We start from the raw sequence: 56,660 nt of genomic DNA, 5'->3' as shown, positions 1-56,660 counted from the left end.
TCTCCGCGTGGGGCTCTATTTCCAGCGCGCTGAGCACCCTGAAGGATAATCTTGGCAAGCTGGAAGATGAGGGCTTTAACGGCGTCAGCGTCAGCGATAACAAAACCTTTAAGGCCACGGCGGGTAAAGGGGCAATCCCCAACAGCTACTCCATGGCCGTGGAGCAGCTGGCGAAAGCGCATCAGCTTGGGGTGACGCGAGATTCACGAGATAAGGATATTGGTAAGAGCGCCGCGACGGTCACCATCGAGATGAAAGGCAGTGACAAACCGCTGGTGGTGGAACTCAAGCCAGACGAAACGTCCCTCGATGATATTGCTAAAAAAATCAATGCGCAGAAGGGCGACGTTGCGGCTGAAGTGGTCACCGTTAAAGAGGGGGAGCACAAACTCGTCCTGACCTCAAAAAAAACCGGTACAGACGGTGAGATGACGATAAAGGTCACGGGGGATACCGAAGTCGAAAAGGCGCTTGAGGGGGCTAATGACGTCACTAAACCTCAAAATGCCATTGTCTGGCTCAACGGCGATATGGTTGAGCGCAGCTCGAATACCATAAAAGATTTGATTACCGGCGTAACCCTTGAACTGCGCGAAGTGTCGGAGAAAGACCCTGATGCCGAACCATTAGATCCACACCCCTTCAAAACCGAATCCCTCACCATCACCGAAGACACCTCGAAGGTGAAATCACTGATTGAGGAGTTCGTGAAGAACTACAACAGTTACCTCAGCACCGTCGCCAGTGCCACCAAATACACGGCGCCCGATCGCGACAAGCTCGCGGAGGGCGAAATCCCGCTGCCTGACACCGACAACGGCGCGCTGTTCAGCGACGGCTCCCTGCGTCGTCTCACCAGCCAGCTGAAGGCCACCGTAGGCGGTGAGTACCGTGATGCCGGGGATGTGATCACCTCCCTTGGCCGTCTCGGGATCACCGTCACCTTCGACGGCAAAACCGGTGAGGATCGTAGCGGGATGCTTGGCACCCTGACCATCGACAGCAAAAAGCTCGATGCCGCCCTGAAGGACAATCCGAAAGAGGTCGAGGCGCTGTTCCTCGGCAAAGGGGGAAAGGAGGGGATTAAAGACCGGATGGAAGGCATCTTTAATACCTATCTTGGCGATAAAGACTCCATTGATAAGAAAGAGGGCGCGATCGAAACCACGCTGCAGTCCCTTCGCGATCAGGAAAAGCGCGTTGGTAAACAGATCACGGCGGTGCAGAGACGTATCGATGAAGCCATGCTGCGCAGCGAAAAAGAGTATCAACGCCTCGATAAAGCAATGAGTGATATGAACAGCATGAGCACCCGGCTGCAGCAGTCGCTGGCAGGGTTAATTTAACTATTAACAATCCGGGCAGGCCGCTGCCCGGCAGGATTTGATGATGTACACCAAAACGGGCAACAGTGCCTACACCGCTGTCTCACTCGACAGCCAGATCACCGGCGCCACGCCGCACCAGCTGATCGTTCTGCTCTACGACGGGGCGATCAACGCCATGAAGCGCGCGGAAATCTACTTCCAGTCGGGCAATATCGCCCGTCGCGGTGAGATGATTTCCCGCGCCATCAATATTATCGATAACGGCCTGCGCGCCGGCCTGGATCACGAGAAGGGCGGGAAAATCGCCGAAGAGCTGGAGAGTTTGTACGAGTATATTTCGCGCACGCTGCTGGAGGCGAATCTCAATAAATCCGGCGAAAAACTGCCGCACCTCATCGCCCTGATGACAGGGATGCTGGAAACCTGGAAGGCCATTGCGCCACAGCAAAAGCAGGTGAAACATGGATAAGGATGTTATTGCGCTGATTGAAGAACTGCTTATCAGCAACACGAAGCTGCGCCAGCAGGCTGAGGCTGGCGAATGGGATCTGTTTCTTGACGAGTCTGTGGCGTACACCATGGGAATGAGAACGCTGTGTGATATCGATTTAACCCAGCTGGCACAGCACAACAAAGCGCCCGTCAGTGCTCAACTGGCGACGCTTCTGGAGCACGACGCCCTGTTAACGCAGGCTATTCAGGGGCGTCTGACCACCATCAGCACCGAACTCTCCGCCATGCGTAAATCCCGCACGATGAATAAAGCCTACACGGCTGTTTAGTTCCCTCCCTGATTGCCGGGTGGCGCTGCGCTTACCCGGCCTACTCAACGATGAAACCCGCAGGCCCGTGCAAAAAAAAGCCCACCAGAGGCGGGCAAAAGAGGACAACGCAGACAGGAACGATCAGATACTGATGTTGTACTTGCGGCCAGAAGGCAGCTGGCTGGATTCTCCCGCCGGGCCATAGAGCGCGTTTGCATGACCCACATGGTCGATAGCCTTGCGGATATGCTGATTTTTCTTCATATGACTTTGCAGCAGTGATTCCACTTTTTGATTCAGCGCCTTGGTGCTGCGCACCTTCTCATGCACCTGCTGCCAGCTGGCAAAGAGCTTACCGAGCCCCGGGTAGGGGGCTTCTGTGCCACAGCTCTGCTCCTGCTGGCGGCGCATATCGTCGTAATACTGGAGCGTGGTCAGCAGCTGGTTTTTGTTATCCGCCAGCACCTGCAGCGACACCGGGTTGATCTGCGTGCGGTTGAGCTGATTCACCTCTTCAATCATGATCGCCTCCAGTTCATCCAGAGACGTTTTCATCTGCGCGAGTATCGGGTAAAGCTTGTCCATAAGGGGCCTGTAAACGGTTAAAACTGAAACATGTCTTGCACCATGGCCTGAGCAATTTTCTCAGGCTCAATGCGCAGGGTACCTGCTGCCAGCGCGTCGCGCAGTTCGGCGACACGCGCGTAATCCACGTCGCGGCTGTCGTCGGTCTGGATTTTTTTGGTCAATTCGCTCAGGGTGACGTTCGTATTGTCGCGCTTGTCTGAACGTGTTGCGGCAGCGTCACGTTCCTGAGGCTGCGTACGGGCGCGCAGTTCCTGCGTTGGGGCGATTTTCGCAATCGGCGTGGTGGTCTGGCTGCTGTTGATGCTCATGGTTGTCCTCGCAAATCAATTTATCTACTCAATACTGCTTTCATCGGTGATTCACAGAAAACCTAAAATTTATTGTTGGGAAATAATCATCACCTGACCGTCAGCCCCCACTTTGCCGCTTACGGTGCGCCCGCCCACGGTTTTCACCTTCAGCACGTCATCCACCGCCGCGTTATTCAGCGCCTTGCCCTGGCTGCGAATGCGAAAACCGGAGCCGGTGGTGACCAGGTCCACCGTCTGCCCGGCCCGCAGTCGCCATTGCTGACGCAGCTGGTTTTCTAACAGCGGTTTACCGGCATCGACGGCGCGGGTCAGGCGCTGGCCAATAATCTCGTCGGCATTAAAGATTAAACCGCCAGGCTGGTGGTCGAGACTGCCGGTGACCGGTTCGATATCGCTGCGCTGCACAATCGCCCCGCCGGGCAGGCTTTGGCTGGCCACCCACCAGGTACCCTGCGCGCTGATGCGTACCGGCAGGAAATGGCGGCGCGCGCCACACTGCGCGAGCACGGTGCGTTTGCCGGTAAGACGGCTGTCGCGTCCCACCAGGCTCAGCGTTGGGTTTTCGCACACGGCGGCCAGCTGTGCCGGGCTGGCGAGCAGGGTCGCGGTGCGCACGATCTCGCTGCCGTGCTCGGGCTGTTTGATCAGGGCATCCAGTTTGAGCATCAGACGTTGCTTCGCCATCTGGTCAGACGGTACGCTGGCTGCAGCTGAGGCAGAACAGAGCAAGACGGCCACCGCCGTGCTGAATAATCGGAGCTTCATCTTATTGCCTTAATATATAAAACGTGGCGAAATTATATACGCAGAAACACGGGTTTTATTGCCTAAAATAATGACACTTTTGTTGCCATTTAATTTCTTCAGTTTTTTAACGCTCTGTGCATTATTTCTATTTCTCTAAATAGGCTTATTTCTGTCGGGTCTTCGCGGTGTGATATTTCACCCATGCTGACTACACTATCGCAGTTTAAATAACGCGAGACAGGAGTCCTGTTGTCATGAATAAACTTGATGACGCCTTTCGCTTTCAGCAGCAGGCGTTAGGTTTGCTGTCGCGCCGTCAGGATATATTGGCTTCAAATATTGCGAATGCTGATACGCCGGGCTACAAGGCGCGAGATATTGATTTTACTCAGCAGCTAAAAGCCGCCATGGAAAATAACGCCATGGCGAAATCACCCGTATCACTGTCATTAACGTCAAATAAGCATATTGAAGGTAAAGCGAGGCCGTTTGACGACAGTCAGTTGCTCTATCGCGTACCGGATCAACCGAGTGCCGACGGCAATACCGTGGATATGGATCGTGAGCGCGTCAATTTTGCGGATAACGCCGTGAAATATCAGTCGGGACTGACGTTCCTTGGCGCGGATATTAAAAAAATGATGACTGTGCTCAGTCAGGGGTAATCAACGATGTCGCTCTTTAGCGTATTTGATATTTCGGGCTCGGCGATGGCCGCCCAGTCCCGCCGCCTTAACGTCAGCGCCAGCAATATGGCCAACGCCGACAGCGTGGCGGGCCCGGACGGGCAGCCGTACCGCGCGCGTCAGGTGGTGTTTTCCGTTGACGCGTCTGCCGGTCAGGAGATCGGTGGCGTGCAGGTTAGCGACGTGGTGGAGAGCAGCGCGCCGGACCGCCTGGTCTATGAGCCGGGCAATCTGCTGGCGGATGAACAGGGCTACGTGCGCATGCCCAACGTCAACGTCATGAACGAGATGGTGAACACCATTTCGGCCTCCCGCAGCTACCAGGCCAACGTGGAAGTGATGAACTCCGCCAAAAGCCTGATGCTGAAAACATTAACGCTTGGTCAGTAAGGACGCATATGGCGGTCTCTTCGATTAACAACAACAGCGGCGCAGGTGGCACTGGTACCGGCAACAGCGCGGCGGATCTGTCGAACCAGTTTATGACCCTGCTGGTGGCGCAGATGAAAAACCAGGATCCCACCAACCCGATGGATAACAACCAGCTCACCTCACAGCTGGCGCAGTTCAACATGGCGGCGGGCGTGGAGAAGCTCAATACCTCTGTCGCGAATGTACAGGCATGGATGGTCCAGCTCGGCAGCATGAGCGCCTCCTCCTGGGTGGGTCGCAGCGTGCTGATAGAAGGGGAGGCAAAGGTTTCCTTTGGCGAACCGGGTATCGGCATCATGCAGGAAGGCGTGGAGATCCCGGGCAATTCGGACGACTTCCACTTCGCGCTGACGGCCGATGCCGAAACGGTCACCGTCACGCTGCACGACGGAGATAAGGCCTATACCGCAGAGCTGAAGAACGTGAAGCAGGGGATGAATACCTTCAACCTCGACGACCTGGAAAACTTCAAGCCGGAGCCGGGACCGCCGCGCGACAGGGAATACACCCTCTCCTTTGAGGCCAGCAATCCAGAGGGTGAAAACCCGGAAGTGATTGGGCTGGTTCAGGATCAGGTTCAGGGCGTCACGATGGATCCGAGCGGGCCGATTCTGCATCTGCTGAATAACGATCCGATTGGCATGAACAAAGTCTTTGTCATTCAAAAATAATCTGGAAATAAATTATGGGTTTTTCACAAGGTCTTAGCGGCCTGAGTGCCGCAGCAAAAGCGCTGGATGTGGTGGGTAACAATATCGCCAACTCCCAGACCGTGGGGTTTAAAGCAGGCTCCGTCTCTTTCGCCGATATCTTTGCCGGTTCAACTGGGATGGGGGTGCAGGTTGCGGGTGTAAGTCAGAACTTTGGTGACGGTGCACTGATGAACGGTGCCTCCGCGCTGGATATGGGGATTTCCGGTCGCGGCTTTTTCCGCATGGTTGACGAAGCGGGCAGCGTTTTCTACGGCCGCAACGGTCAGTTTCAACAGGATGAAAACGGCTATATCGTCAACAAAACCAACGGACTATTTTTAACCGGTTACCAGGCGACGGACGGGGTGATTAACCCTGGTGCTCAAGTGGGACCGATTCGTATCCCAACGGACGATATGCCACCGGCGGCGTCCACCAAAGGCTCGGTAGCTGGCAACCTGAAGTCCGATGATAAGATTATCCCGGCGACGCCAGCCTTTGATCCTGACAACGCTGATACCTACAACTATGTCAGTGAAGTGACCGCCACCGACAGTCTGGGGAATAAGCACGCCATTAAAGTGTATTACGTGCATACCGCAGAAGGTGAGTGGAAAGCGCACGCTCAGGACTCCACTGCGCCTGGTGCTGCTGGCGGATGGAGCGAGCAGACGCTTAAGTTTGGCACCGACGGCAAGCTTACCGCGCCGGTGACATTGAATATCAAGGGTGCGGCTTACAACGGCTCAGCTGCGCTGGATTTGAATCTCGATCTGAATATCACCCAAAACGCCAGCGATACTCAGGTCAAGCTCGACGAGATTGACGGCCAGGCGCCGGGTAAATTTAACAGCTATCAGGTCAGTGACACTGGCGAAGTGATCGCCATCTACAGCAACGGCAAACGTCAAACCGTGGCGCAGGTGGTGCTGGCCGATTTCGCCAACGCGGGCGGTCTTGAGCAGCAGGGCAACAACCTGTGGGCGGAGACTTCACAGTCTGGCCAGCCGTTCCTCGGCACCTCTGGTTCGGGTAGCTTCGGTGATATTAGCGGCAATATGCTTGAATCCTCCAACGTCAACCTGGGCGATGAGATGGTCAACATGATCGTCTATCAGCGCAACTATCAGTCCAACTCACAAACCATCAAAACCCAGTCTGAAGTACTGCAGACGCTGGTTAACCTGCGTTAAGGCTGAGTAATGGATCGCGCTATTTATACCGCCATGAGTGCCGCTAACGCGGCGCTCAACCGCCAGGCGGTCACCTCAAACAATCTGGCGAACAGCTCCACCGCAGGCTTTCGCGCCCAGCTGGCGGCCTTTCGCTCGGTGCCCATTGAAGGGGAAACCCTGCGCACCCGCGCGCTGGTGGCGGAGTCCACCCCGTTTCACGACACCACCATGGGACCAATCACCCACACCGGGCGCAGCCTGGACGTGGCATTGCCGCAGGACGGCTGGCTGGCAGTGGCGCTGGACGACGGCAGTGAAGGCTATACCCGCAACGGCGCTATTGACGTGGATCAGGACGGGGCGCTCAGCGTCAACGGCCGTCCGCTGATGGGCGACGGCGGACCGCTGGAAGTGCCGCCGCAGTCCCACGTCACCATCGGTAGCGATGGCACCATCTCGGCACTCGGCATGGGCGATGACCCGACGGCGCTAGTGCCGGTTGGCCGTCTGAAGCTGGTCAACGCCGACATGAACAGCCTGGTTCACGGCGACGACGGCCTGTTCCGCACCGCAGGCGGCGAGATGCTGGCCCAGGATGAAACCCTGCGTCTGACGCCAGAGGCCATCGAGGGCAGCAACGTCAGCCCGGTACAGGCCATGACGCAGATGATCGCCAACTCCCGCGGGTTCGACATGAACATGAAGGTAATCCGTACCGCCGACGAGAACGCCCAGAAAGCCAATCAGCTATTAAGCGTGAGCTAAGCCCGCGCAAGGAGTCACAATGATTCGTTCTTTATGGATCGCAAAAACCGGGCTGGAAGCACAGCAGCTCAATATGGACGTTATCTCCAACAACCTGGCGAACGTCAACACTAACGGCTTTAAGCGTCAGCGTGCTGTGTTTCAGGATCTGCTCTATCAGAACATGCGCCAGCCTGGCGCCCAGTCGACCGAGCAGAATACGCTGCCAAGCGGCCTGCAACTGGGTACCGGCGTGCGTCCGGTGGCAACGCAGCGCGTTCACACCCAGGGTGGAATGAACCCGACCGGTGATGAGTACGACGTGGCCATTGAAGGGGAAGGGTTCTTCCAGGTGCAGATGCCGGACGGCAGCACCGCCTACACCCGCGACGGCCACTTCTCAAAAAGCCCGGACGGGCAATTGGTGAATGCCGAAGGCTATCCGATCCAGCCAGGGATTGTTATCCCGCAGGATGCCACCAAGCTGAACATCGGCAGCGACGGCATTGTCAGCGTGAAGGTGCCTGGCCAGGCGGAAGAGCAGCAGATCGGCCAGCTGACGCTGACCACCTTCGTCAACAACGCAGGGCTCGAAAGCATCGGCGGCAATCTCTACAAAGAGACGCAGTCGTCCGGTGCGCCGAACGAGCTGAACCCCGGCATGGAGAGCGCGGGCACGCTGAAGCAGAGTTATGTGGAAATCTCCAACGTCAACGTGGCGGAAGAGCTGGTAACCATGATTCAGGTGCAGCGCGCCTACGAAATCAACAGTAAGGCGGTGTCGGCATCGGACCAGATGCTGCAGCGTCTTTCCCAGCTTTAATCCTCTCTGGCCGCGCGTGCGGCCAGACATTTTATCGACACTGAAATGAAAATACTGTCTATGCACATTCCGGCGGCTGCGCTGCTGGCAAGCACGCTGCTGCTCAGCGGCTGCGCGCACATCATGCAAAAGCCCCTCGTTGAGGGTCCTACCACGGCAACACCATTACCGATGGCACCGGCGGCCACCGGCGGCTCACTGTTTCAGGCCGGGCAGGCCATGAACTACGGCTATCAGCCCATGTTCGAAGACCGCCGCCCGCGTAACGTGGGCGATACGCTGACCATCCTGCTGCAGGAGAACGTCAGCGCCAGCAAAAGTTCTTCCGCCAGTGCCAACCGTAATGGATCGGCCGGGATGGGGCTGATTGCGGTACCGACCAAACTCAACGGCTGGCTGGGCGACGGCAAAGCGGATTTCGAAGCCGAAGGTAAAAACGATTTCGCGGGGAAGGGCGGCGCGGCGGCGCGCAACACCTTTACCGGGACCATTACCGTCACCGTAAAAGAGCTGCTGCCCAACGGCAACCTCGGCGTGGTGGGCGAGAAGCAGATCGCCATCAACCAGGGCACCGAATTTATCCGCTTCTCCGGCGTGGTGAACCCGCGCACCATTAGCGGCAGCAACACCGTGCCGTCCACCCAGGTGGCGGACGCCCGCATCGAGTACGTCGGCAACGGCTACATCAACGAAGCGCAGAACATGGGCTGGCTGCAACGCCTGTTCCTGAACCTCTCTCCTTTCTGATATGACCATGAAAAAAGAATCTGTCCTGTTTTTTCTCAGCATCCTGCTCTATGGCATGACGCTGGCGGTACCCAAAGTAGTCCATGCGGAACGTATCCGCGATCTGGCGACGGTACAGGGTGTGCGTTCCAACTCCCTGATGGGCTACGGCCTGATTGTCGGCCTTGACGGTACCGGCGACCAGACCATGCAGGCCCCGTTCACCAGCCAGAGCCTGAACAACATGCTCTCGCAACTGGGGATCACCGTCCCGCCGGGCACCAATATGCAGCTGAAAAACATCGCGGCGGTGATGGTCACCGCCGAGCTGCCGCCGTTTGCCCGCCCCGGCGACAAGCTGGACATCGTGGTCTCTTCTGTGGGGAACGCCAAAAGCCTGCGCGGTGGCACGTTGCTGATGACCCCGCTGAAAGGGGCTGATAACCAGATCTACGCCATCGCCCAGGGCAATATTTTGATCTCCGGCGCAGGGGCGCAGGCGGGCGGCAGCCGCGTGCAGGTGAACCAGCTGAACGGCGGGCGTATCAGCGGCGGGGCGACCGTAGAGCGGGAAGTGCCGAACGATTTTGCCACCCAGAGCATTGTGCGCCTGCAACTGAACGAGACCGATTTCTCGCTCGCGCAGCAGATCAGCGACGCCATTAACCAGCGCTACAGCGGCGGGGCGGCGTTGCCGGAAGATGCCCGTACCGTGCGCCTGTTCGCGCCGCCGGACGGCCCGTCCCGCGTGCGTTTCCTGGCCGATATTCAGGACATTCCGCTACGGGTAAACGTGCAGGACGCGAAGGTGATTGTGAACTCGCGTACCGGCTCGGTGGTGATGAACCGCCATGTCTCGCTCGACGCCTGCGCAGTGGCGCACGGCTCGCTGACGGTGGAGGTGATGCAGAATAACATTATCAGCCAGCCGGATACGCCGTTTGGCGGCGGCGAAACGGTGGTGGTGCCGCAGACCGATATCTCGGTGCGTGACAGCGGCGGCTCGCTGCAGAACGTGCGTAGCAGCACCGATCTGAACGCGGTGATCCGCGCCCTCAACAGCCTGGGCGCCACGCCAAACGAGCTTATGTCGGTCCTGCAGGCGATGAAAAACGCCGGCTGTCTGCGAGCGAAGCTGGAGGTGAACTGATGAACGCCTTCGATAAATTCGACCAGCCAGCGTTTGACGTTCGTTCGCTGGATACGCTGAAACGGGAGGCCGGGCGGCAAACGCCCGGCGCACTGAAAGCGGCGGCAAAGCAGATGGAGGGCATTTTCGTGCAGATGATGATGAAGAGCATGCGCGATGCCACCTTTAAGGACGATCTGCTGAGCAGCCAGTCTTCCGAGATGTACACCGCGATGCACGATCAGCAGGTTGCACAGAATATTGCCGGGAGTGGTCAGCTCGGCTTTGCCGATCTTATCGTCCGCCAGCTGGGTGGGGAGAGTGATGAACCCGTGGTGAGCGCGCCAGGACGTGATTTCCTGCGCCCGGATCTGTCTTCGGCTCCCGCCACCGGCCCACTGCGCCTGCCTGCGCCCGTATCGTTCGCCAAACCGGCGGAAGGGGCGCATCCGTTTATTGCCCGTCTGTTGCGCCCGGCCCAGGCGGCCGCGCAGCAGAGCGGGCTGCATCCGCATCTGATCCTCGCCCAGGCGGCGCTGGAGTCCGGCTGGGGGAAACGCGAAATCCCGGCGGCGGACGGCCGCCCGAGCCACAACCTGTTCGGCATTAAAGCGACGGGAGACTGGCGCGGTAAAACCACTGAAATCACCACCACCGAATACATCAACGGCGTGAAGCAGAAGGTGAAAGCGGCGTTCCGCGTCTACGACTCGTATGAACATGCGCTCGCAGATTACGCAAAGCTGCTGACCAAAAACCCGCGCTATCGCGGCGTGGTGCAGTCCGGTTCGCCGGAGCAGGGGGCGAGGGCGCTGCAGGCGGGCGGCTATGCGACCGACCCGGCCTACGCCAAAAAGCTCATCACCATTATTCAGAAAGTGAAAGGCGATATTCAGCAGGGTATGAACGCCTATAAACACGATCTAGATAAAATTTTTTAGAGAATTTTTGATTCACCGATGAAATAGACAGAGCCATGAACTTTCTGGCCCGGTTGCGAACGCCGGGCCTGCAAACAGGGAATATCCGGATCTTATGAATAACTTATTTAACCTGGCGAGAGGCGGCCTGAGCGTTGCGCAGGCGGCACTGCGCGTGACGGGCGATAACCTGACCAACGGCATGTCCGGCACCTACAGCCGCCGCAGCCTGATCATTGGCGAACTGGGCGGTATGACTACCGGGCAGGGCTTTTTCGGCTACGGCGCGCGCGCCGGTGGCGTAGAGCGCGCCTATGACGCCTTTGCCAACAATGAGCTGCGCGGCTCGCTGTCGCATTACGCCTCTCTCAATGGGCGGATGGAACAGCTGAGCGATATCGACAACATGCTGGCCGACGAATCCGATAACGTCTCGGTCTCGCTGAACGATATGTTCAAGGCCATGGCGACGCTGAGCGGCGATGCGGCGGACGGCCCGGCGCGCGCGGCGGTATTTAACGCCCTCGGTACGCTGGCGAACCGTTTCAACGCCAGCGCCAAACGCCTGACCGCGCTTGAGAAGAGCACCAATACGCAGATTGAGCAGAGCGCCAAAGACATCAACAGCTATACCCAGCAGCTGGCAGAGGTCAATAAACAGCTGGAGCGCGCCCAGGCGAATGGCGCCCCGCCGGCGGATCTGCTCGACCAGCGCGATGCGCTGCTGGAAAAGATGAGCGAGCATATTGGCATCACCGTTACGGAAGACAAAACCACGGGCCGGGTTGACGTGCTTCTGTCCGACGGACGTCCGCTGGTCTCCGGGGATCGCGCGTATAAACTGCAAACCTCGCCGTCGGATGCCGATCCGAACAAAACCATCGTCTCCTACGTGGATGCGAACGAGAACGCCTCGCCGCTGGATGAAAGCAGTATCACCAAAGGCCGCCTGGGCGGGCTGTTCAAGTTCCGTAATGAAGACCTGACCATTGCCCGTCAGGAGCTGGATCAGATCGCCTTTACGATGGCGAACCGTATGAACGAGCAGCATGCGGAAGGTTATACGCCTGATGGCGATAAAGGCGGTGACCTGTTCTCCCTGGCGGATATTAAAGCTTACGCCAATGCGAAGAACACCGGGACCGGCAAGCTGGGGGCGATTAACGTTACCAACTATACAGATGTGAAATCGGAAAACTACACCGTCACCAGTGATGGCGCAGGGGGATGGACGGTCACGGGTGAAGATGGACGCACCGTACCGGCCACCCTCGTTGGCGATAACCTGACCTTTGACGGGATTGAGATCGATGTTTCGGGGGGCGGCTTTGACGATGGCGACAGCTTTACCCTTAACCCCATAGCGGGTGCCGCTGAAGGGATGGCCCGCAGCTTAGGCAGCGCGCAGGAGTTTGCAGCAGCGGGGGATAAAGACGGCGGCCCTGGCGACAACACTAACCTGGAAGAGATGCTGAAAATCCAGGATCAGAAGCTCATCGGTGACAACACGCTGACCGAAGCCTACGCCAGCCTGGTGGGCACCATCGGTGACCGCGCGCGCGGCGTGAAATCCGCGCTGGTCAGCGCCGAAACCGACCTCAGGACCAAGTACGACACCAAACAGGCCCTCTCCGGCGTCAATATGGACGAAGAGTACATCAACCTGGATATGTTTAAGCAGTATTACAACGCCAACGCGCAGCTGCTGAAAACCGCGACCGATATGTTCGACGCCCTGCTGTCAATCCGATAAGGAACCGATGATGCGATTAAGTACGCTGTATATGTATAAAAATAGCGCGGAGACCATGACGAAGCGCATGAGCCAGAGCAACGACGTCTATCTGCGGATGTCGGCGGGCAAGACGCTGCTGAAAGCGTCGGATGACCCGGCGGCGGCAACCGATGCGGTGAAGCACCAGGACGCGCTGGCGAAGCTGGAGATGTATAGCAACGTGCGTTCCCGCGCCCGCGGCGCGCTGGAGTACCAGGACAATATTCTCAACGGCGTGGGGAATTTATTAACCACCACCCTGAAGGAAAAAATTGTTGCGGCGAAAACGGGTTCTTACTCGCCGGAGGATCGTCGGGCGCTGGGGGAGGAGATCAAAGGCATCCGCGCCAATCTGATGGATTTGGCCAATAACCGCGACGCCAGCGGGAACTATATTTTTTCGGGTTTTAAAACCGATACGCCTGCGTTTGATGAAGATGGCGTTTATCAGGGCAGTACGAATGCTGACCATGTTCGCAGGCTAACGGTGGCAGACGGTACCGGGATGCAGGTCAGCCATCTGGGTAGGGACATTTTTGGTGATATTTTCACGGTGCTGGAAGACGCCGTGGCGGCATTAACCGCGGATCCTGGCGACGCTGATTATGACGCTAACCTGGAAGCCGCGCTCAGCGCAGCCATGGTTGAGGTTGATGAAGGCATCAACCGTCTGGGTAAAGCCCAGGCCGAGCTGGGCACCAACCTGCAGCAGCTTGATGCGTTGGATCTCTCCGGAGACGTGCTGATCAACGACACCATTGTAAAAGTGCAAAACGCTATCGGCTCCGATACCAGCAAGCTGGTGACATTGGTCTCTGAATCTCAGATGTCGGAGCTGGCTTTTAATGCGTCGATGTTCGTCTACAAAAAAATGCAGTCGATGAACCTCTTCAATATGTCCGCTGGCTAATCTTTTAATTGACTCCCACAGGCACCGGCCTCGCGCGGCCGGTGAAAATCTATGTTAACGAAACTCAAAATTTTTAGCGCAATCAGCCTTATTATTGGCCTGTTTGCGGTGATGCTGTTCGGCGTAACCGCCTATTCTGTCTATGACACAGTCTCAAATAATACAAATTTCAAACGTATTGTCGTGGCCTCTGAAAATAACGATCAGATGCGCGATGCCGCCTATAACATCAGCGCGGTAATGGCCAATACCAACGGCCTGATGCTGCAGGCAGCGCTGGGTAACCCGGTTTCTGAGAATGTTGCCAAACATACGGTGAATGTGGTGAAACTTGCGCGTCGTAATATGGATGCGTTTATGGCCTCGCCGTTTAACACCCCGGAGGAGAGTCGTCTGGCGGCTGAGGTCAATGCGGCTTTCAACGAAGTGTACAAGGTTGCCGAAATTAAGCTGGGCTACCTGCATAACCCGGCAGGGTATTCCGGGTCGCTGGAACACGATATGGAGCTGCGCACCGCGCTGCGTAATAAGGTCGATCAGTATACCGATGCCAGCGCCCGCATGAGCGAAAGCTATATTCATGCTTCCGAGCGCGGCTACCAGATTATGCTGGGCGTGGGGATTGTCGTACTCATTCTGGCCGTCGGGTTGCTGCTTGCCGTGCGTTACTGGCTGCGTCATACCCTGGTGCGTCGTATGGAGACCACGGTTGAAATGCTGCGTCGCGTGGCGGCGGGCGATCTGAGTCAGCCCATTGACACTGGCAGCCAGAATGAAATTGGCCACATGTTGACCGAGCTGGAGACCATGCGTACTTCCCTGACCAGTACGATCCTCGGCATCCGTGACAGCGTGCAGCGTATTCACGCCAACGCCCAGGAGATTGCCCACGGCAATAACGATCTCTCTTCCCGCACCGAAGAGCAGGCGGCAGCGCTGCAGGAGACGGCAGCCAGCATGGAAGAGATCAAAACTACCGTGCGCCAGAATGCCGACAACGCCCACGCGGCGCGCCAACTGGCGGAAAGCGCAAGCCACAATGCCCATAACGGCGGAGAGGTAATGCAGAGCCTGGAGCAGATTATGGCGGAAATTACCACCAGCTCGCGCCAGATCGCCGACATCAACGGCGTGATCGACAGTATTGCCAACCAGACCAACATCCTCGCCCTGAACGCAGCGGTGGAAGCGGCGCGTGCCGGGGAGCAGGGGCGCGGTTTCGCGGTGGTGGCAGAAGAAGTGCGTAACCTGGCAAAACGCAGCGCCGATGCGGCCAAAGAGATTAGCCAGCTTATCAACACCAGCGTGAACAATATTGATATTGGCTCGCGCCAGGTCGGGCAGGCCAGTACGGTGATGCAGGAGATCGTGACCTCCGTCGCGCAGGTAACGCAGATTATGGGCGAAATCACCTCGGCGTCGGACGAGCAGAGCGCGGGTATCAACCAGATTTCACAGGCGGTGAACGAAATGGATCTGGTAACCCAGCAGAACGCGGCGATGGTGGAAGAAGCGGCAATGGCGGCGGGCGAACTTGAAGCGCAGTCCGATGCGCTGGAGAAACTGGTAGCGCAATTCAGGTTGAACCATGAGAGCGCGATGGCGAAGGTGCCTGTGGAAGTGAATAAACCGCAGCGTCAAAAAGAGCCTGACCTGGCCCAGTGGGAAACCTTTTAATCTTATTAAATACCGCCATTAATAATGCTATTTTATAAAATAGCCTGTTAATACAAACGAAGTATCAGAATGCGCATTTTTATAAAGGCTTATCGCACTATTTGAATGCGCCATTTCACCGGATAATTCTTAAAGAGAATAGCAGGTGGAATGCAATCGTGAACGGTATTTATACGGCTGAAGGGCTGGAAGATAAATCGGTAGTGTGGTCAAAATATCACTATCTGGTGCGACAGGAAGCATTACGTTTACATAAACGGCTTCCTGCCAGCGTCGAACTGGATGATTTAATTCAGGCGGGTTCGATAGGTTTTTTAAACGCGATAGAGAGCTTCGATCCGAAAAAAGGCGTAACGCTCACGGCGTGGATCGCCCAGCGGGTAAAATGGGCTTTATTAGATGAGCTGAGAGAAAGTGATTGGGTTCCACGTCGGGTACGTACCCATACCCGGGAAATTGTCGCTATTATTCAGCAAATAGAACAGGAAAAAGGGGGCGAAGCCAGCGAAGCTGAAATTGCAGAGCGCATGGGCGTGACGCTGCAGGAGTTTCACCAGATGCTGGCAGATAATAACTCCAGCCAGATGTATTCAGTTGATGAATTACAGGAAAATTATGCCGACAGCTGGGAAACGAGCGATGAGGAGAATGAACAGCTTAATCCGCTGAACGATACCATCAGGCAGAATTTGCTGGAACAGATAGCTGAACATATTCAGTTCATACCTGAAAGAGAACAGGTGCTGTTGCAGCTTTATTACCTGCAGGATTTGAATATGAAAGAAATTGGGTTGGTGCTGGGGATCACCGAAACGCGCGTGAGTCAATTACACAGCCTGGCGGTGAAAAGGTTAAGAAGTCGTATGGAGTCAGCGTGCAGATAATTACAGAGTATTAACATTTATAATGTTAATACAGTGGGTAAGGCAAGGTTAATAGTTAAAATCAAGGTTTAATAACGTTTAACAATGATTGTTAAAGTTTTTAAATCAATAGTTTAACGTCAATTTGAAAATTTAGAGAAATTTCTGTCGCTTGTTCGGAAAATGCTTAGTGTTTATGATTTTGCCAGTTTTGTGATGCAGCCTCCTTTGGCATTGATATGACAGTATTGCATTTACTGAGGAAGATTGGCTTACCTTAGTGAATATCAATACCAAAAGACTCTCTGCATCGGTTCGGAAACGTTATCTATCTAAACTGACACGCCAGCTATTGGCTGAATAACATTGGGAGTTTTCGCCTGTGTCCAATTTCGATGAGTACCTGCAAAATATTCATGACATTAACCTGTCTTATCTTCTGCTCGCCCAGCAGCTTATTCGCCAGGATAAATTTGCGGCCGGTTTTCGCCTTGGATTGTCTGAAGGGACAATCAATAATTTGAAAGAATTATCGTTGCCGCAGTTAATGAAACTGGCAACAACCAACCAGCTTATCTGTCGTTTGCGCGTTGACGATGAGGTGGTTATTGAGAATTTAACGAAAGATTCTCGTATTGAGGCACTACAGCAGATCCATACTGGCATTATATTGTCGACCAATCTTCTTAACGCCTTAAGCGAAGAAGAAACCGTCGCGGCAGAGGAGGCATAATCATGTGTGGTGAAAAAAGTCTGCTGCAGGAAATTGAAGAGGTGAATATTGCCATGGGATTAATTTCCCTGGGCGCGAGAATGCAGGTGCTGGAATCAGAAACCTCCCTGAGCCGCCGCCGTCTGCTTCGTTTATATAAGGAATTACGCGGTTGCCCACCGCCGAAAGGCATGTTGCCTTTTTCAGAAGACTGGTTTATGTCGTGGGAACAGAATATTCATTCTTCGATGTTCTATAACATTTACCTGTATTTGAAAAAGACCGAGCAGGGGCGCGCTATTGAAATGCTGATGAAGACCTATCGTCTTTATCTGGAACAGTGCAGTTCCTGTGCTGATGATAAGCCGGTTCTGGGGCTGACCCGAGCCTGGACATTATTACGCTTTATCGACTGCGGCATTATTTCGCGTAAAGCCTGCAGCGTGTGTGGCGGTGGTTTTATCGTCACCACCGAATTTATTAAAAACCCATTTACCTGCAGCTTGTGCAGTCCGCCGTCGCGCGCGCTTAAAAAATCCCAGGTGAGTAATACCGGGCTTCTGGGCTCGTTTGCCGCGCCGGAAATCATGACGGCGTAACCCCGGACGGCTGTGCGCAAGATGGCGCTTACCTGATGCCGGGACACCGGCATCGGTCAATGAAAGTTAAGGAGAAGGTGTGTTAGTTATTGTTGGCTATCTTGTTGTCATTCTGACCGTTTTTGGTGGTTTTATTCTGTCCGGCGGAAACCTGACGGCGCTGTTTCAGCCGCTGGAACTACTGATTATCGGCGGCGCCGGGGTCGGGGCCTTTATCGTTGGTAACAACATCAAATCCCTGAAGGCTACGGGAAAGGCGATGGTTAAGGTTTTTGCTGGCAAGCGTTACAACAAAGCAGTGTATATGGATCTGATGGCCCTGATGTTCCTGCTGCTCTCTAAGAGCCGCGTTCACGGGCTGATGTCGCTGGAAAAGGATATCGAAGACCCGCAGAACAGCGATATTTTCAGCGCCTATCCCCGCCTGATGAGCGACCCGATGCTCGCCAACTTTATCCTCGACTACTTCCGTCTGATGATTGGCGGCAGCATGAACTCCCATGAAATCGAAGCCCTGATGGACGAGGAGATCGAAACCTGCGAAGAGGAGCTGGAAGTGCCCGCCCACAGCCTGAACACGGTAGGCGATGCGTTTCCGGCGTTCGGTATTGTGGCGGCGGTGATGGGGGTGGTTAACGCGCTGGGGTCGGCGGATCGCCCGGCGGCGGAGCTGGGTATGCTGATTGGTCACGCGCTGGTGGGCACCTTCCTCGGGATCCTTATCGCTTATGGTTTTGTCTTGCCGCTGGCGACTTTGCTGCGCCAGAAGAGTTCTGACCAGGTCAAAATTTTGCAGTGCATTAAGGTAACGCTGCTTTCCAGCCTGAATGGTTATGCCCCGCAGATTGCGGTTGAGTTTGGTCGTAAAACCATCTTTACCAGCGAACGTCCATCGTTTGAAGAGCTGGAAGAGCACGTGCGTGAAGTCAAATCTAACGCCACGCTGAAAACCAAAACCTCGGACGACGCCGCATGAAGAACGTCACGCCTGTCATCATTTCACGTAAGCGTAAGAAGAAGAAACATGCCCACCACGGTGGGACATGGAAGATTGCCTATGCCGATTTTATGACCGCAATGATGGCGTTCTTTCTGGTGATGTGGCTGCTGGCGCAGTCCACGGACATGGAAAGGGAGCTCATTGCGGATTACTTCCGTATGCCGCTGAAGCCCTCGATGGCCAACGGCGATAAAACCAGCCTGAGCGACAGCGTCATTCCCGGCGGAGGGGATGACATTCTCAAGCGGCAGGGTGAGGTGTTTAAAGGACAAATTGCCAGTATCGATAAGCACAAGCGCTTCGAAAGCCTGAAGCAGGCGAAAGAGAAGCTGCAGAAGATGATCGAAACCGATCCGCGGCTGAATAACTTTAAATCCAACATTCTGCTCAACCTTACCAACGACGGTCTGTTGATCCAGATCACCGACTCGCAGGACCGCCCGATGTTCCGCGTCGGCAGTGAACTGCCGGAATCCTACATGAACGGCATTCTGCAGGCGCTGGTGCCGCTGCTGCAGGAGTTGCCAAACGCGTTGAGCCTGACGGGGCACACCGATTCGCTGCCGTATGCCGGTGGCGACGGCGGATACAGCAACTGGGAGCTATCCGCCGGGCGCGCAAATGCCGCCCGCCGGGTGTTGGTCCGGGGCGGCCTTAACGATGAACGCTTCTTACGCGTGATCGGCACTGCCAGCCGGATGCCGCTGGAGAACACGCCGCCGGACAGTGCGGTAAACCGCCGCATCAGCATCCTGGTGCTCAGCCGCTCGAAAGAGCAGGAGATCCGTCTGGAAGATACGCAGGCCCAGCGTGCAGATAGCGTGCTGAGCGATATCAATCTGCAAAATGTGCAGGGCTATACCGATGGACATGAATGATTTTTCGCAGATCTTCTTTACCGAGGCGGAAGAACTGCTGACTGAGATGGAGCAGCTTTTGCTGCAGCTTGACATAGAAGCACCGGACCAGGAGCAACTGAACGCCATCTTTCGTGCGGCACACTCGCTGAAAGGGGGCGCGGCCACCTTTGGCTTTACCGCATTACAGGAGACGACCCACCTGCTGGAGAACCTCCTTGACCAGGCGCGGGCAGGGGAGAGAACGCTCAGTCGCTCAATCATCAACCTTTTTCTGGAATGTAAGGACATTATGCAAGCGCAGCTGGAAGCCTATCAGTCTTCGCAGGAGCCTGATGAAGCCCGTTATCGCTATATCTGTGAAGCCTTGAGGGAGATTGCCCTTGAAGGCCAGCAGCCTGTGACGCCAGCCGAACCCGCGCCAGCGTCTGCCAGCACGACGCAGGAAACGGAAACCACACTGGTGGTGACCCTGCGTAACGTCGGGGCGCGCGAACAGACGACGCTGCGCGACGAGCTGACCAACATGGGCGAGGTGACAGACGTTGAGGCGACGTCAGACAGCATAACGGTCACGCTACAGACCACTGCCTCGGCGGAGGATATCACCGCCGTGCTCTGCTTTGTGCTCGACAGCAAGCAGATTGAGATACGTTCTGCAGAAGCCACTCCGCCGGTACCAACGCCTGCTGCGCTACCTGAAACCGTTATTAAAAAAGCGCCACCCGCACCACGCGCAGCCAGTCAGGAGTCGGGCAGCATTCGCGTGGCGGTGAGTAAAGTCGACCAGATCATCAACCAGGTCGGTGAGCTGATTATCACCCAGGCAATGCTCTCCCAGCTATCGAAAACCCTCGATCCGGCCAGCTACGATCTGCTTTCCGGCTGCGTGGCGCAGATGGAGCGCAACACCCGCGAGCTGCAGGAGTCGGTGATGTCTATCCGTATGATGCCGATGGACTACGTCTTTAGCCGCTTCCCGCGGCTGGTGCACGACCTGGGCGCTCGCCTGAATAAAGAGGTCGAACTGACCCTGAAAGGCGGTTCCGCCGAGCTGGATAAGAGCCTGATTGAGCGCATTATCGACCCGCTTACCCACCTGGTGCGTAACAGCCTCGACCATGGCATTGAAGAGAAAGAGGTGCGCGCCGCAAAAGGTAAACCGGTGACCGGGAACCTGACGCTTTCAGCCGAACACCACGGCGGCAATATTGTGATTGAGGTCAGCGACGACGGTGCGGGGCTGAACCGGGAGAAAATTCTCGCCAAAGCCCGCTCGCAGGGGATGACCATCAGCGACACCATGAGTGATGACGACGTGTGGATGCTGATCTTCGCCGCCGGTTTCTCTACCGCCGAGAGCGTGACGGATGTCTCCGGGCGTGGCGTCGGCATGGACGTGGTGCGACGCAACATTCTGGCGATGGGCGGCCACGTGGACGTACTCTCGACGACGGGGGCCGGGACCACCATTCGCATTATTCTGCCGCTGACGCTGGCGATCCTCGACGGCATGCTGGTGAAGGTGAGGGACGAGATTTACGTCCTGCCGCTGGGCGCGGTGATGGAGTCGCTGCGGCCGACCGACGACATGCTGTGCCGCTTTGTGGGCGAAGAGCGTCTGCTGCAGGTGCGCGGTGAATATCTGCCGCTGGTGCTGCTGCGCCAGCGCCTCTCGGTGGCGGGCGAAGCGCCTGCCGATGACGGCATTGTGGTTATTGTGCAAAGCGCGGGCTGCCGCTATGCGCTGTGGGTCGATCAGCTTATCGGCCAGCAGCAGGTGGTGGTTAAGAACCTTGAACATAACTATCGCAAAGTGCCTGGCGTCTCTGCAGCGACCATCCTCGGTGATGGCAGCGTGGCGCTGATCCTTGATGTGGTTGAGCTTTCAACGCTCAACGCTCCACAACCCCAGAGGGAGGGGGTAAATGCATGACTGTAGCAACCGCCAGTAAACCCGCCGCAACCGACGCCATCGCCCAGGAGTACCTCGTATTCCGCCTGGGCGATGAAGAGTACGGCATTGATATTCTTAAAGTGCAGGAGATCCGTGGCTGCGATCGCCTCACGCGCATTCCGAACGCGCCGAACTTTATTACCGGCGTAACCAACCTGCGCGGCGTGATTGTGCCGATTGTCGATCTGCGCGTACGCTTTGATCTGCCCGATCCGTCACAGGACGACAAAACGGTGGTCATCGTGCTCAATCTGAACGATCGCGTGGTGGGTATCGTGGTTGACGGCGTGGCGGACGTGCTGTCGATAGATGTGGATAACATCAAGCCGACCCCGGACGTGGCCTCGGTGCTCTCTGGCCGCTACCTGCTTGGGCTGGGCGTGCTCGACAGTCGAATGATTATTCTGGTGAATATTGAGATGCTGCTGAGCCGTGAAGAGATGGCGCTGGTGGATTCGGTGACCGAGTCATATATCGACTCCCACTAAGGCGCATCGCGCTTTCTGGATACGCATCAGCGGTGGAGGTTGCCGCTGATTCATAAGTCGCTATTATGAATATTCGAGTTTCCAGAAAGCGCTAAGGATTGCCAGAATCTATGCCCGTCAATTTCGACCTCAACGATCTTTATGCCTTCAGAGCGCTGGTGGAGTACGGTAACTTCCGTATTGCCGCAGAATCTATCTGCCTCTCCCAGTCCGCCTTAAGCCGCCGCATTGAAAAGCTGGAGACCGCCGTCGGCGCGAAACTGTTCGACAGAACCACCCGGCGCGTGACGCTGACGCTCTTCGGGCAGACCTTTGCCGACCGCTGCGGGCAGCTTCTGGAAAACGTGGAGTCGATGCTGGCGGATATCGACAAGGTGAGCGAGGAGCGTACCGGGCTAATTACCGTCGCCACCGTGCCTTCGGCGGCCTGCCATTTTATGCCGGAGGTGATCCGCCAGTTTCATCGCCGCTATCCGCGCGTGCGCATCAAGCTTATCGACAGCAGCGCGGGCAACGTCATTGACGCGGTGGCCAGCGGGCAGGCGGATTTTGGCATCTGTTTTGCGAGGAGCCTGCAGCCAGATCTCACCTTTATTCCGCTGGTGGAGGATGTGTATGTCGCCGCGTGTCGTCGCGATCATCCGCTGGCGGGACGCAAGAGTCTGACCTGGCAGGCGTTTTATCAGCAGGATTACATCAGCCTGGACATTACATCGGGGAACCGGAATCTGCTCGATCAGATGCTCGGCCATATTAAGCCGGAGCGCCCGGGGATCTGCGAGACGCGGCACGTCACCACGATGCTGGGAATGGTAGAGGCGGGGATTGGCATTGCTGCCGTCCCCGCCATGTCAATGCCACACTCTGAGCACTCCTTCCTGACGCATATTCCGCTGACCGAGCCCGAGGTCAAACGCACTGTCGGGCTGATCCGGCGCAGCGGGCGTATTCAGTCGTGGATTGCCGCTGAGCTGGAAACGCTCATTACTGCACGTTATCGCGCGGCGGAGTGATGGGGATCATCCCGGTGGCGGTGATGGTCTCCTGCGCGTTTGCTGAACCGAGGTAATCCAGCAGCGCTTTACCCTCAGAAGGATGCTCCGCGTGAGCGGTGACCGCGCCGGCAAAACGGGTGATGTATTGCAGGTTATCCGGCAGTTTGCCGACAAAAGTTACGCCGGGCACGGGTAACAACTCGCTGACCTGCTGGAAACCCACGGCGTATTTCCCTTTTGCCACCTCAGAGGCGACCGGGATGCGCTCCACCTTATGCGCTTTGCCCTCTACCTGTGCTTCAATCCCCAGCTTTTTGAAGAGCTCTGTTTGCACATACCGGCCGCTGGCGCTGTCGGAATAGGCGATGGCGCTGGCCTTAAGCAGGGTCTGTTTTAGCGCGCTATCGGTCGCGATATCCGGTACCTGCGAGCCGGCTTTCACCACCACGCCGATGGGCGAATCCGCCAGCTCAACGCGCGAACCTTCTTTGACCATCCGGTCCTTCGCCAGGTGCGCCAGCGCATCACCCACCATAATCACCACGTCTGCTTTTTCACCGCGCGCCAGTCGGTTGGGGATCGCCTGCGGCGTCTGTCCCATCGACGGCCCCGGGATCAGCACGATATGGTCGCCCGTCCGGGCTTCATACTGGGGGGCGAGTTTTTCCAGCGCGGCCTTAAAACCGCCTGAAATCATGACCGTCACCTCCTGGGCCAGCGCGCCTGCGCTGGTCGCCAGTATTACCAGCCCGGTCAGGCCTGAACGTACAAATGTGCGCATATTATCCTCTCTGTACTTGCAGACTCATCGCGCTGCGACGGTAGAGATAAAGCGTTGCCAGCAACGCGCAGATCGCCGCGAAGCTCATCCAGTAGCCCGGGGAGGCTTTATCACCGGTGTACTCAATCAGGGCCGTTGAAATGACCGGTGTAAACCCGCCGAAGATCGCGGTAGCAAGGCTATACGCCAGTGAGAAACCGGCAACACGCACTTCAACCGGCATGATCTCCGTCAGGGCCGGGATCATCGCGCCGTTGTAGAGGCCATAGAGGAAGGAGAGCCACAGCAATACGCTCAGCATCATGGAGAAGCTCGGTGCCTGCGCCAGCAGCGTCAGGGCCGGATAGCTGGTTGCCAGCGCCAGCAGCGTCATGGCAACCAGCACCGGTTTACGGCCGAAGCGGTCCGACAGCGCACCGCCCACCGGCAGCCAGATAAAGTTGGAGATGGCCACCAGCAGCGTCACCAGCAGGCTGTCGGAGGCGCTGAGCATTAACACTTTTTTGCCGAAGGTAGGCGCATAGACGGTGATCAGGTAGAACGCGGTGGTGGTCATGGCGACCATCAGCATACCCGCGACCACAACCGGCCAGTTCGCCAGTAGGGTGGTAAAGACCTGACGCATCGCCAGCGTGTGACGGCGGGTGCGGAACTCTTCGGTCTCTTCCAGCTTGCGGCGCAGGAAGAAGATAAACGGCACAATCAGGCAGCCGAACAGGAACGGGATCCGCCAGCCCCATTCACGAATGGCGCTCTCTTCCAGCATCGCGTTCAGCGCAAAGCCCATTGCGGCGGCCACCATAATCGCCACCTGCTGACTGCCGGACTGCCAGCTGGTAAAGAAGCCTTTGCGACCCGGCGTGGCAATTTCAGCCAGGTAGACCGACACGCCGCCAAGCTCCGCCCCGGCGGAAAAGCCCTGCAGCAAGCGTCCAGCCAGCACCAGCAGTGGCGCCCACAGGCCGATGCTCTCATAAGAGGGGATCAGCACAATCAGGAAGGTGCCGGCCGCCATAATCGACAGGGTGGTGATTAACCCTTTACGGCGACCCACCTTGTCGATGTAAGCCCCGAGGACAATCGCGCCAATGGGGCGCATTAAGAAGCCTGCGCCAAAGACGGCGAAGGTCATCATCAGTGACGCAAACTCACTGCTCGCCGGGAAGAAGGTATGCGCGATGTAGGTGGCATAGAACCCGAACAGGAAGAAGTCGAATTGCTCAAGGAAATTGCCCGAGGTGACGCGAAGTATCGCGCCCGCTCTTGCGCGTACGGTTGCAGGTGGGGTTGAGGAAATCATGGTCGTCTCCAGTTTTTTATTGACGTGTTGTCCGTCTGTTTCTGAAAACTGGCGCATTAAACGGAAATTAATAAGCGCAAATCACGCATGGACTGATGCGTGCTGCACATCAATGACAGGACGTTGACCGGGATTTACATACATAACAATAACTTAACAATTCATTGATTTTTCATTCACCATAATTCGCTAAGTGGCTGATATCGCTATTTTGTGATATCGCGCAGAAGGGCAGAGTAGCCGCTGCTCTTGTCGGGTGGCGCTTCGCTTACCCGACCTGTGAATTTTGTAGGCCCGTGCAAGCGTAGCGCCACCGGGCAAAACTGGCAGAGCGCTCTATTCAGCGCAGCGCCTGTGCAATTGCGCTAAACATCAGCGACGCTTCCAGCGGCTGGGCGCTGAAAGACGGCTCCGCCTGCGGCCAGGTGGACCACTGGACGATCACCAGGTTTTCCTTTTGATTCACCATAATCATCTGGCCAAAAATCCCCAGCGCCCAGAGTGAATCTTTCAGGGAATCCTCTGGCGCGGGCTTAACGTCTTTTGCCGTGGCGGGCACCTCGTTATTCCACCACTGATAGCCGTACAACCCTTTCGGATGCGCGTCTGAGACGGAACCTTTCGCCTGCGTCCAGTCTGACGACTCTTTTACCCAGCCGTCAGGCAGGATCTGTTTGCCCGAAGGGAGCGTACCGTTATGCAGGATAAATTCGCCGAAGCGGCCCCAGTCTTCCAGCGTGGCGTTAAAGCCGTGCGCGCCGACATCGTGCTGGCCTTTACGGTAGGCATGCCATACGCCGTCGTTCGCCATCCCGTACGGCTGCCAGATGCTTTTCTCCAGGTACGCCGCCAGCGTCATACCGGTGGCGCGCTCCAGCACGTCACCCAGCAGCCACGCGCCACCCGAGGAATAGGACCAGTTCTCTCCGGCCGGGTGTTCCCGATGTAATCCCTTCACCAGCTTACGCACGCAGTCGTAGGTGCCCGGCTTCGCTTCGCATTCGGTGAGCTGCGCGAAATCAGACTGAGGGTTGGTGTAGTCTTCGTTCCACGCCACGCCAGAGGTGTGAGTGATCAGCTGTCTCAGCGTCACGCCATCCCACGCCGTGCCTTTTAAATCGGGTTCGTAGCGGGTGATAAGATCGTCAAGGGAGTGAATTTTGCCCTCTTTAAGGGCGACCCCGACCAGCGCAGAGACCACGGATTTCCCCACCGAACGTGATGTCCAGAGCGTGGAATCGGTATTGCCTTCACCCAGATATTTCCACGCTATTTTGCCGTCCTTCAGCACCAGCATGCCGCTGACGTTCTGGCGTTTCACGTAATCCTGGAGGGTATAGGTCTTGCCATTAACCTGATACCGGGCGTCGGTAAGCGGTTTCTCTGCTGCCAGCAGCGGTGTGGCCTTTCCGTGGCGGAAAACATCGCCCGCGTAGTTGCGGTAGTCGTTACGAAAGCCCACCACGCGATCCGCCTGACTCCAGGTGAGCATGCTGTGCGTGTCGGGAAGGGTTGCGTCAAACGGTGCGGGGCACTGGTTGAGGTCGGTGCCGTGACAGGCAGCCATAACGGCAGGGGATAAGAGGCTGCTGACCACCAGTGCGGCGAGCAGGCTGCGGTTTAGCGTTTTGTTTTTCATGTTTATCTCGTTTGGTTCAGGAAGGGCTTCAGTTTAAGAAGCCGCGCCCTATAATAAAAAACGGGTTATGGGGGAAATTCCCCCGAAAACGGAATAAAGGGAGAGGAGGCGATGGTCTATTCATTTGCCCAGCTGGAGGCGTTTACTGCGGTGGCAGAGCACGGCAGCCTGATGAAGGCGGCCATTAAGCTCGGTAAAGACCGTACGACCCTGCGCGATCTGATCGATTTTCTTGAGGACGGGCTGGGTTATGCCCTGTTTCTGCGCGAGGGACGCAGCGTGCGGCTAACGCCTGAAGGGGAACAGCTTCAGCGACAGGCGCACCTGCTGATGCGTCAGGTGAAAGCCTTTGAGGCCTTTGCCAGAGCGGTGCCGGACAGCGCGATGCAGGACATTGCCCTTGTTTACGATCCATTCACCCCCCGGGCTTTTCTGCAGGCGCTGATTGCGGAGATGGCGGCACAAAAAATACGCCTGAGCCTGACCAGCGCGTCGCGTGACGAGGCCGAAGCCCTGCTGGCGAGCGGAGAGGCGGATTTAGGTATCTGCCAGGCGCGTAACCGCAGCGTGGGTAATGAGATGGAGTGGCGGGCTCTGGGAGCCATCGACATGGATTTTTACGCCGCAGACGCGCTTTTTGCGAAGGTTGCCACGCCGGTTTCGCTGCTCGATCTCTCTCTGGTTCCGCAGGTGGTTATGCATGCCGCGTCAGATGAACCGGTTGCCCGTCGTCTGCAAATTGCCGGGCATACCCTTTTCACTAATGAAATTGAGATGCTGCGCGGCCTGCTGGAGCAGGGCTGTGGCTGGGGCTTTTTGCCGACCCATCTTCATGCGACGCAGTGGAAAAACGTAAAAAGGCTGCCCACCGAAGTGGGCAGCCAGGGGATAAGTCAGACGATGGTCACTATCTGGAAGCCGGGCAGCGACAAGCGTGAGCGGATCAATCAAACGTTGTCGCGGCTGCCGGCACTATGGAAACGCTCAGCGCTGTGAACATCCCTGGCACTGTTTGTTCTGGATCTGCTGGAAGAAGTCGTTACCTTTGTCATCCACCAGGATAAACGCCGGGAAGTTCTCCACTTCGATTTTCCAGATGGCTTCCATTCCCAGTTCCGGGTACGCCACGCACTCCAGGCTCTTGATGCTGTTTTGCGCCAGTACCGCCGCCGGGCCGCCGATGCTGCCCAGGTAGAAGCCGCCGTGTTTGTGGCAGGCATCCGTCACCTGCTGGCTGCGGTTGCCTTTGGCCAGCATGATCATGCTCGCGCCGTGGGACTGCAGTAAATCCACATACGAGTCCATGCGGCCCGCAGTGGTTGGGCCGAGGGAGCCGGAGGCATAACCTTCCGGTGTTTTGGCCGGGCCCGCGTAGTAAATCGGATGGTCTTTAACGTACTGCGGCAGTTCCTCGCCGTTGTCGAGCAGCTCTTTCAGCTTCGCGTGGGCGATATCACGCGCCACGATGATGGTGCCGTTCAGCGACAGGCGGGTAGAGACCGGGTACGCGGAAAGCTGCGCCAGGATCTCGTTCATCGGCGTGTTGAGGTTGATGCTGACCACGTCACCTTCGCCCTGCTGGCGCAGCGATTCAGGAATGTACTGACCCGGGTTGTGTTCCAGTTTTTCAATCCAGATCCCGTCGCGGTTGATTTTCGCTTTGATGTTACGGTCTGCGGAGCAGGAGACACCCATGCCGATTGGGCAGGAGGCACCGTGGCGCGGCAGGCGGATCACGCGGATATCGTGAGCGAAGTATTTACCACCAAACTGCGCACCCAGACCCAGGTTCTGCGCTTCCTGGAGCAGTTCCTGTTCGAGCTGAACATCGCGGAACGCCTGGCCGTGCTCGTTCCCCTCGGTAGGCAGGGCGTCGTAGTAGCGGGTGGAGGCCAGCTTCACCGTTTTCAGCGTCGCTTCCGCGGAGGTTCCGCCAATCACGAAGGCAATATGGTAAGGCGGACAGGCCGCGGTACCCAGGGTGCGCATTTTCTCCACCAGATAGTTTTTCAGCTTCGCCGGAGTGATCAGCGCTTTGGTTTCCTGATAGAGGTAGGTTTTGTTGGCTGAACCGCCGCCTTTCGCCATGCAGAGGAATTTGTACTCGTCGCCGTCGACGCTGTAGAGATCGATCTGCGCAGGCAGGTTGGTGCCGGTGTTCACCTCTTTATACATATCCAGCGCCGCGTTCTGGGAGTAGCGCAGGTTGTCTTCGATGTAGGTGTTGTACACCCCCTGACTCAGCGCGGCTTCATCGCCACCGCCGGTCCAGACACGCTGGCCTTTTTTACCCATGATGATCGCCGTGCCGGTATCCTGGCAGGTTGGCAGTACGCCTTTAGCGGCGATTTCAGAGTTACGCAGGAACTGCAGGGCAACGTACTTATCGTTCTGGCTCGCTTCCGGGTCGTTAAGAATGGCGGCGACCTGCTTCTGATGGGAAGGACGCAGCATAAACGCAGCATCGTGGAACGCCTGCTGTGCCAGCAGCGTCAGCGCCTCTGGCTCGACTTTCAGGACTTCCTGACCGTCGAACTCAGCAACGGAGACGTGCTCTTTGGTCAGCAGATAATATTCGGTGTCGTCGTGCGCGAGTGGGAAGGGGTTTTGATAAAAAAACGGTTTGTTTGACATAGCTTGCTCCAGAAAAATAAAACCGCCGGAGGAGAAGTCCGGCGGTCAGGAATCAGAACATCATGGACATCCACGGATAACCAATCAGCAGCAGGGCCGCCAGGAAGATGGCACCGAAGATAGTGCCCAGGCGCCAGTAGTCTTTGGTTGGCAGGTAGCCACTACCGTAGTAAATCGGGCTTGGGCCGGTACCGTACGGGGTGATGATCCCCATCACACCCAGCGAGGTCACCATCAGCAGGACGAAGACTTCCATATTCATGCCCGGAATGGTGGAGGCGATGGTCAGCATCGCCGGCAGCAGCGCGGTGGTGTGCGCGGTGGTGCTGGCAAACAGGTAGTGCAGCAGGTAGAACGCCAGCAGCAGTACGATGGTGGCAACGCCCGGCGAGATACCGCTCATTAACAGACCGCCCTCTTTACCCAGCCAGCTGATAAAGCCGGTAGAGGAGAGGCCATCCGCCAGCGCGACCAGGGTGGCGAACCAGACGAAGGTATTCCACGCGGCTTTATTGCCGGTGATATCGTTCCACTCCAGCACGCCGGTCCACAGCATCAGACCCACAATCAGCAGGGCAGCCATGGCTGGTTCAATCCACGCGGCGGCGAAGATCCACATCAGCAGCGCACAGCACACGAACACCAGCAGCAGAATTTCATTGCGGGACAGTTTGCCCAGTTTTTCCAGTTCACGGGTTGCCCACAGCGGTACTTCATTATTCACTTTGACTTCTGGTGGGTAGAACCAGTAGGCCAGCAGCGGCATGGTCAGAATCAGCAGAATGCCCAGCGGCAGGAAGGCGAGGAACCAGGTACCCCAGGAGATATCAATCCCTACCGTGCTTTTCACCAGCGCCAGTGCCAGCAGGTTCGGCGCAAGGGCGGAGAGGAACATCGAGCTGGTGATACAGGCCGCGGTGATCGCCACCCACATCAGGTACGAACCAATTTTACGCGCGCTTGGGTCGTTTGGTTTTGAGCCATACAGCGGCGGCAGGTTAGCGATGATCGGGTAGATGGTCCCGCCGCTACGTGCGGTGTTGGACGGCGTAAACGGTGCCAGCAGCAGATCCGCGAAGGTGATGGCATAACCGAGCGTCAGGCTGCGACGGCCGAGATATTTCACCAGAATCAGCGCCAGACGGCGGCCGAAGCGGGTTTTATCATAGCCAGCGGCGAACATGAAGGCGCCGAAGATCAGCCACACAGTCGAGTTACCAAACCCGCTGACCGCCCACTTAAAGGAGGCACCTGCCAGCTTGAATTTCGGGTCGGCCAGCTGTTCAGGGCTGAACAGCACCCACTGGCTGCACAGCGCAATCGCCACCACGCCGGTCAGACCGATCACCGCGCCCGGCAGCGGTTCGAAGATTAAACCGACGATCACGCCGACAAAGATCGCGAAGTAGTGCCACGCATAAGGCGGCAGTCCTTCTGGTACCGGAACAAACAGCAGCAGGACGGCGACGATGACGGGCAATGCCATCATCAGCAGTCGTTTTGCTTTCCCATTTGATGCCTGGTTCGCCACAGGGGGCGTTACAGCAGTTTTTGTATTCATAGTTTCACGTCTTAAGTTGTCAAAAATTCGGTCGCACTGAAAAACAAAATTGCTTTCTTAAGTTTCTTTGCTTTTTTTAGTTATTAAAGGTGCTGATTTGTATTTTCAGTAATAGCGATTTAACGCATTTTTGTTTGCGCTAAATTAAAAATTGATGATGTTTTTATATTGCGCTTTTGGATGCCATAACTATTGATCGCGATCAAAAAAAGAGAATTGCAGCGGTATTTTTATGCTTTTATTAATAACCACTCTGGCGTATGTGGGTATTACGTATATTATGAGTTCAATTTATCATTTCTGTAACAATGTCGAATTTTGATAATTTTTATATGATTGATTTGTATAGATTTTATTGGTTTTTGGTGAAGTGGTTTTACCATTCATTATTTAACGAATTTTAAATTATTGTGAATGGCTAAATTACAATCACTAACACCAATGTGTTATTTGTGTTATCGCAGGGATTAAATAGTTTTTTAACTAACGTAATAACTTTAGAAACTAAAAAAATCATTATATTAATATCATGGCATCGGCAAATAACGACGAAATAAAAAATCAATCCGATAACGAATTCTTAATTTTTAAAGTTTGGAGTTTCAATTATGAGCACTAACGAACGTATTCTGAGCCCCTTCACATTACCGAATGGCACCGAACTGAAAAACCGTTTGTTAATGGCACCCATGACCACCTGTACCGGCTATTACGACGGCACGGTCACCAGCGAGTTGGTGGAGTACTATCGGGCCCGTTCCGGCAGCATTGGTACCATTATTGTTGAATGCTGCTTTATCGATGATCTCGGCCTTGCGTTCCCCGGCGCGATTGGTATCGATAACGACGAGAAAATCGCCGGGCTGGCGAAAATCGCGGACGCCATTAAATCCAAAGGCTCGAAAGCCCTGCTGCAGATCTACCACGGCGGCCGTATGGTCGATCCAAAACTGATCGGTGGCCGCACGCCGGTTGGCCCAAGCGCCGTTGCCGCGCCGCGTGACGGGGCCGCCACGCCGGTTGCCCTGACCGGTGAAGAGGTGGAAGGCATGATCGGCAAGTTTGGTGAAGCCGTTCGCCGCGCTATCCAGGCCGGTTTCGACGGGGTTGAAATTCACGGCGCAAATACCTACCTGATTCAGCAGTTCTACTCCCCGAACTCTAACCAGCGCGACGACGAGTGGGGCGGCAGCCGCGATAACCGCGCTAAATTCCCGCTGGCGGTGCTGGATATCACGCACAAAATGGTGCGCCAGTACGCGGACGACGCGTTCATTATTGGCTACCGTTTCTCCCCTGAAGAGCTGGAAGTCCCGGGCATCCGCTTTGAAGACACCATGTACCTGCTGGAAAAACTGGCGGCGCGCGGTGTGGATTATCTGCACTTCTCCGTGGGGGCGACCCTGCGTCCTTCCATTGTCGACACCCAGGATCCAACCCCGCTCATCAAAAAATATTGCGCCATGCGCTCTGAAACCCTGGCTCAGGTTCCGGTGATGGGTGTCGGCGGCGTGGTGAATGCCGCAGACGTTAACGAGGCGCTGGATAGCGGTTACGACCTGATTGCTGTGGGCCGCGCCACCATCGCTTACCCGGACTGGACTGACCGGATCGCGGCCGGTGAAAGCCTGGAGCTGTTTATGGACAGCACCAAACGCGAAGAGCTGAGCATTCCTGAACCGCTGTGGCGTTTCTCGCTGGTGGAAGCGATGATCCGCGATATGAGCATGGGCGAATCAAAATTCAAACCAGGCATGTTCACTGAGAAAGTGCAGGACGATGTTAACGAACTGGTAATCAACGTTAGCCTGGAAACCGATCGCATCGCCGATATTGCGCTGGCGTCTGGCCCGAGCGAAGACGTTGAGTTTGTCACCAGCTTTGAAGAGATCCGCACCCGCATTCTGGACGCCAACACCCCGCACGTGGATGCCATCACGGGTGCAACCAGCCAGAGTGAAGCGGTGAAAAAAGCGGTCTCTAAAGCGATGCTGAAATCCAGCAAAGCGCTGGCGGCAGAAGAGGGCGCTGACCCGAACGCGACCCGCAGCGTGGATGTGGTGGTAGTGGGTAGCGGCGGTGCCGGTCTGGCCGCAGCCATTCAGGCCCACGATGAAGGCGCGAGCGTGCTGATTGTTGAGAAGATGCCAACCATCGGCGGGAACACCATCAAAGCTTCTGCCGGGATGAATGCCGCCGAGACGCGCTTCCAGCGGGTGAAAGGGATCCAGGACAGCAAAGAGCTGTTCTACCAGGAGAGCCTGAAAGGGGGCGGTAACAAGAACAACCCGGAACTGCTGCGCCGCTTCGTGGAGAATGCGCCGCAGGCGATTGAATGGCTGGCAACCCGCGGCATTATGCTGAATGACATCACCACCACCGGCGGGATGAGCATTGACCGTACGCACCGTCCAAAAGACGGCTCTGCGGTAGGCGGCTATCTGATCAGCGGCCTGGTGCGTAACGTCAACAAACGCAACATCGACGTGATGCTCGATACGTCCGTCAGCGACATCTTGTTCGAAAACGGCGAAGTCACCGGCGTGCGTCTGACCACAGAAGAGAACGAAACCCTCACCGTGACCACTAAAAGCGTCATTGTCGCCACCGGTGGCTTCAGCGCCAACAGCCAGATGGTGGTGAAATACCGCCCTGACCTGGAAGGTTTTGTCACCACCAACCACAAAGGGGCAACCGGCGGCGGTATCGCGCTGCTGGAACGCATCGGTGCCGGTACGGTAGATATGGGTGAAATTCAGATCCACCCAACCGTTGAGCAGAAAACCTCGTACCTGATTTCCGAATCCATTCGCGGCGGCGGAGCGATTCTGGTGAACCAGCAGGGGAACCGTTTCTTCAATGAGATGGAAACTCGCGATAAAGTCTCGGCGTCTATCATCGCACTGCCGGAGAAATACGCGTATATCGTCTTTGACGAGCACGTTCGTGCCAAAAACAAAGCGGCGGATGAGTACATCGCCAAAGGCTTTGTGACCAGCGCCAGCTCGCCAAAAGCCCTGGCCGAGGCGCTGGGTATGGATTACCACGCTTTCCTGGCGACCCTTGAGCGCTACAACGGCTTTGTTGAAAAACAGCATGACGATGATTTTGGCCGTACCACCGCGCTGCGTGCGCCCATCAACGAAGGGCCGTTCTATGCCATTCAGATTGCGCCGGGCGTGCACCACACCATGGGCGGCGTGACCATCAACACCGAAACCTGCGTGCTGGACAGCAACCACAACGTGCTGCCAGGGGCGTTTGCGGCCGGTGAAGTGGTCGGCGGGATCCACGGCGGTAATCGTATCGGCGGTAACGCGGTGGCAGATATCATTATTTTTGGTACGCTAGCCGGACATCAGGCGGCGATGCGCTCAAAAAGAACGTAAGGCTCCTGTTTTCCTGGCCGGATAAGCGTTGCGCTGTCCGGCATTCTCCCCGGCGGCGCGGCGCCTGCCGGGGCTACCTCTGAGGAAACTGCCATGTCTGATGACAACCGCGTCTACAGCTACTCCGCCGTCCTGATGGGCTCTCCCATCCTCCTGAAACTCTTTTCCCATGACGAAGCCCTCGCGTCCCGCGTATTTCGCTTAATCAAACAGTACGAAGATCTGCTTACCGTTAACCGTGCGCATTCACAGGTGATGGATATCAACCATGCGGCCGGTCAGCATCCGGTTGCAGTCAGCAGTCCGGTGTTTGAGTTGATCCGCTGCGCGAAAGCGGCAAGCGTGCTTAAAGACAGCGCGTTTAACCTGGCCATCGGCCCGCTGGTGAAACGGTGGAAAATCGGCTTTCGCGGCGACAGCGTGCCGCCCGCCGAAGACATCGCCGCCTTGCTGGCGATTACCCGCCCTGAGGATGTGGTGCTGGACGAGGCCAGCAGTAGCGTCTTTTTGACCCAAAAAGGGATGGAGATCGACCTGGGTGCTATCGCCAAAGGCTATATCGCCGACAGGGTGCGGGATTATCTGCGCAAAGAGGGCGCTAAACTCGGGCTGATCAACCTTGGGGGCAATATCCAGACGCTGGGCTCGCCGGAGGGGGGCTGGAGCGTGGGGCTTAAAAAACCGTTTGCGGGTGATGAGCTGATCGGCGCGATGACGGTAGAGAACCGCTCCGTGGTGACGTCGGGAACCTATGAACGCTACTTTGAACAAAACGGCAGGCGCTACCACCATATCCTTGACCCGCGTACCGGGTATCCGCTTGATAACGAACTGGACAGCGTGACCATCATTTCAAACGATTCCATCGACGGGGATATCTGGACCACGCTGATGTACGGCATGGGCGTGGAGAAAGGCTGCGCGGTGCTGCGCGCGCGACCTGATATTGAAGCGATTTTTGTGACCAAAACAAAAGAAGTGGTGCTCTCTTCAGCGCACCACTTCCGCTTTACCTTGCTGGATAACAGCTATCGCATTACTGACAGTACTGTTTGAGCAGGCCTGTCTGCTCGGGCTGGAGACGGTAACGATATACCGGGCGCCCGGTAGCGCCATAGTGAATGCTGGTGAATAGAATATTGATTTGCGCCAGCCAGATCAGATATTTGCGGCAGGAGACGCGCGAGATATTCACTGCACTGGCCAGGTCATCGGTGGAAAACTCGGTCTCCGGGTGAGCGTCAATCCACTGGCAGATAGTGCGCAGCGTTTGCGGCGTTAACCCTTTTGGCAGCTTTTTGCTGTCTGCCAGCTCCGGCGCGCCGCCGTGGATCAGCCTGTCGACGTCCGCCTGCTCATAATACTGGTGCGAGCCCATCAGGCTGTGCTTTGCCTTCCAGCCGTTCAGCGCCTCTTCAAAGCGCGGGAACTGGAACGGTTTAATCAGATAATCCACCACGCCGTAATGGATAGAGGTCTGGATTGTCGCGGCGTCCGCAGCCGAAGAGATCATAATGACATCGATTGGGCGACCGGAGGCGCGGATCACCGGCAGCAGATCCAGCCCGTTATCCTGCTGCATGTAGACATCCAGCAGCACCAGATCAACCGGCTGGGCAGGGTTGTTAATAATGGCCTCGGCCTGGTTCAGCGTGGAGGCGACGCCGCAGCAGCTAAAGCCTTCAACACGGTTAACATACAGACGGTTGAGGTCGGCTACCATGGCGTCATCATCGACAATTAATACATTTATCACGCGATATTCCTCTCGCTATCCCAGGGGATGTGAACAAAAAATTGGGTAAATACGCCAGGTTCAGATTCGACGGTGATATCACCGCCCAGGTTCTGAATTTGCTGGCGGGCAAGGAACAGCCCAACGCCCCGGTTTTCACCTTTTGTTGAGAAGCCTTTAGTAAAAATAGTCTCCAGCTGGGCGGGATCAATTCCCGGGCCGTCATCGCTGACTTCACAGCTGAGCCAGCCATTCTGATAGTGCAGCAGCAGGGTGATTTCGCCTTCCGGCTGGCCCTCCATCGCGTCCAGTGCGTTTTCAATCAAATTACCGAGCACGGTGACCAGCACCGCGACCTGCTCTTCGTTGGCGGTATCCGGTATCTGGCACTCATCCGCCAGGGTGAGGGTGATCCCCGCTTCTTTCGCCCGGTTGATTTTACCCAGCAGGAACCCGGCAATCACCGGCGATTTCACCTTGCTCTGGATGGTGCCAATGTCCGTCTGATAATTGTGCGCTGTCTGCAGGATGTACTCTTCCAGTTTGTCGTAGCGCTTGATATGCAGCAGGCCCAGGATCACGTGCAGTTTGTTCATAAACTCGTGCGTGTGGGCGCGCAGGGCATCGACGTAATTCACCATGCCGTCGATGCGCTGCATCAGCTGGCTGATTTCGGTTTTGTCGCGGAAGGTGGTGATGGCGCCTATCACCCGCTCCTGGCTTTTCACCGGCACCATGTTGCACAGCAGCAGCCGTCCGTTGCAGCTGATCTCCTGATCCTGACGCGCGATGCCCGTCTTTGACACCTCACGCAGGCTGGCCAGCAGGGGCGCGCTGGCGTTTTCGGTCTGCTTGCCGGAGGGCAGGAGCAATATCTCTCTGGCGGTGTGGTTTATCATCGTCACGCGGCCATGAATATCGACCGCTAACACTCCTTCGCGCAGCGACTGCAGCATCGCCTGACGTTGTTCAAACAGCGCGGAGATTTCATACGGCTCCAGCCCGAACAGGATGCGTTTCAGAACGCGAACCAGTCCCCAGATCGCCATGGAGCTCATAAAGATACTGAACAAAATGGTCCAGACGGCGTTGAGTCGCCCGCGGGCGATCTGGTCTTCCACTTTTTTTAGCGAGATGCCGACCACCACCACGCCGATCTGCTCGTGCTGGCTGTCATACACGGGCGTAAATACGCGAAGGGCTTCCGCGAGCGCGCCCCGGTTAACGGAGACGTTCTCTTTCCCTTCCAGCGCCGGGTTCAGATCGTCGCCGATAAAATGCAGGCCAATCAGCGCTTCGTTCGGGTGCGAATAGCGAATACCGCGCATGTCGGTGACCACGGTCAGCAGCAGGTCGTTGCGTTTTGTAACGCCCTGGGCGATGGGCTGGATGATATCGGCCTGCGGCGGTTGCATCAGGCCGCGCTGGATCTCCGGGCTGTTCGCCAGCGTTCGGGCAATACCCAGCGCCGTATCCTTGACGTCATCACGGGTTGCCCGGGTGATCTGCACTGAATAGAGCGCAAAGACCAGCAGCAGCACAGAGGCGATGATCGCGCACACCATCAACGTGACCAGCGTGTTCAGTTTCATGGGGCGCTTGCGCGTCTGGGGAAAGGGCTGCAAATCGCTCATCAACACTCCGCGATGAAGAAGAAAGGGGTAATTATCGCCGATGACGCGCTTTTCTTAAAGCTGTGTAAAAGCATGCATTTGCTCCGCTTTTCGTGACCCTCCTCGCATGTCATCCATATAAAACACTTTATAGTGTGTGGGTACTCATAATAAGGAGGCTGTTTATGAGCATTATGCTTACCGGTTCGGTCAAGGAAAGACGGCACGCCAGCACGATGAATATCGATAGATTGTCCACGCTGGACATGCTGAAAGTCATTCACCAGGATGATGCACTTATCTCCGCTGCAATCACCCCTTTTTTACCCATTATTGCCCGTGTGGTGGATAACGCCGCCGCGACCCTGAGCCACGGGGGGCGTCTGGTTATGGTTGGCGCGGGGCCGTCCGGCTGTGTGGCGAAACAGGCGGCGGATGAGTATGCCCCGGGTAAAACCCCGGTGATTGCCATCACGGCGGGCGACGATGCGACAAGCTACGAGCGCGGCGTTGCCGACCTGCAGGCGATTAACTTTGGCGAGCACGATATGATGCTGGCGGTCACCGTAAGCGGAAAAACGCCGTGGGTCTGGGGCGCCATGCGGCATGCGTGGTCGCTCGGTTCACCGGTGGCGGTGATTACCGATAATGCGCAAAGCGAAGCGGCGCAGCTGGCAAGTATGGTGATTGCGCCAGAGCTGGGCCCGGATGTGGTTGCCGGGTATCTGAATACCAAAGCGGCCATTGCGCAGAAAATGATCCTCTCTATGGTGACCACCGGGCTGGCCGTCCGCACCGGGCGGGTTTACAGCAACTTGCGCGTGGATCTGGAGGCGAGCAGCACCCAGTGGGCTGAACGGCAAATCGCGATAGTGATGGAAGCGGGGGGATGCACCCGAGCGGTAGCAAAAGCCGCGCTGGAGAGCTGTAACCATAACTGCAAAACGGCGGTGCTGATGGTGCTGACCGGGCTGGATGCCTGGAAAGCGCATGAGTTGCTTGCGCAGAATAACGGGTTTATTCGGGTGGCGTTGCAGGAAGCGCCGTAATAGAGCGCGCAGGAATAAAAAAAGGCCGCGATTGCGGCCTTTGGTGTTTTGGGGGATTAGAACTGGTAAACAATACCCATCGCGAACTGATCGTCAGTTGCGTTGCCAGTGATGGCACCGTCTTCTTCGTCCAGCAGGTTAAATTTATAGGCAGTATAAACGTTCATGTTTTTATTGAAGTAGTACCAGGTACCCACTTCAATATAATTTACGCGGTCAGCGTCAACGCCTTTATAGCCATTACGGGCATACAGATCTTTACCCTGTGAATATACATAGCCCAGGGATGGACGCAGACCAAAGTCGAATTGATACTGAACAACGGCTTCAACGTTTTGGGTCTTATTGGCGAAGGCGTTATATCCAACTTTAGTCATATTACGGGTTTCACCGTACATTACCGCAGCATAAACGTTGTTTGCATCATATTTAGCAGACAGAGACCAAACTTCCGCCGTATCGCCATAACCGTCAGCAGATTGCTCATCGGTACGATCGGATTTACCGTAGACGCCAACGAAACCAAAGCCATCAAGGTTATAATTCACAGACATGCTGTAACCATCACCATTTGCTTTGAATTCATTGCGGTTATCGTTTTTACCCTGGTACTGAACAGCAAAGTTAAGACCTTCAACCATACCGAAGAAATCGGTGTTACGGTAGGTCGCAACGCCATTGGTACGCTGAGTCATAAAGTTATCTGTGGCAGCCCATGAGTCGCCACCCCATTCAACCAGCATATCGGTATACGCCGCGCCGTCATAAGCCACGCCGTAATTGCGGCCATAATCGAATGAACCGTAGTCTGCGAATTTCAGACCTGCAAAGGCCAGACGTGTACTTTCGTCCTGCTCACCTTCAGGCTTGCTGGCTTCAATGTTGTATTCAAACTGGCCGTAACCGGTCAGTTGACTATTAATTTGCGTTTCGCCTTTTACGCCAAAACGGGCATATGACGTATCTTCATTTTCACTGTTGCTTTCATCAGTGTTGGACCAGATGCGTTCACCAACCATCTTTCCATAGAAATCAAGTTTATTACCGCCTTTGTTATAAATCTCAGCGGCATTTGCTGCGCCAGCCATTAATAACGCGGGTACAAGAATGGCCAATACTTTTCTTTTCATTATATATTCCCTTTAGAGATAATTTATATGAATATATGTAATCACGCTCCGCAACTACAGCATCGATACTATTCCAGGAGAGAGGGTTTAAGTTCAATAATAAATGTAATTAAATGGGTAAAAATATTACTAAATATTTCTAAGTGTCGCTTTATTTTTCTCGTGAATTATAATTTGAAATATATATTGGTTAATTATTGTTAAGTATTTTTCGTGGTTATTTTATAAATTCTATTATTAGCCTTAATTATATTTCTCCGAATTAAACACTCACCAGTCGTCCTCTTCTGTAACCTTGCCCAGGATCAACTTAAGGCAAACTGAGCGTCAGAAACCTTCACACAGCACAGGGTTTAATGCCAAAATGTGACGATTATCACAAAACCAGAGTAAGCATGTGCAAACGGTACGGCAGTGACCGTGGAGTGAAAGATGGAACGAAAAATCGAACGCAGCCTGGGAGGCAAACTGGCCCTGTGGGTGTTTTACGCTTTTTGCGGTTACTTTGTCTGGGCAATGGCCCGGTATATCTGGGTGATCAGTAAAATACCGTCGCTGCCGAATGCGGCAGTGGAAGGGGATTTGGGGTCGACCAGCGGCAAATGGCTTGGGGCATTGCTGGGGTTTCTGGTGCTGGGCACGGTCGGCCTGATCCTGGGCGGGATTGCGTGGTACACCCGTCCCCGTCAGGACAACTCGTGATAGCGTCCGGGAAAGTTGCTATTGTAACCATTTTAACAACAGGACGTGATGATGGAACTTACGCAGTGGCAGCAACGTTTTGAGCGCTGGCTCGGGGAAAACCACACCACCGACGACACCGCGCATGATATTTCGCACTTTCGTCGCGTCTGGATGACGGCGCAAAAAATCATGGCTAACCGGGCGGTCGAGCCGCTGGTGATCCTGACCGCCTGCTATTTCCACGATATTGTCAGCCTGCCGAAAAACCATCCTGAACGTGGCCAGTCATCCCAGCTGGCAGCGCGTAAAACGCGTGAGATCCTGCATCGCGACTTCCCGGACTTTCCCCCCGCGCATTATGACGCCGTGGCGCATGCTATTGAGGCGCACAGCTTCAGCGCCGGGATCGCGCCGCAGAGTCTGGAAGCGAAAATTGTGCAGGATGCTGACCGGCTGGAAGCGTTAGGGGCGATTGGCCTGGCGCGCGTGTTTGCCGTTTCTGGGGCGCTGGGCGTGCCGCTTTTTGACGCACACGATCCCTTTGCTGATGCGCGAACCCCTGATGACCGGGCGTTTGCCCTCGACCATTTTCAGACCAAGCTGCTGCACCTGCCTGATACAATGCAAACAGAAATGGGGCGCGAGCTGGCACGCCACAACGCCGATTTTCTCATCCAGTTTATGGCAAAACTGAGTGCCGAAGTACAGGGTGACTGCCTGGGGCTGGATAGCCAGGTACTGAGCCGCTTCCGTCGCAGTTTGCACCGTTGAACTGTGGTAATCTGTTTCCAGTCTTTATTGTCCGGTCAAAAGAATGCAGGAAAATCGATCAGTGAGTGAGCCCGCACCTGAGCAGGCTGAGAAATCAACGGCAACGGTGCAGGCGCTGCTGCGCCAGCTGCTGGATATCTATGATGCCAAAACCCTCGCCAGCCAGCTCATGGCACACGGTGAGGGCCACTGGAGCCCGGCAATCATTAAGAGACTTATCACCAGCGAGCGGGCAGGGCATCGCCTGAGCGACGGCGAGTTTCGTTATCTGCAAACATTGCTTCCGCGTCCTTCCGCCGCCCATCCCCACTATGCCTTCCGCTTTATCGATCTGTTTGCCGGTATCGGGGGCATTCGACACGGATTTGAAGCCATCGGCGGACAGTGCGTCTTCACCAGCGAGTGGAACAAACACGCGGTCCGCACCTATAAAGCCAACTGGTATTGTGACCCGGATGCGCATCAGTTCAACGCGGATATCCGCGATGTCACGCTGAGCCATAAAAGCGGCGTGAGCGATGAAGAGGCGGCAGAGCATATTCGCCAGAACATCCCGGCGCATGACGTACTGCTGGCGGGCTTCCCGTGTCAGCCATTCTCGCTTGCCGGGGTATCGAAGAAAAATGCCCTCGGACGTGCCCACGGTTTTGCCTGCGATACGCAGGGAACCCTGTTTTTTGATGTCGCCCGTATTATCGATGCCCGCCGTCCGGCCATTTTTGTGCTGGAAAACGTCAAGAATTTAAAGAGTCATGACGGCGGTAAAACCTTCCGCATTATTATGCAGACGCTGGATGAGCTGGGCTACGACGTGGCGGATTCCCAGGATATGGGTGCCGATGATCCGAAAATCATTGACGGGAAACACTTCCTGCCCCAGCACCGGGAACGTATTGTGCTGGTCGGGTTCCGCCGCGATCTCAACCTGAAAGGTGATTTTACCCTGCGGGATATCCCGTCGCTCTATCCGGCGCGCCGTCCGTCCGTCGCCGATCTTCTGGAGCCCGCCGTCGACGCGAAATTTATCCTCACCCCGGTGCTGTGGAAGTACCTCTATCGCTATGCCAAAAAGCATCAGGCAAAAGGCAACGGTTTTGGTTTTGGCCTGGTCAACCCGAACGATCCGCACTGTGTCACCCGCACCCTGTCCGCGCGCTATTACAAAGACGGTGCGGAGATCCTGATCGATCGTGGCTGGGACAAAGCGCTGGGCGAGAAAGACTTTGATAACCCTGAGAACCAGCGTCATCGTCCTCGTCGCTTAACCCCACGCGAGTGCGCGCGGCTGATGGGGTTTGAGACGCCGCAGGGGTACAGCTTCCGCATTCCGGTCTCTGATACGCAGGCCTACCGACAGTTTGGCAACTCGGTGGTGGTGCCCGCCTTTGCGGCGGTGGCGAAACTGCTGTCCTCACGCATTAAACAGGCGGTTGCCCTGCGCCAGAGTGAGGCCGTCAATGACGGATGTGCACAATAAGGCGACGCGCAGTAAAAACATGCGTGCCATCGGCACGCGTGATACGGCAATTGAGAAACGCCTCGCCGGGCTACTGACCGAGGCAGGCTTTGACTTTCGGGTGCAGGATGCCGCACTTGCCGGGCGTCCTGATTTCGTCATTGATGCCTATGAGTGCATTATCTTTACCCACGGCTGCTTCTGGCACCGTCACGACTGCTATCTGTTTAAAGTCCCGGCGACGCGCACCGATTTCTGGCTGGAGAAGATTGGCAAAAACGTCCAGCGCGATCGGCGGGATATCGCCACGCTTGTCGAACAGGGATGGCGGGTGCTGGTGGTGTGGGAGTGTGCGCTACGCGGCAGACTGAAGCTGAACGATCGGGATCTGACCGAACGGCTGGAAGAGTGGATCTGCGGCGGCGGTCAGACCGCGCAGATCGACACTCAGGGCATTCATCCGTTTACGGTTTCTCCACCTGACACGGCACCACCTCAGGCTTAGCGGGCAGCAGGTATTTCCCCAGCGTGACCAGCACCACGGCAAAGACAATCACGCCCAGCGCCAGCCATTCAACCGGCGACAGCGTTTCACCGCCGAGTCCCGTTCCCAGCAGCACGGCCACGACCGGGTTAACGTAGGCGTAGCTGGTGGCGACCGCCGGAGAGACGTTGCGGATGAGGAACATGTACGCATTAATGGCAATGATGGAGCCAAACAGCGCCAGATAACCCACGGCAAGGAAGCCAGACAGATCCGGCATGGTTGTCAGCGTTTCGCCCGTCAGCATGGAGGCAATCAGCAGCACAATGCCTGCGGCAAGCATCTCAATGGCACCCGCCATCATGCCGGACGGCAGCTCAATACGCGAACCATAGACGGAGCCAAACGCCCAGCTCATGGATCCGATAAGGATAATCACGGCCCCCCACGGGTTACCGCTCAGGTTGCCGCCGCTGTTGAGCAGAATGATCCCGGCGAGCCCAATTCCAATCCCCAGCCATTCCAGCTTGCGGGTGCGAATGCCGAAAAGACGGCTAAAGCAGAGCGTGAACAGCGGGACGGTGGCGACCACTACCGCCGCGATACCGGAGGGCACGTTCTGATGTTCAGCAACCGTGACAAAGCCGTTGCCCACGGCCAGCAGCAGCAGGCCAATCAGCGCCGCATTCAGCATCGGGCGCAGCGGGGGGAGTTTATGTCCGCGCAGCAGCAGGAAGGCCATCAGCAGGACGCCAGCCGAGAGAAAACGGATACCCGCCATCATCAGCGGAGGCCAGCTTTCCACCCCAATGCGAATGACGAAGTAGGTTGACCCCCAGATGATATACAGCGAAAAGAGCGCCCCGATGAGCGGTAGTAAGTGCCGAAAACGCATAGTCCCTCACGACGAAATAAAAAGTTCGCTCATAGTAAACGCCAAAACTACCGGGCTGGCGAGCCCTTTAATTGTGTAGTTGCTGTGAAATTTTTGTTGACGCAATGTGCCTGTTTCCGGGTGTGCGGTTTTGTTCCATACTATTCACTTAATTAGCAAAAAAAGAAGGATAGTCATTTTGGCGGGAAGTAGCTTATTAACATTGCTGGACGATATTGCCACCTTGCTGGACGATATTTCCGTTATGGGAAAACTGGCGGCGAAGAAAACAGCAGGGGTTCTGGGGGATGATTTATCGCTAAATGCGCAACAGGTAAGCGGGGTGCGGGCTAACCGTGAGTTGCCGGTAGTATGGGGCGTGGCGAAAGGCTCATTCCTCAACAAGGTGATCCTGGTGCCGCTGGCGCTGCTGATCAGCGCCTTTATCCCCTGGGCGATTACGCCGCTGCTGATGATTGGCGGCGCTTTTTTATGCTTTGAAGGGGTAGAGAAGGTGCTGCACTCCTTCGCCGCGAGGAAGAAGCACGACACGCCAGAAATGCGCCAGCAGCGTCTGGAAGCGCTGGCAGCGCAGGATCCAAAAACCTTCGAACGCGATAAAATCAAGGGCGCCGTTCGTACCGACTTTATTCTGTCGGCGGAGATTGTGGCCATTACCCTGGGTATTGTGTCTGAATCGCCGCTGCTGAATCAGGTGCTGATCCTCTCCGGGATCGCCATTCTGGTGACGGTGGGGGTTTACGGCCTGGTAGGGCTTATCGTTAAACTCGATGATATTGGCTTCTGGCTGGAAGCGAAATCGAGCGCGGTAGCGAAAGGGATCGGTAAAAGCCTGCTGGTGCTCGCCCCGTGGTTGATGAAGAGTCTTTCCGTGGTGGGGACGCTGGCGATGTTTCTTGTCGGCGGTGGGATTGTGGTACACGGTATTGCGCCGCTGCACCATGCGATAGAACATTTTGCTGCACAGCAGGGCGCCGTGGTGGCGGCCATTTTGCCTACGCTGCTTAATCTGGTGCTGGGCTTTATTGTGGGCAGTATCGTGGTCGCCGCAGTGAAGCTGGTTGAAAAGCTGCGCGGTACGGCGCACTAATTGTTACCCGCGCCAGGATGCAAAAAGGCCATTCCTCGTCTAAATTGAAACAGTTTCACCCTGATACAGGAGGCAGGTATGGTCTTTTTGGTCAGTGATGAAGTTAAGCCTAAGAAGGGCGGCCCACGTATGATTGTCACCGGCTATTCCAGCGGAATGGTGGAGTGTCGGTGGCATGACGGTTACAGCATCAAGCGGGAAGCGTTTCGTGAAGATGAGCTTCAGCCGGGTGACGGGCGGCAAAAGCGTGACAAGGCTTAATCACTTAACGCCCGGCCTTGCCGGGCGTTTTTATATCAAGTATCGGGTGTAAGGAAGCGATCAGGGAGTATGTGTGCAGCGTGATACCTTTGTTGTAAGACGAACTTTTCTGCAATGGCTGCATAAGCGTAGCAATCCAGGTGCGATTGTTAATCTCTGTTTTCTGGTGGTACTGGTTTTTTCGACCCTCCTCACCTGGCGTGAAGTGGTGGTGCTGGAAGATGCCTATATCTCAAGCCAGCGCAACCATCTGGAAACGGTGGCCACGTCGCTGGACAGACAGCTTCAGTTCAGCGTGGACAAACTGCTTTTTTTTCGCCAGAGCATGCGCGATGCGCTCCAGACGCCGCTGGCGTTTGATGTCCTGCGTGCAGCGGTGACACGCTTCAATGCAGACCGGTCTCGTCCTTTCTGGCAACTTGCCGTGGATACAAAACGTACGCTGCCCATCAACGGCGTATCGGATGCCTTTGTTGAAAAGACCACGCTGCTTAATCGCGACAATGAACTTCTCGATGATGAAGTGTCCGCTGCGCTTGAAGTGGGGTATTTGCTCAGGCTAGCCTCACCGGTCATGCGCAGCGAAGAACGGGTGGTCTATGTCTCCCGCGCCGGGTTTTACCTCTCCACGGAGACAGCGACAAAGACTGCCGATATTATCCCGCGCTATTACCATCTGGTGACCCAGCCCTGGTTTACGCAGCAAACGGAACGTAACAACCGTGCGCGCGCGGTGTTGTGGTTTATCACTTCGCCGTCAACCTGGACAGGCAACGAGCGCATGATCACCGCAAGCGTACCCATCTATTTTGACCATTACTGGTACGGCGTGGTGGCGATGGATTTTTCTCTCAATACCATGAAACGGATGCTGGCCGACGCGACGGATGACCACGCCGAGGGTGAATATCAGCTGTATGATACCCGGCTCAATATGATTGCCTCTTCTGAAGCGTCCACAAGCGAGGCCAACCATTTTGATGAGCGTGAAACGGCACAGATTGCGCATGCTATTGAGAACAATACCGGCGGCGGGATCCGGCTCGGCAGCCGTTTTGTCAGCTGGGAGCGGCTCGACCATTTTGACGGGGTTATCCTGCGGGTCCATACCCTGCATGAAGGGGTAAAAGGCGACTTCGGCAGCATCAGTATCGTGCTGGCGCTCCTGTGGGCGCTCTTCACCGCCATGCTGCTGATCTCCTGGCTGGTGATCCGCCGGATGGTCAGCAACATGTACACGCTCCAGCACTCGTTGCAGTGGCAGGCCTGGCACGATCCGCTCACCCGCCTCCATAACCGTGGGGCGCTGTTTGAGCGGGCAAAAGCGCTGGCCGGGCAATGTCAGGCGCAGTCGCTGCCGTTCTCGGTGGTGCAGATCGATCTCGATTATTTTAAAAGCATCAACGACCGCTTCGGCCATCAGGCCGGAGATAAGGTGCTGTCCCATGCGGCGGGGCTGATTGCCAGCGCCCTGCGTAAGAACGACGTTGCCGGGCGCGTGGGCGGGGAAGAGTTTTGCGTGGTACTGCCGGGTATCGGGCTGGAGGAGGCGAGAGCGGTGGCGGAACGCATTCGCTCACGCATCGACAGCAAAGAGATCCTGGTGAAAAAGAGCACGACGTTGCGTATCAGCGCGTCGATGGGGGTCAGCTGCGCGCAGGAGAAGGGGAATTACGACTTCGAACAACTGCAGTCGATAGCGGATGCCCGGCTGTATCTGGCAAAACAGCGCGGCCGCAACCAGGTGGTCTGGGACGATCAGGACAAGAAGTGATCCAGCCCTTCATGCCAGCCCGCCGGTCCTGCTTGCTGCGTGTGATACACCCGGGCAGGGTTATCGTCGCGCAGCGTGATGCCCTGGCGGTTAATGCCCTTGATCACTACCGCGAAGTCGACGCTGTCGAGCAGGGGCGCATCATTCGGACCATCGCCCAGCCCGAGCGTCGTGGGCATGATGCCTTCCTGTTCGCGATACTGCGCAATGAGCCAGTTCACCGCCACGTCCTTTCCGCAGCGGGCGTCCAGAATGTGCCAGAAGCGGGCACCCTGCAGGCATTTCAGACCGCGCTGCGCCAGCTCCTCTTCAAACTGCACCATTTTCTCATCGGTGTCGCGCCAGATGAGCGTGACAGAGGCTTCATGTTTACGCGCAAGCGTGGAACGATAGCGGCTCAGCCCCGTCCATTCGCCGATCACCCGGTCATCGACATCGTCAAAGGTGGTGAATTTATACCCTGCCTGCAGGCGGATTTGCTCGATGAACGGGCGAATGTCGCGGTGAAGCATTCCCATAGTATGGCGCTGCGCCTTTTCCCAACGGACATCGGGCTGGATGACCGCGCCGTTTTCGGCAATAAACGGTAACCCCTCGAGGCCCAGATCCTGCTGAATATCCTGCATCTCCGCTGCGGTTTTGCTGCTGCACAGAATGAGCGGTACCTGAAAATCCTGCAGCTTATCCAGCCAGGGCATTGCCGGCTGCCAGGCGTAGGTATGAATATCCAGCAACGAACCATCCAGGTCGGAAAAAACCAGCAGGGTGTCCTGCAGGGAAGGCCGTGCAGCTCCCGATTGCGAATAGTGCCTCATCTAAGAATTTTCCTAAAAAAATAGGACTGTCGGAAGGGAAACGCGCGGAACCGATCCCGCCAAACCCGCATTCGACGTACCTTGCTGCTCATAACAAAAATTCACGTTTAAAAAATATAATATTCGCCACGAGAATATATGCTTGTCAGGCAAAATCGTTGAGGATAGTGTTTCAGCTACATCAGATTTCCTGGTGTAACGAATTTTCAAGTGCTTCTTGCATAAGCAAGTTTGATCCCGGCCATCCCCATGACCGGGATTTTTTTCGTCCTAACGATTCGCTTCAGACACGCTAAAGTCATGGATATCAAGCTCGAAGGCCTCGGCCAGTTCACGGTAGGTGTGATAATCCCTTCCGTTGACGATGACCCGGTCAGAGTTGTCATCCGTACGACGAACTTCTGACTCACTGATCTCATTGATGGCGGCCAACAGGGCATCGACATCCACTTCGACCTCGCGTTTGATGGTGTCGCTGTACTCTTTATCGGTCTTCATTTCGGGGTCCTCATTCAACCGTGTCCAACATTGATTATAGACTGAACACAAAAACGCCATTCGCGCGCCGTGGCGATGTGTGATTTTGCGTTTTGTTCTACACTGGCTCAAAACCACAGGAGGAACGTATGAAGGTTAACGATCGGGTTACTGTCAAAACGGACGGTGGACCGCGCCGCCCGGGGGTGGTACTGGCAATTGAAGAGTTTAGTGAAGGTACAATGTATCTGGTATCACTGGAAGACTACCCGCTCGGCATCTGGTTCTTTAACGAACTGGGGCATCCGGATGGCATCTTTGTGGAAAAAGCGGAGTAACACGGCATCGGGTGCCCGACAGCGCCCGTAAAAGCAAAAATCTCTGGCCAGGCCAGAGATCGTGTAGGGTACTCAAGGTCTTATGCAACTAACGCATGTTGACGAAAATCCCGTTCGTCACATTATCGGTCAGGCGGACAACGTGGTAGATCACTTGCTTATTATGGGTTTTAATCTTCCTTTTAATATTTCCTTTATGTGACGAAACGGTTTTCGCTTTAATATTCATCTGGTCTGAAATTTGAATCGTTCCTTGCCCGGCCATCCACATTCGCAGCATGCTTGATTCAGTTCTGCTTAATGATAGGGTGGGTAAGTTAACCGCTCCTACATTCTTAACTTCCTTATTCAAATAATCCCCCAGAATGTCATCCAGCGACTCTGGTTTTATCGATTTAGAACTGATCAATAAATTTTTACGGACTAACAAATACTCATCGAAATGGATATTTGCGATCGCCATAAAAACAATAAACAGGGTTTTAGGATGCTGATTAATGATTTGCTTAATGTGCTGACTGTTGGCTGGATCGTGAATGAAACAGTCCTCATTAATAAACACCACGCCTGGTTTGAGTTCATCACAAGCGGCTGCGAGCTCCTCAACGGTGTGTGCGTCGTTGATGTCTCTCTTTCTTACCCCTCTGCTTGCCAGATACCCGGTTAACCCTAGCCGGGTGTAGCTGCATAAATCCATAATGATCGTTGACATGGCATACCCTCACTCAATGCGTAACGATAATTCACCATCTGCCTGAGAGCTCATAAACAGCCATACGGGATGGAAAAAATTAATAAACCTGTGAGCATGACAAAGACTTTCAGGCGGACTCACTATCCCGTAAAGTTACGTATAATTTGCCAGGAATCATCTTAAAGTAAAGTAAATATTAAGTATTGTGAGGTGGTTAGAAACAATTAAACCGCGTCAGATATATCCTGGAAGATGTTTTTCGTGTTTTATTTTAGGAATATCCTCAGAAAGACAATATCAACTGTGAGGACTATTATTTACGTGGCAGCTCGCTGACAATATCCGCTAAGAGGTTGAATATCTCGCCGAATAAATGCTCACAGAAGGGGGCGATAAGTGGCATTAGCAATGACATTAATAAAATTCCCACCGTCAGCGTCAGCGGAAAACCAATGACGAACACCGACAGTTGCGGGGCCATGCGGTTGAGTAAACCCAACGCCAGGTTCACGGTCAGGAGCAGGGTGATGATCGGCAGTGCCAGCATCAATCCGTTGAGGAACACCAGCCCTGCGGCGCGGGTGAGTGCCAGGAACGCATTGCTGTTAACCGGGTTTTCCCCAATCGGCAACGTGTGGAAGGTGTCCACCAGCATGGAGATGAGCCACAGATGGCCGTTAAACGACAGGAAAAGCAGCATCGCCAGCATATCGATAATGCGCGCCAGCACCGGCATGTTGAGGTGGCTGCCGGGGTCGACAAACGTGGCGAACGATAGCCCCATCTGCAGGCCGATCAGTTCCCCGGCGGTGCGCACGGCCGCAAAGGCCAGCTGCATGGTAAAACCAACCGCGACGCCAATCAGAATTTGCTGCAACGCCACCCATACCGCATTGGCGGAGAAGATCGGGATATTCACCGGAGGCAGGGAAGGGGCAACGATGATGGTGATGATGATGCCCAGCCCCACTTTGACCCGCTTCGGGATCGCTTTCTCGCTCAGGATGGGGGCGGTGGTGATCAGCGCCAGGATGCGCAGCATGGGCCAGAAATAGACCCCAAGCCACTGAATCCACTGGTCGCTGGTAAAATGGAGCATCGTCGCGTCAGCCGATGATGTACGGCAGATTGGTAAACAGGTTACGCATGTAGTCCAGCAGCAGATTGAGCATCCACGGCCCGGCAACAATGATTGCCACGAACACGGCGATGATTTTCGGAATGAACGAGAGCGTCATTTCGTTAATCTGCGTGGCGGCCTGCAGAATACTGATGATCAGACCGGTCACCAGGGCGACAAGCAGCAGCGGCGCGGCAACGGCAATCGCGATTTTCATCGCTTCCGTGCCCATCATCATGACCGATTCTGGCGTCATTGCGCGCTCCTCAACTGTAGAAACTCTGCGCCAGCGAACTAACCAGCAGCTGCCAGCCGTCGACCAGCACAAAGAGCATGATCTTAAAGGGCAGGGCAATGGTGGCTGGCGGTACCATCATCATACCGAGCGCCATCAGTACGCTGGCGATCACCAGGTCGATAATCAGGAACGGGATAAAGATGGTAAAGCCAATCTGGAAGGCGGTTTTCAGCTCGCTGGTGACGTACGCAGGCAGCAGTATGCGCATCGGCACGGCTTCCGGGCCCTGCAGCTCCCCGGTGTTGGAAAGGCGGGCAAAGAGGGCCAGATCGGCTTCGCGCGTCTGGCGCAGCATGAATTCACGCAGCGGCTGCGCGCCTTTCTCCAGCGCCTCCTGCATGGAGATTTTATCTTCACTGAACGGCTGGTAGGCGTCGGTATAAATCTTATCGATAACCGGCGACATAATAAAAAAGGTTAAAAACAGGGCCAGGCCCAGCAGCACCTGGTTCGGCGGCGCGGAAGGGGTACCCAGCGCGTTTCGCAGCAGGCCAAAGACAATGATGATGCGGGTAAAGCTGGTCATCATCAGCAGGATCGCCGGAATAAAGGTCAGCGAGGTGATGAACACCAGCGTCTGAACCGGGAGCGACCAGCTTTGTCCGCCGCCCGCCAGAGGGGTTGAAACCAGACCGGGCAGTTGCGCATAAACCGCAGGAGCAAACAGGCCAACGCCCGCGAGCGTCAGGGATAACAAACGGCGCATCAGGATCTCCCGGAACGCTTAAGCAAACTCTTCATGACGGACTGGAAATCCGCAGGGGCTTCTGCACGCTCATCACTGATAGCAGGGGCGGGCGGCAGTTTATGTAAAACGTTGACGTTTGACGCGGTGACGCCCAGCACCAGCCGCGCGTCCTCAACGTCTACGATGACCACGCGCTCGCGTGGCCCCAGTGTTGTACTGGCGCTGACCTTCAGACCGCGCGTCCCGGCTGTTTTACCCGCCAGGCCAAAACGCTTCGCCAGCCAGGCGGCGATAAGAATAAAGGCAATAATACCGAGCAACGCGCCGCTCACCTGGAGCAGCGGTGAGCCGGGAACGGCGGAAGGTTGTGATACTGTTGCCTGGGTTTTCATTCTTAACGGCTCAGACGACGCATGCGCTCAGACGGGGTAATGATGTCGGTGATACGCACGCCGTATTTATCGGCCACGACCACCACTTCACCCTGAGCAATCAGATACCCGTTGATCAGGATATCCAGCGGCTCACCGGCCAGACCGTCGAGGGCCACGACGGAACCCTGCGTCAGACGCAGCAGCTCTTTAATGGTCATGCGGGTGCGACCCAGCTCAACGGTCAGCTTAACCGGGATATCCATAATCAGGTCGATGTCCTGCAGCGTACCGCTGACATCACCGCCGCCTAACTGTTGGAAGACGGCATCCGCTGCACTTTTGGCCGGGGTCGCTTTTTGCTCGTTTAACGCGTCAGCCCACAGATCGTCCAGTGCTCCGCTGTTTTCATCGGACGGATTGTTCATGTCACTCATTTGGGCTGTTCCTCATTCAGCGAATTCAAAATCGGGTTGATCAAGTGCTCAACGCGTAACGCATACTGGCCGTTAATTGTGCCGTACTGACTTGTCAGCACGGGGACACCATCCACATGGGCAATAATGCGGTCGGGTTTTTCTATCGGCAAAACGTCACCGGGTTGTAATTTCAGGATCTGGGATAACCGCAGCGGAATATCGGCAAAGCTCGCCACCAGCTCAAGCTGTGAGTGCTGGACCTGGCGCACCAGGTTTTCACGCCAGTTCTGATCTTCATGACGTGAGTTCTCCAGCGGCGGGTTGACCAGCAGCTCGCGCAGCGGTTCGATCATGCTGAACGGCAGGCAAATGTTGAACTCGCCGGTCAGGTTACCGATCTCCACGTGGAATGGCGTGTTGACGACGATGTCGTTCGGAGAGGTGGTGATGTTGGTAAATTTCACCTGCATCTCAGAACGCACATACTCCACTTCCAGCGGGTTAATGGCCTTCCACGCGTCGCTGTATGACTCCAGCGCCAGCTTCAGCATGCGGTTAATGACGCGCTGTTCGGTGTGGGTGAATTCACGACCTTCTACTTTGGTCGGGAAGCGCCCGTCGCCGCCGAACAGGTTATCCACCGCAATAAACACCAGGCTTGGGGAAAACACCACCAGACCTGTGCCGCGCAGCGGTTTCAGATGGATCAGGTTAAGGTTGGTTGGCACCGGCAGGTTGCGGGCAAACTCATGATACGGCTGAATGCGGATCGCACCGACCGTAATATCCGGGCTACGACGCAGCAGGTTAAACAGCCCCATACGGAACTGACGTGCAAAACGTTCGTTAATGATCTCCAGCGCCTGCAGACGTTCACGTACCACGCGACGCTGGGTATTCGGGTCATAGGGACGAATATCGCTATCGCCGCCAATGCCCGGTTGCGGATCATCACTCTTATCGCTGTCGCCGTTGAGCAGCGCATCGATTTCTGCCTGAGAAAGAATACTGTCGCCCATGTCGTTACCGCAGAATAAAGGCTGTATACAGAACGTCAGTGACTTCCTGCTTAGGTTGGCCGTTCACCAGCGGGGTCGCCAGCGTTTGCTTAATAGCGTCGACCAGCTTTTGCTTACCTTCATCGGTGGCAAGCGTTGAAGCGTCCTGACGAGAGAACAGCAGCAGCAGACGGCTGCGCACTTCCGGAAGGTAATCGTTCAGTCGGGAACGGGTGGCTTCATCTTTCAGGCGCAGCGTGATGCCGACATACAGCACACGATCCGCATCACCGAGGTTGACGGTGAAGGTATCCAGCGGGAAGAACACCGGTGCCGGCGGAGGTGGCAGTTCGGCTTTGGCCGCAGCAGTAGAAGGTTTCTGCTGCATGCGCCAGTAACTATAGCCCGCGGTAGCGCAGGCGGCGAGCGTGATTAACACCAGCAGCGGGATCCAGATGGAACGCTTACTTTTTTTGGTGATCGCGGAGTCAGTCATCTGATACGAGCTTCCTGTTTCGGTACAGCTTAATATGGTGATTATCCCGTGTCCGGCTGACGTCAAAGCGTGGAAAAGACGGGGATAATCACGCTACCTCTGGCGTTTAGGCGAAGATGTCTACGGCGCGGTTGCCGCTCGCAGCGGATTGCAGGGCTGCCGGGGTCGGCAGCAACTCATCGCTCTCTTCAGTAAATCCGCCATGTTGGCCGGAACGCGACGCCTGCTGTTGCTGCTGGGATGAAGACTGCTGCTGCCCGGCAAAGCTCTCGCTGCTGACGCTACTCTGCGTAAGCTGAATGCCGTTTTCCGCCAGTGACGTACGCAGTACCGGCAGGGCGGCTTCCAGTGCAGCACGCACGTGGCCGTGCGCAGAGACCATCTGCAGCTGTGCCTGGTCATTATCCAGCTTCAGCGAAATGTGCACCTGGCCCAGATCTTCCGGGTTCAGGCGCAACTCTGCGGTTTGCTGTCCTTGCTTCGCAAACAGCGTGATGTGCTGGCTCAGGTTCTGTTGCCATTCGTGGGTACCGAGCGGCTGACTCAACACCGGTGCGGTGGCAACGGTTGCGGCAGGCTGCGCGGTGGCGTGGCTGGAGACAATCGGCGCCAGGGTGGCGGTTGGTGTTGAAGACGAAGACGCGCTGGCAAGATCCTGTTTCTCGGCCGCGACGGCGAGCGCTGGCGTCGCCGGTGCGTTGGCCGGCAGGGACGGATCAACGTTTTGCGCCTGCCCGGCGAAAGACGGCTGCGCGTTATCCTTGCCCGTCAGGGCGCTGCCCAGTGCGTGTGCAGACGTGCCGTTTTGCGTAAGCGTCGTGGCGGTCAGGGCTGACGTTGCTTTGAGTCCCTCACTGCCCGCGCCTTTCGCCGTGATCGGCGTGGAGGTCTGCTGGTGCGGCAGCATGGCCATCAGCGCGCTTAAGCCCGCCAGCTCTTCTTCGCTCAGTTCGGTTTTGCTGTTATCGGCACTATTCGCCGTGGTCAACGTCTTCAGGGCATCGCCCTTAGCGGCAGGCATCAGCCCGGAGACCAGCGTTTGTAGCGGCGTCGTCTGCGCCGTTTCATCGCCAGCCTGCGTGGATTGACGCGCGAGCAGATCGGCAATTTTCGCCTGCAGGGTGGACTCTCCCCCGGCGTCCTTCGCGACCTTTGACAGCTTGCTGCCAGCCGCCTTCAGGTCGGCCAGCGTCAGCGGCGCATCTTTGCCCTGACCGCTGGCGTCCGTTAACGCGCCCGCCAGCAGAGAAAGAAAGTCTTGCGCACCGTCGGTGCCTTTCCCCGTTTGCATGCCGCCTGACAGGTCGCTGTCGGTCATCAGCAGTTGTTGCAGTGTGATCATTCCGGTTTCCTCATTGATGCGCGCTGGGCAAACTCATCCATTTTTTTCTGATCCTGGCGGTTTTCCGCCAGCGTCGCCGCGGCAATCTGCCGGTCCTGTAAGGTCTGCCAGGCCTGCAGTCGCTGCTTCTTCTCGCGCCAGAAATTCAGCGCGGTGTCGACTTTTTGGGTCCATTGCTGAAGCTGCTGGCGATGCTGTTCTATCGCTTTTTCCAGCGTCTGAATAAACTGCTGATAGTTAATCCAGCGCTGGCTTCCAATGCCCTGTGTCATATCGGTATTGAGGTTGGTGCGATACTCATGCTGATAGTCGATTAACATCTTCAACTGCTCTTCAGCCTGCTGGCACCCGCGTCGCATTGCGCCAAGCTGCAATGCGGCATCATCAACTTCTTTTTCAGCCAGATCTTTCAGCGTTGATAACGCGCTGTTTTGCGCCATGATCGTCGCCCTCCACCTGTGTTACACCTGCGGGAAAATCAGCTCCAGAGCCTGAATCGAATCTTCCCAGTCGGCACGTTCAAATATGCCTTGTTGCAAAAATGCCTCCAGCTGCGGCCACAGGCTAATCGCTTTGTCGAGCATGGGATCGCTACCTTTGGCATACGCTCCCACGCTCACCAGGTCGCGGTTGCGCTGGAAGCTGGAGAGCAGTTGTTTGAAGTTACGCACGCGGGCGTAGTGCTTCTCGGTAATCAGTGCCGTCATTGCGCGGCTGATGGATGCTTCAATATCAATGGCCGGATAGTGTCCGGCTTCGGCCAGGCGACGCGATAACACAATATGACCGTCGAGGATCGCACGCGCAGAGTCGGCAATCGGGTCCTGCTGGTCGTCGCCTTCGGTCAGCACCGTATAAAACGCGGTAATGGAGCCACCGCCGCTAATGCCGTTCCCTGCGCGTTCAACCAGCGCCGGGAGTTTGGCAAAGACCGACGGCGGATAGCCTTTGGTGGCCGGTGGCTCACCGATGGCCAGCGCGATTTCACGCTGCGCCATCGCGTAACGGGTTAGAGAGTCCATGATCAGCAGCACGTGCTGGCCGCGGTCACGGAAATCTTCGGCGATGCGGGTGGCATACGCGGCACCCTGCATACGCAGCAACGGAGAGACATCCGCCGGGGCGGCGATGACCACCGAACGGGCGCGGCCTTCCGCGCCCAGAATGTTTTCAATGAAGTCTTTAACTTCGCGGCCACGTTCACCGATTAGCCCCACGACGATCACATCGGCCTGGGTGTAACGGGCCATCATGCCGAGCAGGACCGATTTACCCACCCCTGAACCGGCGAACAGCCCCATACGCTGGCCGCGACCGACGGTCAGCAGGGCGTTGATCGGGCGCACACCGGTATCAAGAACATGTTCGATCGGGGTACGCTGCAGGGGGTTAAACGGTTGGGTGATCAGCGCGCCGGTTTCGGTGGTGTCCGGGGCGGGCAGGCCGTCGAGCGGTTTACCG

Annotated in this window: 59 protein-coding genes and 1 pseudogene (2 of these 60 only partly in view); 35 read left to right on the top strand and 25 right to left on the bottom strand. The window is 56.0% G+C overall.

The features are described 5' to 3' along the window. The 3 genes in view from fliD to fliT are tightly spaced (at most 43 nt apart) and all read left to right on the top strand, a layout consistent with a single transcriptional unit that may run on beyond the window. Positions 1-1,346, top strand: partial view of a flagellar filament capping protein FliD gene (gene fliD, locus ACQG19_RS15955; RefSeq protein WP_246932536.1) — the 3' portion only. 130 nt of this gene lie to the left of the window's left edge; the window shows 1,346 of its 1,476 coding nt (coding positions 131-1,476); the start codon falls outside the window, past its left edge; it ends in the stop codon at positions 1,344-1,346. 43 nt (positions 1,347-1,389) lie between these two features. Then, positions 1,390-1,797: a flagellar export chaperone FliS gene (gene fliS / locus ACQG19_RS15950; RefSeq protein WP_246932573.1), complete on the top strand. Its 408-nt coding sequence runs from the start codon at positions 1,390-1,392 to the stop codon at positions 1,795-1,797. Then, positions 1,790-2,110 carry a flagellar protein FliT gene (gene fliT, locus ACQG19_RS15945; protein ID WP_161670326.1) on the top strand — a complete coding sequence of 107 codons (321 nt, stop codon included), beginning with the start codon at positions 1,790-1,792 and terminating at the stop codon, positions 2,108-2,110. The genes fliS and fliT overlap by 8 nt, the downstream gene beginning before the upstream one ends. A gap of 123 nt (positions 2,111-2,233) precedes the next feature. On the opposite strand, the gene ACQG19_RS15940 is transcribed toward fliT, so the two are convergent. The 3 genes from ACQG19_RS15940 to flgA form a co-directional block, all read right to left on the bottom strand. Further along, positions 2,234-2,677: a flagella synthesis protein FlgN gene (locus ACQG19_RS15940; RefSeq protein ID WP_013097786.1), complete on the bottom strand. Its 444-nt coding sequence runs from the start codon at positions 2,675-2,677 to the stop codon at positions 2,234-2,236. 17 nt (positions 2,678-2,694) lie between these two features. Next, the gene (flgM, locus tag ACQG19_RS15935; protein ID WP_246932534.1) at positions 2,695-2,988 is read right to left on the bottom strand and encodes a flagellar biosynthesis anti-sigma factor FlgM; all 294 of its coding nucleotides are present in this window, start codon (positions 2,986-2,988) and stop codon (positions 2,695-2,697) included. A 69-nt stretch (positions 2,989-3,057) separates the two neighbouring features. Beyond that, complete coding sequence (gene flgA / locus ACQG19_RS15930; RefSeq protein ID WP_246932532.1) at positions 3,058-3,756, bottom strand: flagellar basal body P-ring formation chaperone FlgA; 699 nt, start codon at positions 3,754-3,756, stop codon at positions 3,058-3,060. Between the two features lie 236 nt (positions 3,757-3,992). Between flgA and flgB the strand changes: the two genes are divergently transcribed. The 20 genes from flgB (at position 3,993) to ACQG19_RS15830 (ending at position 22,915) form a co-directional block, all read left to right on the top strand. After that, complete coding sequence (gene flgB, locus ACQG19_RS15925) at positions 3,993-4,403, top strand: flagellar basal body rod protein FlgB (protein ID WP_013097783.1); 411 nt, start codon at positions 3,993-3,995, stop codon at positions 4,401-4,403. Between the two features lie 6 nt (positions 4,404-4,409). After that, positions 4,410-4,814, top strand: a complete 405-nt coding sequence (gene flgC / locus ACQG19_RS15920; RefSeq protein WP_246932530.1) for a flagellar basal body rod protein FlgC — start codon at positions 4,410-4,412, stop codon at positions 4,812-4,814. Positions 4,815-4,822: 8 nt separating this feature from the next. Continuing rightward, positions 4,823-5,527, top strand: coding sequence for a flagellar hook assembly protein FlgD (locus ACQG19_RS15915; protein ID WP_246932528.1), 705 nt, complete (start codon positions 4,823-4,825; stop codon positions 5,525-5,527). Positions 5,528-5,541: 14 nt separating this feature from the next. After that, complete coding sequence (gene flgE / locus ACQG19_RS15910) at positions 5,542-6,741, top strand: flagellar hook protein FlgE (protein ID WP_222168797.1); 1,200 nt, start codon at positions 5,542-5,544, stop codon at positions 6,739-6,741. Positions 6,742-6,750: 9 nt separating this feature from the next. Continuing rightward, complete coding sequence (locus ACQG19_RS15905; RefSeq protein WP_048971631.1) at positions 6,751-7,488, top strand: flagellar basal body rod protein FlgF; 738 nt, start codon at positions 6,751-6,753, stop codon at positions 7,486-7,488. 19 nt (positions 7,489-7,507) lie between these two features. After that, on the top strand, positions 7,508-8,290 hold the full coding sequence (flgG, locus tag ACQG19_RS15900) for a flagellar basal-body rod protein FlgG (RefSeq protein ID WP_222168798.1): 783 nt from the start codon (positions 7,508-7,510) through the stop codon (positions 8,288-8,290). A gap of 60 nt (positions 8,291-8,350) precedes the next feature. Continuing rightward, positions 8,351-9,037, top strand: coding sequence for a flagellar basal body L-ring protein FlgH (locus ACQG19_RS15895; protein ID WP_013097777.1), 687 nt, complete (start codon positions 8,351-8,353; stop codon positions 9,035-9,037). 1 nt (position 9,038) lies between these two features. Next, positions 9,039-10,166: a flagellar basal body P-ring protein FlgI gene (locus tag ACQG19_RS15890; RefSeq protein WP_222168799.1), complete on the top strand. Its 1,128-nt coding sequence runs from the start codon at positions 9,039-9,041 to the stop codon at positions 10,164-10,166. Further along, positions 10,166-11,086, top strand: coding sequence for a flagellar assembly peptidoglycan hydrolase FlgJ (gene flgJ / locus ACQG19_RS15885; RefSeq protein ID WP_222168800.1), 921 nt, complete (start codon positions 10,166-10,168; stop codon positions 11,084-11,086). Before ACQG19_RS15890 ends, flgJ begins: the two co-directional genes overlap by 1 nt. Positions 11,087-11,180: 94 nt before the next feature. After that, a complete protein-coding gene (gene flgK / locus ACQG19_RS15880; protein ID WP_222168801.1) occupies positions 11,181-12,818 on the top strand; it encodes a flagellar hook-associated protein FlgK in 1,638 nt (545 codons plus the stop codon). Positions 12,819-12,828: 10 nt separating this feature from the next. Further along, entirely contained in the window at positions 12,829-13,749 is a 921-nt protein-coding gene (gene flgL, locus ACQG19_RS15875; RefSeq protein ID WP_038420009.1) for a flagellar hook-associated protein FlgL, read from the top strand. A 51-nt stretch (positions 13,750-13,800) separates the two neighbouring features. After that, on the top strand, positions 13,801-15,426 hold the full coding sequence (locus ACQG19_RS15870; protein ID WP_246932526.1) for a methyl-accepting chemotaxis protein: 1,626 nt from the start codon (positions 13,801-13,803) through the stop codon (positions 15,424-15,426). A gap of 158 nt (positions 15,427-15,584) precedes the next feature. Further along, on the top strand, positions 15,585-16,310 hold the full coding sequence (fliA, locus tag ACQG19_RS15865) for an RNA polymerase sigma factor FliA (RefSeq protein ID WP_246932524.1): 726 nt from the start codon (positions 15,585-15,587) through the stop codon (positions 16,308-16,310). Between the two features lie 361 nt (positions 16,311-16,671). Continuing rightward, entirely contained in the window at positions 16,672-17,022 is a 351-nt protein-coding gene (gene flhD / locus ACQG19_RS15860; protein WP_246932522.1) for a flagellar transcriptional regulator FlhD, read from the top strand. A 2-nt stretch (positions 17,023-17,024) separates the two neighbouring features. After that, positions 17,025-17,600 (top strand): flagellar transcriptional regulator FlhC, encoded by a 576-nt coding sequence (gene flhC, locus ACQG19_RS15855; RefSeq protein ID WP_246932520.1) that lies wholly within the window; start codon positions 17,025-17,027, stop codon positions 17,598-17,600. Positions 17,601-17,679: 79 nt separating this feature from the next. After that, the gene (motA, locus tag ACQG19_RS15850) at positions 17,680-18,576 is read left to right on the top strand and encodes a flagellar motor stator protein MotA (protein ID WP_246932518.1); all 897 of its coding nucleotides are present in this window, start codon (positions 17,680-17,682) and stop codon (positions 18,574-18,576) included. Beyond that, positions 18,573-19,478: a flagellar motor protein MotB gene (gene motB / locus ACQG19_RS15845; RefSeq protein WP_246932516.1), complete on the top strand. Its 906-nt coding sequence runs from the start codon at positions 18,573-18,575 to the stop codon at positions 19,476-19,478. The genes motA and motB overlap by 4 nt, the downstream gene beginning before the upstream one ends. Then, positions 19,465-21,393 (top strand): chemotaxis protein CheA, encoded by a 1,929-nt coding sequence (gene cheA / locus ACQG19_RS15840; RefSeq protein ID WP_246932514.1) that lies wholly within the window; start codon positions 19,465-19,467, stop codon positions 21,391-21,393. Before motB ends, cheA begins: the two co-directional genes overlap by 14 nt. After that, the gene (locus ACQG19_RS15835) at positions 21,390-21,902 is read left to right on the top strand and encodes a chemotaxis protein CheW (protein WP_013097765.1); all 513 of its coding nucleotides are present in this window, start codon (positions 21,390-21,392) and stop codon (positions 21,900-21,902) included. The genes cheA and ACQG19_RS15835 overlap by 4 nt, the downstream gene beginning before the upstream one ends. Before the next feature lie 110 nt (positions 21,903-22,012). Then, positions 22,013-22,915, top strand: a complete 903-nt coding sequence (locus tag ACQG19_RS15830) for a LysR family transcriptional regulator (protein WP_023620167.1) — start codon at positions 22,013-22,015, stop codon at positions 22,913-22,915. Here the strand turns inward: ACQG19_RS15830 and ACQG19_RS15825 are convergent. The 3 genes from ACQG19_RS15825 to ACQG19_RS15815 form a co-directional block, all read right to left on the bottom strand. Then, entirely contained in the window at positions 22,887-23,678 is a 792-nt protein-coding gene (locus ACQG19_RS15825; RefSeq protein ID WP_246932511.1) for a substrate-binding domain-containing protein, read from the bottom strand. The two genes, ACQG19_RS15830 and ACQG19_RS15825, sit on opposite strands and share 29 nt — an antisense overlap. 1 nt (position 23,679) lies before the next feature. Then, on the bottom strand, positions 23,680-24,978 hold the full coding sequence (locus ACQG19_RS15820) for an MFS transporter (RefSeq protein WP_045292556.1): 1,299 nt from the start codon (positions 24,976-24,978) through the stop codon (positions 23,680-23,682). Between the two features lie 340 nt (positions 24,979-25,318). Beyond that, positions 25,319-26,617 carry a serine hydrolase domain-containing protein gene (locus ACQG19_RS15815; protein WP_095439634.1) on the bottom strand — a complete coding sequence of 433 codons (1,299 nt, stop codon included), beginning with the start codon at positions 26,615-26,617 and terminating at the stop codon, positions 25,319-25,321. A gap of 111 nt (positions 26,618-26,728) precedes the next feature. Between ACQG19_RS15815 and ACQG19_RS15810 the strand changes: the two genes are divergently transcribed. Continuing rightward, a complete protein-coding gene (locus ACQG19_RS15810; protein WP_061772230.1) occupies positions 26,729-27,613 on the top strand; it encodes a LysR family transcriptional regulator in 885 nt (294 codons plus the stop codon). Here the strand turns inward: ACQG19_RS15810 and fumA are convergent. Together fumA and ACQG19_RS15800 are read right to left on the bottom strand one after the other, a co-directional pair. Next, positions 27,602-29,251 carry a class I fumarate hydratase FumA gene (gene fumA / locus ACQG19_RS15805; RefSeq protein WP_246932509.1) on the bottom strand — a complete coding sequence of 550 codons (1,650 nt, stop codon included), beginning with the start codon at positions 29,249-29,251 and terminating at the stop codon, positions 27,602-27,604. The two genes, ACQG19_RS15810 and fumA, sit on opposite strands and share 12 nt — an antisense overlap. 52 nt (positions 29,252-29,303) lie before the next feature. Further along, complete coding sequence (locus ACQG19_RS15800; protein ID WP_013097758.1) at positions 29,304-30,812, bottom strand: anion permease; 1,509 nt, start codon at positions 30,810-30,812, stop codon at positions 29,304-29,306. A 608-nt stretch (positions 30,813-31,420) separates the two neighbouring features. On the opposite strand from ACQG19_RS15800, the gene ACQG19_RS15795 reads away from it, so the two are divergent. Next, positions 31,421-34,201 (top strand): flavocytochrome c, encoded by a 2,781-nt coding sequence (locus ACQG19_RS15795; RefSeq protein WP_129327993.1) that lies wholly within the window; start codon positions 31,421-31,423, stop codon positions 34,199-34,201. 93 nt (positions 34,202-34,294) lie between these two features. Next, positions 34,295-35,257, top strand: a complete 963-nt coding sequence (locus ACQG19_RS15790; RefSeq protein WP_246932506.1) for an FAD:protein FMN transferase — start codon at positions 34,295-34,297, stop codon at positions 35,255-35,257. On the opposite strand, the gene dcuR is transcribed toward ACQG19_RS15790, so the two are convergent. Together dcuR and ACQG19_RS15780 are read right to left on the bottom strand one after the other, a co-directional pair. Continuing rightward, on the bottom strand, positions 35,238-35,957 hold the full coding sequence (gene dcuR, locus ACQG19_RS15785; RefSeq protein ID WP_013097755.1) for a two-component system response regulator DcuR: 720 nt from the start codon (positions 35,955-35,957) through the stop codon (positions 35,238-35,240). The two genes, ACQG19_RS15790 and dcuR, sit on opposite strands and share 20 nt — an antisense overlap. Next, on the bottom strand, positions 35,954-37,570 hold the full coding sequence (locus ACQG19_RS15780) for a sensor histidine kinase (protein WP_013097754.1): 1,617 nt from the start codon (positions 37,568-37,570) through the stop codon (positions 35,954-35,956). The genes dcuR and ACQG19_RS15780 overlap by 4 nt, the downstream gene beginning before the upstream one ends. Before the next feature lie 164 nt (positions 37,571-37,734). Here ACQG19_RS15780 and ACQG19_RS15775 point away from each other — a divergent pair, with 164 nt between their 5' ends. Next, positions 37,735-38,598, top strand: coding sequence for an N-acetylmuramic acid 6-phosphate etherase (locus tag ACQG19_RS15775; RefSeq protein WP_246932504.1), 864 nt, complete (start codon positions 37,735-37,737; stop codon positions 38,596-38,598). Between the two features lie 56 nt (positions 38,599-38,654). Here ACQG19_RS15775 and ACQG19_RS15770 read toward each other — a convergent pair whose 3' ends face one another. Further along, complete coding sequence (locus tag ACQG19_RS15770; RefSeq protein ID WP_246932502.1) at positions 38,655-39,728, bottom strand: porin; 1,074 nt, start codon at positions 39,726-39,728, stop codon at positions 38,655-38,657. 432 nt (positions 39,729-40,160) lie between these two features. Between ACQG19_RS15770 and drpB the strand changes: the two genes are divergently transcribed. From drpB to ACQG19_RS15750, 4 genes are all read left to right on the top strand, one after another. Continuing rightward, positions 40,161-40,430, top strand: a complete 270-nt coding sequence (gene drpB, locus ACQG19_RS15765) for a cell division protein DrpB (protein WP_029882559.1) — start codon at positions 40,161-40,163, stop codon at positions 40,428-40,430. A gap of 51 nt (positions 40,431-40,481) precedes the next feature. Then, positions 40,482-41,183, top strand: coding sequence for a phosphohydrolase (locus tag ACQG19_RS15760; RefSeq protein WP_246932569.1), 702 nt, complete (start codon positions 40,482-40,484; stop codon positions 41,181-41,183). A 61-nt stretch (positions 41,184-41,244) separates the two neighbouring features. Then, positions 41,245-42,660: a DNA cytosine methyltransferase gene (locus ACQG19_RS15755; protein ID WP_023619810.1), complete on the top strand. Its 1,416-nt coding sequence runs from the start codon at positions 41,245-41,247 to the stop codon at positions 42,658-42,660. Continuing rightward, positions 42,641-43,144 (top strand): very short patch repair endonuclease, encoded by a 504-nt coding sequence (locus tag ACQG19_RS15750; protein WP_023619809.1) that lies wholly within the window; start codon positions 42,641-42,643, stop codon positions 43,142-43,144. Before ACQG19_RS15755 ends, ACQG19_RS15750 begins: the two co-directional genes overlap by 20 nt. Here ACQG19_RS15750 and yedA read toward each other — a convergent pair. After that, on the bottom strand, positions 43,104-44,018 hold the full coding sequence (gene yedA, locus ACQG19_RS15745) for a drug/metabolite exporter YedA (RefSeq protein ID WP_013097747.1): 915 nt from the start codon (positions 44,016-44,018) through the stop codon (positions 43,104-43,106). The genes ACQG19_RS15750 and yedA overlap by 41 nt on opposite strands. A 169-nt stretch (positions 44,019-44,187) precedes the next feature. On the opposite strand from yedA, the gene ACQG19_RS15740 reads away from it, so the two are divergent. The 3 genes from ACQG19_RS15740 to dgcQ all read left to right on the top strand — a co-directional run bounded on the left by ACQG19_RS15740 (position 44,188) and on the right by dgcQ (position 47,143). After that, positions 44,188-45,108 (top strand): DUF808 domain-containing protein, encoded by a 921-nt coding sequence (locus ACQG19_RS15740; protein WP_170942733.1) that lies wholly within the window; start codon positions 44,188-44,190, stop codon positions 45,106-45,108. A gap of 78 nt (positions 45,109-45,186) precedes the next feature. Beyond that, on the top strand, positions 45,187-45,369 hold the full coding sequence (locus tag ACQG19_RS15735; RefSeq protein WP_013097745.1) for a YodC family protein: 183 nt from the start codon (positions 45,187-45,189) through the stop codon (positions 45,367-45,369). 73 nt (positions 45,370-45,442) lie between these two features. Beyond that, positions 45,443-47,143, top strand: coding sequence for a cellulose biosynthesis regulator diguanylate cyclase DgcQ (gene dgcQ / locus ACQG19_RS15730; RefSeq protein ID WP_108452977.1), 1,701 nt, complete (start codon positions 45,443-45,445; stop codon positions 47,141-47,143). On the opposite strand, the gene ACQG19_RS15725 is transcribed toward dgcQ, so the two are convergent. Both ACQG19_RS15725 and yodD read right to left on the bottom strand, forming a co-directional pair. Beyond that, a complete protein-coding gene (locus ACQG19_RS15725) occupies positions 47,128-47,958 on the bottom strand; it encodes a mannosyl-3-phosphoglycerate phosphatase-related protein (RefSeq protein ID WP_058679635.1) in 831 nt (276 codons plus the stop codon). The two genes, dgcQ and ACQG19_RS15725, sit on opposite strands and share 16 nt — an antisense overlap. A 270-nt stretch (positions 47,959-48,228) precedes the next feature. After that, the gene (gene yodD / locus ACQG19_RS15720; RefSeq protein ID WP_013097742.1) at positions 48,229-48,456 is read right to left on the bottom strand and encodes a YodD family peroxide/acid resistance protein; all 228 of its coding nucleotides are present in this window, start codon (positions 48,454-48,456) and stop codon (positions 48,229-48,231) included. 128 nt (positions 48,457-48,584) lie between these two features. Between yodD and dsrB the strand changes: the two genes are divergently transcribed. After that, positions 48,585-48,773, top strand: coding sequence for a protein DsrB (gene dsrB, locus ACQG19_RS15715; RefSeq protein WP_013097741.1), 189 nt, complete (start codon positions 48,585-48,587; stop codon positions 48,771-48,773). An 88-nt stretch (positions 48,774-48,861) separates the two neighbouring features. Here dsrB and rcsA read toward each other — a convergent pair whose 3' ends face one another. The 11 genes and pseudogenes from rcsA to fliI form a co-directional block, all read right to left on the bottom strand. Beyond that, the gene (rcsA, locus tag ACQG19_RS15710; protein WP_013097740.1) at positions 48,862-49,485 is read right to left on the bottom strand and encodes a transcriptional regulator RcsA; all 624 of its coding nucleotides are present in this window, start codon (positions 49,483-49,485) and stop codon (positions 48,862-48,864) included. 279 nt (positions 49,486-49,764) lie between these two features. Then, a pseudogene (fliR, locus tag ACQG19_RS15705) lies at positions 49,765-50,566 on the bottom strand (flagellar biosynthetic protein FliR). Positions 50,567-50,573: 7 nt separating this feature from the next. Next, positions 50,574-50,843: a flagellar biosynthesis protein FliQ gene (fliQ, locus tag ACQG19_RS15700; protein ID WP_008500315.1), complete on the bottom strand. Its 270-nt coding sequence runs from the start codon at positions 50,841-50,843 to the stop codon at positions 50,574-50,576. Positions 50,844-50,853: 10 nt separating this feature from the next. After that, entirely contained in the window at positions 50,854-51,591 is a 738-nt protein-coding gene (fliP, locus tag ACQG19_RS15695) for a flagellar type III secretion system pore protein FliP (RefSeq protein ID WP_013097738.1), read from the bottom strand. Next, positions 51,591-51,965, bottom strand: coding sequence for a flagellar biosynthetic protein FliO (fliO, locus tag ACQG19_RS15690; RefSeq protein ID WP_013097737.1), 375 nt, complete (start codon positions 51,963-51,965; stop codon positions 51,591-51,593). The genes fliP and fliO overlap by 1 nt, the downstream gene beginning before the upstream one ends. 2 nt (positions 51,966-51,967) lie before the next feature. Next, entirely contained in the window at positions 51,968-52,381 is a 414-nt protein-coding gene (gene fliN, locus ACQG19_RS15685; protein ID WP_008500318.1) for a flagellar motor switch protein FliN, read from the bottom strand. Next, positions 52,378-53,382 (bottom strand): flagellar motor switch protein FliM, encoded by a 1,005-nt coding sequence (gene fliM, locus ACQG19_RS15680; protein WP_013097736.1) that lies wholly within the window; start codon positions 53,380-53,382, stop codon positions 52,378-52,380. The genes fliN and fliM overlap by 4 nt, the downstream gene beginning before the upstream one ends. Positions 53,383-53,386: 4 nt before the next feature. After that, complete coding sequence (fliL, locus tag ACQG19_RS15675; protein ID WP_014832480.1) at positions 53,387-53,857, bottom strand: flagellar basal body-associated protein FliL; 471 nt, start codon at positions 53,855-53,857, stop codon at positions 53,387-53,389. A gap of 106 nt (positions 53,858-53,963) precedes the next feature. After that, positions 53,964-55,199, bottom strand: a complete 1,236-nt coding sequence (gene fliK, locus ACQG19_RS15670) for a flagellar hook length control protein FliK (RefSeq protein WP_058679632.1) — start codon at positions 55,197-55,199, stop codon at positions 53,964-53,966. Further along, the gene (gene fliJ, locus ACQG19_RS15665) at positions 55,196-55,639 is read right to left on the bottom strand and encodes a flagellar export protein FliJ (protein WP_013097733.1); all 444 of its coding nucleotides are present in this window, start codon (positions 55,637-55,639) and stop codon (positions 55,196-55,198) included. Before fliJ ends, fliK begins: the two co-directional genes overlap by 4 nt. 21 nt (positions 55,640-55,660) lie before the next feature. Further along, positions 55,661-56,660: the 3' portion of a flagellar protein export ATPase FliI gene (gene fliI, locus ACQG19_RS15660; protein ID WP_013097732.1), read on the bottom strand. 371 nt of this gene lie beyond the right edge of the window; 1,000 of the gene's 1,371 nt are visible here — the last part of the coding sequence; its start codon lies beyond the right edge, outside the window; it ends in the stop codon at positions 55,661-55,663.

It is taken from the genome of Enterobacter cloacae complex sp. 277I4 (assembly GCF_050031465.1).
GTDB classification, from domain to species: domain Bacteria; phylum Pseudomonadota; class Gammaproteobacteria; order Enterobacterales; family Enterobacteriaceae; genus Enterobacter; species Enterobacter cloacae.
The sequence above is the reverse complement of the archived record's forward strand: the minus strand, read 5'-3'. Positions and strand labels throughout refer to the sequence as shown.

Coding starts and splice junctions, on each gene's coding strand:
- flgG (WP_222168798.1), top strand. CDS start 7,508: ATGATTCGTTCTTTATGGATCGCAAAAACCGGGCTGGAAGCACAGCAG.
- ACQG19_RS15750 (WP_023619809.1), top strand. CDS start 42,641: ATGACGGATGTGCACAATAAGGCGACGCGCAGTAAAAACATGCGTGCC.
- ACQG19_RS15890 (WP_222168799.1), top strand. CDS start 9,039: ATGACCATGAAAAAAGAATCTGTCCTGTTTTTTCTCAGCATCCTGCTC.
- ACQG19_RS15795 (WP_129327993.1), top strand. CDS start 31,421: ATGAGCACTAACGAACGTATTCTGAGCCCCTTCACATTACCGAATGGC.
- fliN (WP_008500318.1), bottom strand. CDS start 52,381: ATGAGTGACATGAACAATCCGTCCGATGAAAACAGCGGAGCACTGGAC.
- yodD (WP_013097742.1), bottom strand. CDS start 48,456: ATGAAGACCGATAAAGAGTACAGCGACACCATCAAACGCGAGGTCGAA.
- flhC (WP_246932520.1), top strand. CDS start 17,025: ATGTGTGGTGAAAAAAGTCTGCTGCAGGAAATTGAAGAGGTGAATATT.
- ACQG19_RS15790 (WP_246932506.1), top strand. CDS start 34,295: ATGTCTGATGACAACCGCGTCTACAGCTACTCCGCCGTCCTGATGGGC.
- flgK (WP_222168801.1), top strand. CDS start 11,181: ATGAATAACTTATTTAACCTGGCGAGAGGCGGCCTGAGCGTTGCGCAG.
- fliS (WP_246932573.1), top strand. CDS start 1,390: ATGTACACCAAAACGGGCAACAGTGCCTACACCGCTGTCTCACTCGAC.
- flgB (WP_013097783.1), top strand. CDS start 3,993: ATGAATAAACTTGATGACGCCTTTCGCTTTCAGCAGCAGGCGTTAGGT.
- fliO (WP_013097737.1), bottom strand. CDS start 51,965: ATGAAAACCCAGGCAACAGTATCACAACCTTCCGCCGTTCCCGGCTCA.
- ACQG19_RS15760 (WP_246932569.1), top strand. CDS start 40,482: ATGGAACTTACGCAGTGGCAGCAACGTTTTGAGCGCTGGCTCGGGGAA.
- fliQ (WP_008500315.1), bottom strand. CDS start 50,843: ATGACGCCAGAATCGGTCATGATGATGGGCACGGAAGCGATGAAAATC.
- flgE (WP_222168797.1), top strand. CDS start 5,542: ATGGGTTTTTCACAAGGTCTTAGCGGCCTGAGTGCCGCAGCAAAAGCG.
- cheA (WP_246932514.1), top strand. CDS start 19,465: ATGGACATGAATGATTTTTCGCAGATCTTCTTTACCGAGGCGGAAGAA.
- flgL (WP_038420009.1), top strand. CDS start 12,829: ATGCGATTAAGTACGCTGTATATGTATAAAAATAGCGCGGAGACCATG.
- ACQG19_RS15870 (WP_246932526.1), top strand. CDS start 13,801: ATGTTAACGAAACTCAAAATTTTTAGCGCAATCAGCCTTATTATTGGC.
- fliL (WP_014832480.1), bottom strand. CDS start 53,857: ATGACTGACTCCGCGATCACCAAAAAAAGTAAGCGTTCCATCTGGATC.
- ACQG19_RS15770 (WP_246932502.1), bottom strand. CDS start 39,728: ATGAAAAGAAAAGTATTGGCCATTCTTGTACCCGCGTTATTAATGGCT.
- fliM (WP_013097736.1), bottom strand. CDS start 53,382: ATGGGCGACAGTATTCTTTCTCAGGCAGAAATCGATGCGCTGCTCAAC.
- ACQG19_RS15835 (WP_013097765.1), top strand. CDS start 21,390: ATGACTGTAGCAACCGCCAGTAAACCCGCCGCAACCGACGCCATCGCC.
- flgA (WP_246932532.1), bottom strand. CDS start 3,756: ATGAAGCTCCGATTATTCAGCACGGCGGTGGCCGTCTTGCTCTGTTCT.
- rcsA (WP_013097740.1), bottom strand. CDS start 49,485: ATGTCAACGATCATTATGGATTTATGCAGCTACACCCGGCTAGGGTTA.
- ACQG19_RS15915 (WP_246932528.1), top strand. CDS start 4,823: ATGGCGGTCTCTTCGATTAACAACAACAGCGGCGCAGGTGGCACTGGT.
- ACQG19_RS15775 (WP_246932504.1), top strand. CDS start 37,735: ATGAGCATTATGCTTACCGGTTCGGTCAAGGAAAGACGGCACGCCAGC.
- fliJ (WP_013097733.1), bottom strand. CDS start 55,639: ATGGCGCAAAACAGCGCGTTATCAACGCTGAAAGATCTGGCTGAAAAA.
- motB (WP_246932516.1), top strand. CDS start 18,573: ATGAAGAACGTCACGCCTGTCATCATTTCACGTAAGCGTAAGAAGAAG.
- fliP (WP_013097738.1), bottom strand. CDS start 51,591: ATGCGCCGTTTGTTATCCCTGACGCTCGCGGGCGTTGGCCTGTTTGCT.
- flgC (WP_246932530.1), top strand. CDS start 4,410: ATGTCGCTCTTTAGCGTATTTGATATTTCGGGCTCGGCGATGGCCGCC.
- fliT (WP_161670326.1), top strand. CDS start 1,790: ATGGATAAGGATGTTATTGCGCTGATTGAAGAACTGCTTATCAGCAAC.
- ACQG19_RS15940 (WP_013097786.1), bottom strand. CDS start 2,677: ATGGACAAGCTTTACCCGATACTCGCGCAGATGAAAACGTCTCTGGAT.
- fumA (WP_246932509.1), bottom strand. CDS start 29,251: ATGTCAAACAAACCGTTTTTTTATCAAAACCCCTTCCCACTCGCGCAC.
- ACQG19_RS15830 (WP_023620167.1), top strand. CDS start 22,013: ATGCCCGTCAATTTCGACCTCAACGATCTTTATGCCTTCAGAGCGCTG.
- ACQG19_RS15780 (WP_013097754.1), bottom strand. CDS start 37,570: ATGAGCGATTTGCAGCCCTTTCCCCAGACGCGCAAGCGCCCCATGAAA.
- ACQG19_RS15825 (WP_246932511.1), bottom strand. CDS start 23,678: ATGCGCACATTTGTACGTTCAGGCCTGACCGGGCTGGTAATACTGGCG.
- ACQG19_RS15905 (WP_048971631.1), top strand. CDS start 6,751: ATGGATCGCGCTATTTATACCGCCATGAGTGCCGCTAACGCGGCGCTC.
- fliK (WP_058679632.1), bottom strand. CDS start 55,199: ATGATCACACTGCAACAACTGCTGATGACCGACAGCGACCTGTCAGGC.
- ACQG19_RS15895 (WP_013097777.1), top strand. CDS start 8,351: ATGCACATTCCGGCGGCTGCGCTGCTGGCAAGCACGCTGCTGCTCAGC.
- flgM (WP_246932534.1), bottom strand. CDS start 2,988: ATGAGCATCAACAGCAGCCAGACCACCACGCCGATTGCGAAAATCGCC.
- drpB (WP_029882559.1), top strand. CDS start 40,161: ATGGAACGAAAAATCGAACGCAGCCTGGGAGGCAAACTGGCCCTGTGG.
- ACQG19_RS15815 (WP_095439634.1), bottom strand. CDS start 26,617: ATGAAAAACAAAACGCTAAACCGCAGCCTGCTCGCCGCACTGGTGGTC.
- flgJ (WP_222168800.1), top strand. CDS start 10,166: ATGAACGCCTTCGATAAATTCGACCAGCCAGCGTTTGACGTTCGTTCG.
- dsrB (WP_013097741.1), top strand. CDS start 48,585: ATGAAGGTTAACGATCGGGTTACTGTCAAAACGGACGGTGGACCGCGC.
- ACQG19_RS15800 (WP_013097758.1), bottom strand. CDS start 30,812: ATGAATACAAAAACTGCTGTAACGCCCCCTGTGGCGAACCAGGCATCA.
- yedA (WP_013097747.1), bottom strand. CDS start 44,018: ATGCGTTTTCGGCACTTACTACCGCTCATCGGGGCGCTCTTTTCGCTG.
- ACQG19_RS15810 (WP_061772230.1), top strand. CDS start 26,729: ATGGTCTATTCATTTGCCCAGCTGGAGGCGTTTACTGCGGTGGCAGAG.
- ACQG19_RS15735 (WP_013097745.1), top strand. CDS start 45,187: ATGGTCTTTTTGGTCAGTGATGAAGTTAAGCCTAAGAAGGGCGGCCCA.
- ACQG19_RS15820 (WP_045292556.1), bottom strand. CDS start 24,978: ATGATTTCCTCAACCCCACCTGCAACCGTACGCGCAAGAGCGGGCGCG.
- ACQG19_RS15725 (WP_058679635.1), bottom strand. CDS start 47,958: ATGAGGCACTATTCGCAATCGGGAGCTGCACGGCCTTCCCTGCAGGAC.